The organism is Streptomyces sp. NPDC042102, assembly GCF_055582305.1.
This window is the reverse complement of the sequence record NZ_JBVJDL010000002.1, coordinates 729,982-787,652: the sequence shown is the minus strand read 5'-3', so window position 1 is coordinate 787,652 and position 57,671 is coordinate 729,982. Positions and strand designations below refer to the sequence as shown.

51 protein-coding genes and 2 tRNA genes (1 of these 53 running past the window's edge) are annotated in these 57,671 nt (G+C 70.5%); 44 read left to right on the top strand and 9 right to left on the bottom strand.

All coding sequences use genetic code 11. The features are described 5' to 3' along the window. The 4 genes from tig to clpX all read left to right on the top strand — a co-directional run. Positions 1-1,369, top strand: the 3' portion of a protein-coding gene (gene tig, locus ACZ6KO_RS11610) for a trigger factor (RefSeq protein WP_469303148.1). Its footprint begins 26 nt before the window's first position; 1,369 of the gene's 1,395 nt are visible here — the last part of the coding sequence; the start codon falls outside the window, past its left edge; it ends in the stop codon at positions 1,367-1,369. 245 nt (positions 1,370-1,614) lie between these two features. Further along, entirely contained in the window at positions 1,615-2,232 is a 618-nt protein-coding gene (locus tag ACZ6KO_RS11605; protein WP_401448488.1) for an ATP-dependent Clp protease proteolytic subunit, read from the top strand. Between the two features lie 53 nt (positions 2,233-2,285). Then, positions 2,286-2,954 (top strand): ATP-dependent Clp protease proteolytic subunit, encoded by a 669-nt coding sequence (locus ACZ6KO_RS11600; protein WP_401448490.1) that lies wholly within the window; start codon positions 2,286-2,288, stop codon positions 2,952-2,954. Positions 2,955-3,057: 103 nt separating this feature from the next. After that, the gene (gene clpX / locus ACZ6KO_RS11595) at positions 3,058-4,344 is read left to right on the top strand and encodes an ATP-dependent Clp protease ATP-binding subunit ClpX (RefSeq protein WP_469303143.1); all 1,287 of its coding nucleotides are present in this window, start codon (positions 3,058-3,060) and stop codon (positions 4,342-4,344) included. A gap of 79 nt (positions 4,345-4,423) precedes the next feature. Here the strand turns inward: clpX and ACZ6KO_RS11590 are convergent, their stop codons facing one another. Next, complete coding sequence (locus tag ACZ6KO_RS11590) at positions 4,424-5,368, bottom strand: hypothetical protein (RefSeq protein ID WP_469303141.1); 945 nt, start codon at positions 5,366-5,368, stop codon at positions 4,424-4,426. 131 nt (positions 5,369-5,499) lie between these two features. On the opposite strand from ACZ6KO_RS11590, the gene ACZ6KO_RS11585 reads away from it, so the two are divergent. Both ACZ6KO_RS11585 and ACZ6KO_RS11580 read left to right on the top strand, forming a co-directional pair. Then, on the top strand, positions 5,500-8,121 hold the full coding sequence (locus ACZ6KO_RS11585; RefSeq protein ID WP_469303139.1) for a valine--tRNA ligase: 2,622 nt from the start codon (positions 5,500-5,502) through the stop codon (positions 8,119-8,121). A 158-nt stretch (positions 8,122-8,279) separates the two neighbouring features. Then, complete coding sequence (locus ACZ6KO_RS11580; protein WP_469303137.1) at positions 8,280-9,428, top strand: sensor histidine kinase; 1,149 nt, start codon at positions 8,280-8,282, stop codon at positions 9,426-9,428. Here ACZ6KO_RS11580 and ACZ6KO_RS11575 read toward each other — a convergent pair whose 3' ends face one another. After that, complete coding sequence (locus ACZ6KO_RS11575; protein ID WP_469303134.1) at positions 9,429-10,475, bottom strand: rod shape-determining protein; 1,047 nt, start codon at positions 10,473-10,475, stop codon at positions 9,429-9,431. Positions 10,476-10,591: 116 nt separating this feature from the next. Here ACZ6KO_RS11575 and folC point away from each other — a divergent pair, with 116 nt between their 5' ends. The 15 genes from folC to ACZ6KO_RS11500 all read left to right on the top strand — a co-directional run bounded on the left by folC (position 10,592) and on the right by ACZ6KO_RS11500 (position 25,491). Next, on the top strand, positions 10,592-12,118 hold the full coding sequence (folC, locus tag ACZ6KO_RS11570; RefSeq protein ID WP_469303132.1) for a bifunctional tetrahydrofolate synthase/dihydrofolate synthase: 1,527 nt from the start codon (positions 10,592-10,594) through the stop codon (positions 12,116-12,118). A 3-nt stretch (positions 12,119-12,121) separates the two neighbouring features. Beyond that, positions 12,122-12,478, top strand: coding sequence for a DUF4233 domain-containing protein (locus ACZ6KO_RS11565; RefSeq protein WP_469303130.1), 357 nt, complete (start codon positions 12,122-12,124; stop codon positions 12,476-12,478). Positions 12,479-12,590: 112 nt separating this feature from the next. After that, the gene (gene ndk, locus ACZ6KO_RS11560) at positions 12,591-13,001 is read left to right on the top strand and encodes a nucleoside-diphosphate kinase (protein WP_401448505.1); all 411 of its coding nucleotides are present in this window, start codon (positions 12,591-12,593) and stop codon (positions 12,999-13,001) included. A gap of 296 nt (positions 13,002-13,297) precedes the next feature. Beyond that, the gene (locus tag ACZ6KO_RS11555; RefSeq protein WP_125647420.1) at positions 13,298-14,317 is read left to right on the top strand and encodes a rod shape-determining protein; all 1,020 of its coding nucleotides are present in this window, start codon (positions 13,298-13,300) and stop codon (positions 14,315-14,317) included. Between the two features lie 138 nt (positions 14,318-14,455). Next, positions 14,456-15,406, top strand: coding sequence for a rod shape-determining protein MreC (mreC, locus tag ACZ6KO_RS11550; RefSeq protein ID WP_469303127.1), 951 nt, complete (start codon positions 14,456-14,458; stop codon positions 15,404-15,406). 3 nt (positions 15,407-15,409) lie between these two features. After that, positions 15,410-16,105, top strand: a complete 696-nt coding sequence (mreD, locus tag ACZ6KO_RS11545; protein WP_469303125.1) for a rod shape-determining protein MreD — start codon at positions 15,410-15,412, stop codon at positions 16,103-16,105. A gap of 13 nt (positions 16,106-16,118) precedes the next feature. Next, positions 16,119-18,296, top strand: a complete 2,178-nt coding sequence (gene mrdA / locus ACZ6KO_RS11540) for a penicillin-binding protein 2 (protein WP_469303123.1) — start codon at positions 16,119-16,121, stop codon at positions 18,294-18,296. Positions 18,297-18,303: 7 nt separating this feature from the next. Next, positions 18,304-19,503 carry a rod shape-determining protein RodA gene (gene rodA / locus ACZ6KO_RS11535; RefSeq protein ID WP_469303120.1) on the top strand — a complete coding sequence of 400 codons (1,200 nt, stop codon included), beginning with the start codon at positions 18,304-18,306 and terminating at the stop codon, positions 19,501-19,503. A 73-nt stretch (positions 19,504-19,576) separates the two neighbouring features. Further along, entirely contained in the window at positions 19,577-21,100 is a 1,524-nt protein-coding gene (locus tag ACZ6KO_RS11530; RefSeq protein WP_469303119.1) for a CYTH and CHAD domain-containing protein, read from the top strand. Positions 21,101-21,170: 70 nt separating this feature from the next. Then, the gene (locus ACZ6KO_RS11525; RefSeq protein WP_469303116.1) at positions 21,171-23,096 is read left to right on the top strand and encodes a TIGR03960 family B12-binding radical SAM protein; all 1,926 of its coding nucleotides are present in this window, start codon (positions 21,171-21,173) and stop codon (positions 23,094-23,096) included. Between the two features lie 29 nt (positions 23,097-23,125). Further along, positions 23,126-23,287 (top strand): hypothetical protein, encoded by a 162-nt coding sequence (locus ACZ6KO_RS11520; protein ID WP_469303113.1) that lies wholly within the window; start codon positions 23,126-23,128, stop codon positions 23,285-23,287. A gap of 166 nt (positions 23,288-23,453) precedes the next feature. Beyond that, on the top strand, positions 23,454-23,663 hold the full coding sequence (locus ACZ6KO_RS11515; protein WP_469303110.1) for a hypothetical protein: 210 nt from the start codon (positions 23,454-23,456) through the stop codon (positions 23,661-23,663). Further along, positions 23,647-24,144 carry a DUF6879 family protein gene (locus tag ACZ6KO_RS11510; protein ID WP_469303108.1) on the top strand — a complete coding sequence of 166 codons (498 nt, stop codon included), beginning with the start codon at positions 23,647-23,649 and terminating at the stop codon, positions 24,142-24,144. Before ACZ6KO_RS11515 ends, ACZ6KO_RS11510 begins: the two co-directional genes overlap by 17 nt. Continuing rightward, positions 24,141-24,974 carry a helix-turn-helix domain-containing protein gene (locus tag ACZ6KO_RS11505; RefSeq protein ID WP_469303106.1) on the top strand — a complete coding sequence of 278 codons (834 nt, stop codon included), beginning with the start codon at positions 24,141-24,143 and terminating at the stop codon, positions 24,972-24,974. Before ACZ6KO_RS11510 ends, ACZ6KO_RS11505 begins: the two co-directional genes overlap by 4 nt. Positions 24,975-25,269: 295 nt before the next feature. Next, positions 25,270-25,491, top strand: coding sequence for a DUF7848 domain-containing protein (locus ACZ6KO_RS11500; protein WP_469303104.1), 222 nt, complete (start codon positions 25,270-25,272; stop codon positions 25,489-25,491). A gap of 103 nt (positions 25,492-25,594) precedes the next feature. Here ACZ6KO_RS11500 and ACZ6KO_RS11495 read toward each other — a convergent pair whose 3' ends face one another. The 4 genes from ACZ6KO_RS11495 to ACZ6KO_RS11480 form a co-directional block, all read right to left on the bottom strand. Beyond that, positions 25,595-26,209: a recombinase family protein gene (locus ACZ6KO_RS11495; RefSeq protein ID WP_469303878.1), complete on the bottom strand. Its 615-nt coding sequence runs from the start codon at positions 26,207-26,209 to the stop codon at positions 25,595-25,597. Between the two features lie 108 nt (positions 26,210-26,317). Beyond that, positions 26,318-26,893: a hypothetical protein gene (locus tag ACZ6KO_RS11490; RefSeq protein WP_469303101.1), complete on the bottom strand. Its 576-nt coding sequence runs from the start codon at positions 26,891-26,893 to the stop codon at positions 26,318-26,320. Between the two features lie 758 nt (positions 26,894-27,651). Further along, on the bottom strand, positions 27,652-27,939 hold the full coding sequence (locus ACZ6KO_RS11485; RefSeq protein WP_469303098.1) for a hypothetical protein: 288 nt from the start codon (positions 27,937-27,939) through the stop codon (positions 27,652-27,654). Positions 27,940-28,410: 471 nt separating this feature from the next. Beyond that, positions 28,411-29,985: a recombinase family protein gene (locus ACZ6KO_RS11480; RefSeq protein ID WP_469303094.1), complete on the bottom strand. Its 1,575-nt coding sequence runs from the start codon at positions 29,983-29,985 to the stop codon at positions 28,411-28,413. A gap of 219 nt (positions 29,986-30,204) precedes the next feature. Here ACZ6KO_RS11480 and ACZ6KO_RS11475 point away from each other — a divergent pair, with 219 nt between their 5' ends. The 8 genes from ACZ6KO_RS11475 to galE all read left to right on the top strand — a co-directional run bounded on the left by ACZ6KO_RS11475 (position 30,205) and on the right by galE (position 41,144). Next, positions 30,205-31,176: a hypothetical protein gene (locus ACZ6KO_RS11475; RefSeq protein WP_469303092.1), complete on the top strand. Its 972-nt coding sequence runs from the start codon at positions 30,205-30,207 to the stop codon at positions 31,174-31,176. Between the two features lie 85 nt (positions 31,177-31,261). Further along, complete coding sequence (locus ACZ6KO_RS11470; RefSeq protein ID WP_469303089.1) at positions 31,262-32,038, top strand: TIGR03936 family radical SAM-associated protein; 777 nt, start codon at positions 31,262-31,264, stop codon at positions 32,036-32,038. A 236-nt stretch (positions 32,039-32,274) separates the two neighbouring features. After that, the gene (locus ACZ6KO_RS11465; RefSeq protein WP_469303087.1) at positions 32,275-35,988 is read left to right on the top strand and encodes an Rne/Rng family ribonuclease; all 3,714 of its coding nucleotides are present in this window, start codon (positions 32,275-32,277) and stop codon (positions 35,986-35,988) included. A 293-nt stretch (positions 35,989-36,281) separates the two neighbouring features. Then, positions 36,282-36,602, top strand: coding sequence for a 50S ribosomal protein L21 (gene rplU / locus ACZ6KO_RS11460; protein ID WP_045947825.1), 321 nt, complete (start codon positions 36,282-36,284; stop codon positions 36,600-36,602). A 13-nt stretch (positions 36,603-36,615) separates the two neighbouring features. After that, on the top strand, positions 36,616-36,870 hold the full coding sequence (gene rpmA, locus ACZ6KO_RS11455) for a 50S ribosomal protein L27 (protein ID WP_007264038.1): 255 nt from the start codon (positions 36,616-36,618) through the stop codon (positions 36,868-36,870). A gap of 131 nt (positions 36,871-37,001) precedes the next feature. Beyond that, positions 37,002-38,447 carry a GTPase ObgE gene (gene obgE, locus ACZ6KO_RS11450; protein ID WP_469303085.1) on the top strand — a complete coding sequence of 482 codons (1,446 nt, stop codon included), beginning with the start codon at positions 37,002-37,004 and terminating at the stop codon, positions 38,445-38,447. A gap of 66 nt (positions 38,448-38,513) precedes the next feature. Further along, a complete protein-coding gene (locus ACZ6KO_RS11445; protein WP_469303084.1) occupies positions 38,514-40,124 on the top strand; it encodes a glycosyltransferase in 1,611 nt (536 codons plus the stop codon). Between the two features lie 24 nt (positions 40,125-40,148). Then, the gene (galE, locus tag ACZ6KO_RS11440; RefSeq protein ID WP_469303081.1) at positions 40,149-41,144 is read left to right on the top strand and encodes a UDP-glucose 4-epimerase GalE; all 996 of its coding nucleotides are present in this window, start codon (positions 40,149-40,151) and stop codon (positions 41,142-41,144) included. Between the two features lie 93 nt (positions 41,145-41,237). On the opposite strand, the gene ACZ6KO_RS11435 is transcribed toward galE, so the two are convergent. After that, the gene (locus ACZ6KO_RS11435) at positions 41,238-42,392 is read right to left on the bottom strand and encodes a glycosyltransferase (RefSeq protein ID WP_469303079.1); all 1,155 of its coding nucleotides are present in this window, start codon (positions 42,390-42,392) and stop codon (positions 41,238-41,240) included. Beyond that, positions 42,389-45,262: a bifunctional glycosyltransferase/CDP-glycerol:glycerophosphate glycerophosphotransferase gene (locus ACZ6KO_RS11430; protein ID WP_469303077.1), complete on the bottom strand. Its 2,874-nt coding sequence runs from the start codon at positions 45,260-45,262 to the stop codon at positions 42,389-42,391. The genes ACZ6KO_RS11435 and ACZ6KO_RS11430 overlap by 4 nt, the downstream gene beginning before the upstream one ends. A gap of 157 nt (positions 45,263-45,419) precedes the next feature. Here ACZ6KO_RS11430 and ACZ6KO_RS11425 point away from each other — a divergent pair, with 157 nt between their 5' ends. From ACZ6KO_RS11425 to ACZ6KO_RS11395, 7 genes are all read left to right on the top strand, one after another. Next, positions 45,420-46,421: a glycosyltransferase family 2 protein gene (locus ACZ6KO_RS11425; RefSeq protein WP_469303075.1), complete on the top strand. Its 1,002-nt coding sequence runs from the start codon at positions 45,420-45,422 to the stop codon at positions 46,419-46,421. Beyond that, positions 46,418-46,852 carry a GtrA family protein gene (locus tag ACZ6KO_RS11420; RefSeq protein ID WP_469303073.1) on the top strand — a complete coding sequence of 145 codons (435 nt, stop codon included), beginning with the start codon at positions 46,418-46,420 and terminating at the stop codon, positions 46,850-46,852. Before ACZ6KO_RS11425 ends, ACZ6KO_RS11420 begins: the two co-directional genes overlap by 4 nt. An 85-nt stretch (positions 46,853-46,937) precedes the next feature. Further along, entirely contained in the window at positions 46,938-48,065 is a 1,128-nt protein-coding gene (gene proB / locus ACZ6KO_RS11415; protein ID WP_469303071.1) for a glutamate 5-kinase, read from the top strand. 83 nt (positions 48,066-48,148) lie between these two features. Beyond that, the gene (locus ACZ6KO_RS11410) at positions 48,149-48,550 is read left to right on the top strand and encodes a hypothetical protein (RefSeq protein WP_469303876.1); all 402 of its coding nucleotides are present in this window, start codon (positions 48,149-48,151) and stop codon (positions 48,548-48,550) included. A gap of 165 nt (positions 48,551-48,715) precedes the next feature. Continuing rightward, positions 48,716-50,071, top strand: a complete 1,356-nt coding sequence (locus ACZ6KO_RS11405; protein WP_469303069.1) for a glutamate-5-semialdehyde dehydrogenase — start codon at positions 48,716-48,718, stop codon at positions 50,069-50,071. Positions 50,072-50,148: 77 nt separating this feature from the next. Continuing rightward, on the top strand, positions 50,149-50,700 hold the full coding sequence (locus tag ACZ6KO_RS11400; RefSeq protein ID WP_401448547.1) for an SCO2584 family spore wall biosynthesis protein: 552 nt from the start codon (positions 50,149-50,151) through the stop codon (positions 50,698-50,700). A 39-nt stretch (positions 50,701-50,739) separates the two neighbouring features. Beyond that, positions 50,740-51,846: an SCO2583 family membrane protein gene (locus tag ACZ6KO_RS11395; protein WP_469303067.1), complete on the top strand. Its 1,107-nt coding sequence runs from the start codon at positions 50,740-50,742 to the stop codon at positions 51,844-51,846. A 4-nt stretch (positions 51,847-51,850) separates the two neighbouring features. Here ACZ6KO_RS11395 and ACZ6KO_RS11390 read toward each other — a convergent pair whose 3' ends face one another. Then, a complete protein-coding gene (locus ACZ6KO_RS11390; protein WP_469303065.1) occupies positions 51,851-52,909 on the bottom strand; it encodes a M48 family metallopeptidase in 1,059 nt (352 codons plus the stop codon). A gap of 143 nt (positions 52,910-53,052) precedes the next feature. Here ACZ6KO_RS11390 and ACZ6KO_RS11385 point away from each other — a divergent pair, with 143 nt between their 5' ends. The 8 genes from ACZ6KO_RS11385 (at position 53,053) to ACZ6KO_RS11350 (ending at position 57,580) form a co-directional block, all read left to right on the top strand. Further along, the gene (locus ACZ6KO_RS11385; protein ID WP_469303062.1) at positions 53,053-53,220 is read left to right on the top strand and encodes a hypothetical protein; all 168 of its coding nucleotides are present in this window, start codon (positions 53,053-53,055) and stop codon (positions 53,218-53,220) included. 74 nt (positions 53,221-53,294) lie between these two features. After that, the gene (gene nadD / locus ACZ6KO_RS11380; RefSeq protein WP_469303059.1) at positions 53,295-53,912 is read left to right on the top strand and encodes a nicotinate-nucleotide adenylyltransferase; all 618 of its coding nucleotides are present in this window, start codon (positions 53,295-53,297) and stop codon (positions 53,910-53,912) included. A gap of 28 nt (positions 53,913-53,940) precedes the next feature. Further along, positions 53,941-55,566 (top strand): LCP family protein, encoded by a 1,626-nt coding sequence (locus tag ACZ6KO_RS11375; protein WP_469303057.1) that lies wholly within the window; start codon positions 53,941-53,943, stop codon positions 55,564-55,566. A gap of 109 nt (positions 55,567-55,675) precedes the next feature. After that, the gene (rsfS, locus tag ACZ6KO_RS11370; RefSeq protein ID WP_401448560.1) at positions 55,676-56,122 is read left to right on the top strand and encodes a ribosome silencing factor; all 447 of its coding nucleotides are present in this window, start codon (positions 55,676-55,678) and stop codon (positions 56,120-56,122) included. Then, on the top strand, positions 56,119-56,781 hold the full coding sequence (locus ACZ6KO_RS11365) for a histidine phosphatase family protein (RefSeq protein WP_469303874.1): 663 nt from the start codon (positions 56,119-56,121) through the stop codon (positions 56,779-56,781). The genes rsfS and ACZ6KO_RS11365 overlap by 4 nt, the downstream gene beginning before the upstream one ends. A gap of 148 nt (positions 56,782-56,929) precedes the next feature. Continuing rightward, positions 56,930-57,002, top strand: a tRNA-Ala gene (locus ACZ6KO_RS11360). Between the two features lie 139 nt (positions 57,003-57,141). Beyond that, complete coding sequence (locus ACZ6KO_RS11355; RefSeq protein ID WP_030229679.1) at positions 57,142-57,375, top strand: hypothetical protein; 234 nt, start codon at positions 57,142-57,144, stop codon at positions 57,373-57,375. A 132-nt stretch (positions 57,376-57,507) separates the two neighbouring features. Next, a tRNA-Ala gene (locus tag ACZ6KO_RS11350) sits at positions 57,508-57,580 on the top strand. The last annotated feature ends 91 nt before the right edge of the window (positions 57,581-57,671 follow it).

The following is a 57,671-nucleotide window of genomic DNA, read 5'->3' as shown; positions in this document are numbered from 1 at the left end:
CCCGACTCGGGTTCGGCTCACTGTCGAGGTGCCCTTCGAGGAGCTCAAGGACAGCCTCGACGCGGCGTACAAGAAGATCAACCAGCAGGTCACGGTCAAGGGCTTCCGCAAGGGCAAGATCCCGGCCCGGGTCATCGACCAGCGCTTCGGTCGTGGCGCGGTGCTGGAGGAGGCCGTCAACGACGCCCTCCCGAAGTTCTACACCGAGGCCGTCAACGAGGCCGAGGTCAACCCGCTGGGCCAGCCCGAGGTCGACATCACCGAGCTGAAGGACGGCGAGCTGCTGGCCTTCACCGCCGAGGTCGACATCCGCCCGGCCATCGAGATCCCGGACTACTCCGGCATCGAGGTCGAGGTCGACGCGGTCGAGGTCTCCGACGAGGACGTCGAGAAGTCCGTCGAGCAGCTGCGCAGCCGCTTCGCCACCACCAACGTGGTCGAGCGCGCGGCCGCGGACGGCGACGTCGTCACGATCGACCTCGAGGCCAAGGTCGACGGCGAGGTGCTGCCCGACGGCATCGCCTCCGACGTCTCCTACACCATCGGCTCGGGCGAGCTCCTCGACGGCATCGACGAGGCCGTCAAGGGCCTCGAGGCCGGCGGCGAGGCCACCTTCACCTCGCAGCTGAAGGGCGGCTCCGCCGAGGGCAAGGACGCCGAGGTCACCGTCAAGGTCACCAAGGTCTCCGCCAAGGAGCTCCCGGCCCTGGACGACGAGTTCGCCCAGCTCGCCAGCGAGTTCGACACGCTGGAGGAGCTGAAGGCCGACAGCCGCAAGCGCCTCGAGAACATGAAGCAGTACGACCAGGCCACCCAGGCCCAGGAGCGCGTGCTGGAGAAGTTCATCGAGCTCGCGGAGATCCCGGTTCCCGAGAAGCTCCTCGAGGACGAGGTCAACACCCGCAAGCACAACCTCGAGCACCACCAGCTCGGCCAGATGGGCCTGACCATCGAGAAGTACCTCGAGTTCCAGGGCAAGACGGTCGAGGAGTTCGACGCCGAGACCCGCGAGCAGGCCATCAAGGGCATCAAGACCCAGTTCCTCCTCGACGAGCTCGTCAACAAGGAGAAGCTGAACGTCAACCAGGAGGAGCTCACCGAGCACCTCATGCGCCGCGCGCAGTCCTCCGGCATGTCCCCCGACCAGTTCGCCCAGGCGGTCGTCGAGGGCGGCCAGGTCCCGATGCTGGTCGGCGAGGTCGCCCGCGGCAAGGCGCTCGCGCTGGTCGTCGAGGGCTCCAAGGTCGTCGACACCAACGGTGAGGTCGTCGACCTCTCCGACGACGAGGACGAGGTCGAGGCGGCCGCCGAGGTCGTCGAGGCCGCCGTGGACGCCGACGCCGACGCGCAGGCCGACGAGGCCAAGTAAGGCCGAGCAAGGCCGCGTAAGGCCGAACAGGGCCGACCGAGGCCTTCTGAGCTGCACCTGAAGGGCCCGGGCACGTGCGTGCCCGGGCCCTTCGGCATCGTTCGTACCTTGCGCTCCGAGCGAACAGTTCCGGAAGCGGGATGGCGTTGTCCTACCTGCGCGTTAGGGTCCATGAATATGAGGGCTCAGCCCTTTTAACGAAACGCTGAGACGGCATTGGGCCGTCGGAGACGAGCAGGTGGAACGTGACGAATCTGAAGCCTTACGCCGCGGGTGAGCCGTCCATCGGTGGTGGCCTCGGCGACCATGTCTACAACCGGCTGCTCAGCGAGCGCATCATCTTCCTCGGCCAGCAGGTCGACGACGAGATCGCCAACAAGATCACGGCGCAGCTTCTCCTCCTGGCCGCCGAGCCGGAGAAGGACATCTACCTGTACATCAACAGCCCCGGTGGCTCGGTGACGGCCGGCATGGCGGTCTACGACACCATGCAGTACATCAAGAACGACATCGTCACCATCGGCATGGGCATGGCCGCCTCCATGGGCCAGTTCCTGCTCACGGGCGGTACGGCGGGCAAGCGCTTCGCGCTCCCGAACACCGACATCCTGATGCACCAGGGTTCCGCCGGCATCGGCGGCACCGCGTCGGACATCAAGATCCAGGCGCAGTACCTGCTCCGTACCAAGCAGCGGATGGCCGAGATCACCGCGCACCACTCCGGCCAGACCGTGGAGACGATCATCCGCGACGGTGACCGCGACCGCTGGTTCACGGCCGAGGAGGCCAAGGAGTACGGCCTCATCGACGAGATCATCTCGGCCGCGTCCCTCGTCCCGGGCGGCGGCGGTACCGGGGCCTGACGCCCCGGCCGTACCCGACTGGACAGCCAGTCCCAGCCCAGAACGCCACCAGGATGGTGAACACCCAGATGCAGAACAACTTCTCGGCCAGCGGTCTCTACACGGGCGCGCCGATGGACAACCGCTACGTCGTCCCGCGCTTCGTCGAGCGCACCTCGCAGGGCGTGCGCGAGTACGACCCGTACGCGAAGCTCTTCGAAGAGCGCGTGATCTTCCTCGGTGTCCAGATCGACGACGCCTCCGCCAACGACGTCATGGCGCAGCTGCTGTGCCTGGAGTCGATGGACCCGGACCGCGACATCTCGATCTACATCAACAGCCCCGGTGGTTCCTTCACCGCGCTGACGGCCATCTACGACACGATGCAGTTCGTGAAGCCGGACATCCAGACGGTCTGCATGGGCCAGGCGGCCTCCGCCGCGGCCGTGCTGCTGGCCGCCGGTACCCCCGGCAAGCGCATGGCCCTGCCGAACGCCCGCGTGCTGATCCACCAGCCGTCCGGCGGCACCGGCCGTGAGCAGCTCTCGGACCTGGAGATCGCGGCCAACGAGATCCTGCGCATGCGCGACCAGCTGGAGACCATGCTGGCCAAGCACTCCACCACGCCGATCGAGAAGATCCGCGAGGACATCGAGCGCGACAAGATCCTCACCGCCGAGGACGCGCTCTCGTACGGCCTGATCGATCAGATCATTTCCACCCGTAAGAGCAACGCGGCCTGATACTTGCACGGGGCCCCGCAGCGGGGCCCCGGCAAGGTACCGTCGGATATGAGGCACCAGGAGCGCTGAACCAGGCGTCTCCCAGGCGAAGGGGAAGCACCTCGTGGCACGCATCGGTGACGGCGGCGACCTGCTCAAGTGCTCGTTCTGCGGAAAGAGCCAGAAGCAGGTGAAGAAGCTCATCGCAGGACCCGGTGTGTACATCTGCGACGAGTGCATCGACCTCTGCAACGAGATCATCGAAGAGGAACTCGCGGAGACGAGCGAGGTGCGCTGGGAGGAGCTTCCCAAGCCCCGCGAGATCTACGAGTTCCTGGAGAGCTACGTCGTCGGCCAGGAGCCGGCGAAGAAGGCGCTCTCGGTAGCGGTCTACAACCACTACAAGCGCGTCCAGGCCGGCGAGAACGGCGGCGCGCAGGGCCGGGACGACGCGATCGAGCTCGCGAAGTCCAACATCCTGCTCCTGGGCCCCACGGGCTCGGGCAAGACGCTCCTCGCGCAGACCCTGGCCCGCATGCTCAACGTCCCGTTCGCGATCGCCGACGCCACGGCGCTGACGGAGGCCGGGTACGTCGGCGAGGACGTCGAGAACATCCTGCTGAAGCTGATCCAGGCGGCCGACTACGACGTCAAGAAGGCCGAGACCGGGATCATCTACATCGACGAGATCGACAAGGTCGCGCGCAAGAGCGAGAACCCGTCGATCACGCGTGATGTGAGCGGCGAGGGCGTGCAGCAGGCCCTGCTGAAGATCCTGGAGGGCACGACCGCGTCCGTGCCGCCGCAGGGCGGCCGCAAGCACCCGCACCAGGAGTTCATCCAGATCGACACGACGAACGTGCTCTTCATCGTGGGCGGCGCCTTCGCCGGCCTGGAGAAGATCATCGAGTCGCGGGCGGGCGCCAAGGGCATCGGCTTCGGGGCGACGATCCGCTCGAAGCGGGAGATCGAGGCGAGCGACCAGTTCCAGGAGGTCATGCCGGAGGACCTGGTGAAGTTCGGGATGATCCCCGAGTTCATCGGCCGTCTCCCGGTCATCACCTCGGTCCACAACCTGGACCGCGAAGCGCTCCTCCAGATCCTCGTCGAGCCGCGCAACGCGCTGGTGAAGCAGTACCAGCGGCTGTTCGAACTCGACGGCGTCGAGCTGGACTTCGAGCGCGAGGCCCTGGAGGCCATCGCGGACCAGGCCATCCTCCGCCAGACGGGCGCGCGCGGCCTGCGCGCCATCATGGAGGAGGTCCTGATGTCGGTGATGTACGAGGTCCCGTCCCGCAAGGACGTGGCCCGCGTGGTCATCACCCCGGACGTGGTCCGCTCGAACGTCAACCCGACGCTGGTCCCGCGCATCGTCCCGAAGGACCAGGGCCCGCACGAGAAGTCGGCGTAGCCCGCCACCCGCACGACACGAAGGGGCGCCCCGGTCAGCCGACCGGGGCGCCCCTTTCGTGTGCGTACCCGCCGGGTGATCAGGCCTTGACGCGCGCGGTGTTGAAGAGCTTGGCGGCGAGGGCCGCGACCTCGTCGAGCGTGCCGCTGGTGCCGCCGAGCATCGCCTTCGCCGGGTCGACGACGTTCACGGAGACCAGCGTCGAGTAGTCGCCCCAGGCGCACGAGGGGATCGTGACCTCCTTGGGGCCCTGGGCGGTGGACGAACTGCTCTTGGTGCTGGTCATCTTGACGTTGGCGCACTTCATCACGCCGCCGCTGAAGCCGGCCGGCTTGAACTCCTGCGGGCTGCCGACCAGTTCGTACTTGAGGCCGAGCGCCTCGGCGTCCTTGTTGGTGCCGACGTTGTTGAAGTAGTTGTCGACGGCCTTCTCCGGCTCGTCGATCTGCCCGTACAGGCCGTTGACGTTGAGCTGCTTGGCCGTCTTGCCCGTGCCGCTGGTGTACTGCTGCGCGACGTTGTGCGCGTTCTTGACGCCGACCAGCTCGGCCTTCGTCTTCTGCTCGCCTTCCAGCGTCTTGTCCTGGCCGCTGGTCGCGGCCTCCGACGTGCTCTTCTTGTACGCGTCGACCGACTCCGGCATGACCAGCTTGTAGCCCTTGGTGTCGGAGGCCACGGTGCCCGCGCCGTCGCCCGCCAGGAAGTACCAGCCGCCGCCCGCGATGACCGCGATCGCGACGACCACGCCCGTGACGATCAGGCCCGTCTTCTTCTTCGGGGGCTGCGGCGCGGCGGCGTACGGGGGCTGGGCGTGCGGGGGCATGCCCGGCTGCTGGGGGTAGCCGTAGCCCTGTTGCGGGGGGACCCCCGGCTGCTGGGGGTAGCCCGGCGGCGGCGGGGGCTGCTGCGGGTAGCCGTAGCCCGGCTGGGGAGCAGGCTGGCCGTACGGCCCAGGCTGCTGCCCGTACGGGCCCGGCTGCTGCGGCTGCTGGCCACCGTACGGCCCCGGCTGGTTGTAGCTCATTTCCCGCGTCCCCCTCTGAGGATTGCTTTATGCGTTCCTCACATCCTGTCGGAAGCCGGACGCGCGTGGGGCGCCAGGGCCCCGGTATAGCGGTTTCAGTACGGGACTGTTACCCCTCTAAACTGTGCCCCGTGACCGAGAACACGCAGACACCCAGCAGCCCCGACTCCGAACTGCCGAGCCACTACACGCCGGCCGATGTAGAGGGGAAGCTGTATGAGCGCTGGGTAGAGCGCGGTTACTTCGAGGCGGACGAGAAGAGCGAGAAGCCCGCCTACACCATCGTCATCCCGCCGCCCAACGTCACCGGCAGCCTGCACCTGGGCCACGCCTTCGAGCACACGCTCATCGACGCCCTCACCCGCCGCAAGCGCATGCAGGGCTTCGAGACGCTGTGGCAGCCCGGCATGGACCACGCCGGCATCGCCACCCAGAACGTCGTCGAGCGCGAGCTCGCCAAGGAGGGCAAGTCCCGCCACGACCTGGGCCGCGAGGCGTTCGTCGAGCGCGTCTGGCAGTGGAAGGGCGAGTCCGGCGGCCAGATCTCCGGCCAGATGCGCCGCCTCGGCGACGGCGTCGACTGGTCCCGTGAGCGCTTCACCATGGACGAGGGCCTCTCCGAGGCCGTCCAGACCATCTTCAAGCGGCTCTACGACGACGAGCTGATCTACCGCGCCGAGCGCATCATCAACTGGTGCCCGCGCTGCCTGACCGCGATCTCCGACATCGAGGTCGAGTACCAGGACGACGACGGCGAGCTCGTCTCCATCCGCTACGGGGCCGGCGACGCCTCCATCGTCGTCGCCACCACCCGCGCCGAGACGATGCTCGGCGACACCGCGGTCGCCGTCCACCCCGAGGACGAGCGCTACAAGCACCTCGTCGGCACCGAGATCGAGCTGCCGCTCACCGGCCGCCGCATCCCGGTCGTCGCCGACGAGCACGTCGATCCCGAGTTCGGCACCGGCGCCGTCAAGGTGACCCCGGCGCACGACCCGAACGACTTCGAGATCGGCCAGCGCCACAACCTGCCGAACCTCGCCGTCATGGACGAGCACGCGATCATCACCGCCCACGGCCCCTTCCAGGGCCTGGACCGGCTCGAGGCCCGCTCCGCCATCGTCGCCGCGCTGCGCGCCGAGGGCCGGATCGTCGCCGAGAAGCGCCCGTACACCCACTCCGTCGGCCACTGCTCGCGCTGCAAGACCACCATCGAGCCGCGCCTGTCGATGCAGTGGTGGGTCAAGGTCGGCCCGCTCGCCAAGGCCGCCGGTGACGCGGTCCGCGACGGCAAGGTCAAGATCCACCCGCAGGAGATGGAGAAGCGCTACTTCGACTGGGTCGACAACCTCCACGACTGGTGCATCTCGCGCCAGCTGTGGTGGGGCCACCGCATCCCGGTCTGGTACGGCCCGAACGGCGAGGTCGTCTGCGTCGGACCCGACGAGCAGCCGCCGGCCGGCGAGGGCTGGCACCAGGACACCGACGTGCTCGACACGTGGTTCTCCTCCGGCCTGTGGCCCTTCTCCACCCTCGGCTGGCCGCGGCAGACCGAGAGCCTGGCGAAGTTCTACCCGAACTCCGTCCTGGTCACCGGCTACGACATCCTGTTCTTCTGGGTCGCCCGGATGATGATGTTCGGCCTGTACGCGATGGACGGCACCCCGCCGTTCCACACCATCGCCCTGCACGGCATGGTCCGTGACGAGCGCGGCAAGAAGATGTCGAAGTCCTTCGGCAACGCCGTCAACCCGCTCGACTGGATGGACAAGTACGGCTCCGACGCCGTCCGCTTCACCCTGGCGCGCGGCGCCAACCCGGGCGTCGACGTCCCGATCGGCGAGGACTGGGTCCAGGCGTCCAGCAAGTTCGCCAACAAGATCTGGAACGCCACCCGCTTCGCGCTGATGAACGGCGCCACCATCGAGGGCGAGCTGCCGGCCCCCGAGCAGATGTCCGCCACCGACCGCTGGATCCTGTCGCGGCTGAACAAGACCGTGGCCGAGGTCGACGCGTTCTACGACGACTACCAGTTCTCGAAGCTCTCGGACGCCCTCTACCACTTCGCGTGGGACGAGGTCTTCGACTGGTACGTCGAGCTGTCCAAGACGACCTTCTTCGCGGGCGGCGAGCAGGCCAAGGTCTCCGGCCGGGTCCTCGGCGAGGTCATCGACGTCATGCTGCGGCTGCTGCACCCGGTCGTCCCGTTCGTCACCGAGACCCTGTGGACCACGCTCACCGGGCGTGAGTCGCTGGTGATCGCCGAGTGGCCGCGGGACAGCGGCTTCCGCGACGAGGCCGCCGAGGCCGAGATCGGGACCGTCCAGGCCGTGGTCACCGAGGTCCGCCGCTTCCGCAAGGAGCAGGGCCTCCAGGACGCCCAGAAGGTCCCGGGCCGTCTGGACCTCGACGGTACGGCGCTGGCCGCGCACGAGGCCGCCATCCGCCAGCTGCTGCGCCTGCAGCCGGACGACGAGGGCTTCACCGCCACCGCCTCCCTGCCGATCGCGGGCGCCACGGTCGCGCTGGACCTGTCGGGCACGATCGACGTGGCCGCCGAGCGCAAGCGCCTGACGAAGGACCTGGGCGCGGCGCAGAAGGAGAAGGCGCAGGCCGAGGCCAAGCTCGGGAACGAGGCCTTCCTGGCCAAGGCCCCGGACAACGTGGTCGACAAGATCAAGGGCCGGCTCGCCAAGGCCGAGGCGGACATCGCCCGCATCGAGGCCCAGCTGACGGCCATGCCGGAGGCCTAGCCGATCCGGTCACCGATCCGGTCACCGATCCGGACCGCCGAGGGCCCCGCACCGTGCGCGACGGTGCGGGGCCCTCGTGTACCCGAAGTGCGCTTTGTCACCCATTTCGGTCGTCCGGCCGAATGGATTCGCAGCGACGAACCCGGATGATGGAGGGCATGCAGGTCAAACCCGTCGCCTCCGCGCTCCGGGCGGTCGTGGCCCGGAGCCGCCGACGCGCCGAGAGCTGGGCCGGGACTCCGCACGCACTTGACGTGCTCACCGCGCTCAGCTGCCTCGCGCTGATGGCACTGGACCTGCCGGGCCTCGCCGCCGACGACAACTCCCTGACCGGCCCGCAGGCCGCCGCCGTCCTCGCGCTCGGCTCCGCCACACTGCTGGTGCGGCGCCGTATGCCGTGGCTGGCGTTCGCCACCGCCCTGCTCTTCATCGGCTGGCTGCACGAACTCACCCTCATCCAGTTCGCCCTCTACTCGGTCGGCCGCTACCGGGGGCGCCGGGCCGGGGTGCTGGCCACCGTCGGCTACGTCGCCTTCGCCCTGGCCCTCTTCCACGTGCCGGGCTGGCCCCTGGGACAGGCCGACACGCTCAGTTCCTTCCTCAGCGTGGTCGTACCCATCGGGGTGCTCGCCTCGGCCGTCGGCATCGCCGCCTACCGCCAGGACCTGGTGCGCGAGCTCGACGCGCAGCGCGCGGAATCGGCCGTCCTGCAGGCGGTGCAGCAGGAGCGGACCTCGGTGGCCCGCGACGTCCACGACTTCGTGGGGCGCGAGCTGACCATGCTGACGGTGCGCTCCGAGGTGCTGTCGATGCGGTCGCGCGAGACGGCGTACGCGAAGGACTTCGAAGAGCTCGCCGACACCGCGCGCCGGGCCCACCTGGTCCTGAACGAGATCATCGTGCAGCGCGGCGAACGCACGGCCACGCCCGGCGTCGAGGGGCTGCCGGCGCTGGCCGAGGAGAGCGGCCGGGCGGGCTCACCCGTACGGCTGGCAGTGGACCCCGGTGTGCACGCGCTCTCGCCGCTGCGGCAGGCAGCCGTCTACCGGGTGGTCCAGGAGTGCCTGACCAACGCCGCCAAGCACGCCGGCGGCGAGACCATCGACGTGTGCATCGCCGCCGAGGGGACGCACCTGCGGATCGCGGTCACCAACCCGCTGCCGGCCCGCGGGCCCGCCCGCGCCCCGGTCTCGGCGGGCTCGGGCACGGCGAGCATGTCCGAGCGCGTCCACAGCCTGGGCGGCACCCTGACCGCCCGCCGCACGGACCGCACCTACGAGGTCGTCGCGACGCTGCCGCGGTCCTGATCAGCGGGCCGGGGCCAGGAGGGTGTGGAGGGTGTCGAGGTTCTCGACGCAAGCCCCCGAGCCCAGGGCCACGCAGTCCAGCGGGGCGTCGGCGACGAAGACCGGGATGCCGGTCGCGGAGGCCATCCGCAGGTCGAGACCGGGCAGCAGGGCGCCGCCGCCGGTCAGGACGATGCCGTGCTCCATCACGTCGCCCGAGAGCTCCGGCGGGCACTCCTCCAGCGTGGTGCGGACGGCCGCGATGATCGCCTCCACCGGTTCGTCCAGGGCCGCCCGGACGTCCGGTGCGCCCAGCGCGAGCGTCTTCGGCATGCCTCCGACCTTCTCCCGCCCCCGCACCGTGAACGTACGGGTCTCCAGTTCCGGCCGGTCCGGCACCGGCCAGGCCGAGCCGATGGCGACCTTGACGTCCTCGGCGGTGCGCTCGCCGATGAGCAGCCCGTGCTCCTTGCGTACGTGATCCGCGATCGCGCCGTCCAGCCGGTCGCCGCCGACCCGCAGGGAACGGGCGGTGACGATGCCGCCCAGCGAGATCACCGCGACCTCGGTGGTGCCGCCCCCGATGTCGACCACCATCGAGCCGCGCGGATCGGAGACCGGCAGCCCGGCGCCGATCGCCGCCGCCATCGGCTCCTCGATCAGGTGGACGGCCCGGGCACCGGCCCGGGTGGAGGCGTGGACGATCGCCCGCCGCTCGACCTGGGTGACCCCGGACGGCACGCAGACGACCATCCGGGTGCGCGGCCGCCGCCCGGGGACGGCCTTGCGCACGAAGTGCCGGATCATCTCCTCCGCGGCCTCGTAGTCGCTGATCACGCCGTCGCGCAGCGGGCGGATGGCGGTGATGGACCCGGGGGTGCGGCCGATGGTCTCCTTGGCGTCGGTGCCCACCGCCAGCGCCGTGGTGGTGCCGGCCCTGACCGCGACCACGGACGGCTCATTGAGGACGATCCCGTGCCCCCGCGCATAGATCAGGGTGTTGGCCGTCCCCAGGTCTATCCCGATGTCACGGCTGGAGGCTGACGTGTTGGTGCTGGCCTGCGGCATTTGTTCCCCTATCTCCTGTCCGCAAGGCTTGCATAACGATCCGGCCGCCCTTTGCGCCGGAAGTCCCGAAACGGCCGGGCCGAAAGTCCGGGCCGCCCCGTCCGTAGACTGGCCCTGTGAGTGAGCAGCAGCCCGGCGACGGCCGGTCCGACAAGTCCGACGCCTTCGACGAGTTCGACGAGATCGTGGCCGAGGAGACCGATCGCGATCCCGACCTGGCGGTGATCGAGGCCGGCAGCCGCACCCTGCGTACCCAGGCCGGCCCGCCGCAGGGCGACGCCGTGCCCGGCCGGCCCGAGGACCCGGCGGTGGACGCCGCGCTGCGCGAGGTGGAGCAGGAGCTGTCCACCCGCTGGGGCGAGACCAAGCTGGAGCCGTCCGTCCGGCGCATCAAGGCGCTGATGGACGTGCTCGGCGAGCCGCAGCGCGCGTACCCCTCGATCCACATCACCGGCACCAACGGCAAGACCAGCACCGCCCGCATGATCGAGGCCCTGCTGAACGCCTTCGAGCTGCGCACCGGCCGCTACACCAGCCCGCACGTGCAGACGATCACCGAGCGGATCAGCCTGGACGGCGCCCCGATCGAGGCGGAACGCTTCATCGAGACGTACCGGGACGTCAAGCCGTACGTGGAGATGGTCGACGCGGCCGAGGAGTACCGGCTGTCCTTCTTCGAGGTCCTCACCGGCATGGCGTACGCGGCCTTCGCGGACGCGCCCGTGGACGTGGCCGTCGTCGAGGTGGGCATGGGCGGCAGCTGGGACGCGACCAACGTCATCGACGGCTCGGTCGCGGTGATCACCCCGATCAGCCTGGACCACACCGACCGGCTCGGCACCACGCCGGGCGAGATCGCCGCCGAGAAGGGCGGCATCATCAAGCAGGACGCGACCGTCATCCTGGCGCAGCAGCCGGTGGACGCGGCGCAGGTGCTGCTGAGGCGGGCCGTCGAGGTGGACGCGACGGTGGCCCGGGCGGGCATGGAGTTCGGCGTCGTCGCACGTGAGGTGGCCGTCGGCGGCCAGCAGGTGACGCTGCGCGGCCTGGGCGGCGAGTACGAGGAGATCTTCCTGCCGCTGTACGGCGCCCACATGGCGCAGAACGCGGCGGTGGCGCTGGCGGCGGTCGAGGCGTTCTTCGGCATCGGCGCGGAGCACGCGCGGCCGCTGGACATCGACACGGTCCGCAAGGCCTTCGCGACCGTCACCTCGCCGGGCCGGATGGAGGTCGTACGCCGCAGCCCGACCGTGGTCCTGGACGCGGCCCACAATCCGGCGGGCGCGGCCGTGACCGCCGAGGCCGTCACCGAGTCCTTCGGCTTCAGCCGGCTCATCGGTGTGGTGGGAACCAGCGAGGGCAAGGACGTCCGCGGTGTCCTGGAGGCGTTCGAGCCGATCCTCGCCGAGGTGGTGATCACCGCGAACTCGACCTACCGGGCGATGGGCGCGGACGAGCTCGCCGCCATCGCCGTGGAGGTCTTCGGGCCCGACCGGGTGCAGGTGGAGCCGCGGCTGGACGACGCCCTGGAGGCGGCGATCACGCTGGCGGAGGAAGAGGCCGAGTACGGTGGGGCCGGGGTCCTGGTGACCGGTTCCGTGATCACGGTGGGCGAGGCGCGCCTGCTGCTCAAGAGGGGCTGACCCATGCGTACGCTGTGCGCCTCGACGCTGATCGGGGAGTTCTTCGTCGTCGGATTCGCGGGCCTGGTGGCCATGAAGAATCCCGACCTCACCCAGGCGCAGGTCTGGACGGTCTGCGGGATCGCGATGCTGCTGTCGGTGCTGCTGTGCGGGATGCTCAGCCGTCCCGGCGCGGTGCAGATCGGCTGGGCCCTGCAGATCGGACTGATCGCGAGCGGCCTCGTCGTCCCGATGATGTTCTTCCTGGGCGCGGTCTTCGCGGGCCTGTGGTGGTGCTCGATCCACTACGGCCGCAAGATCGACGAGGCCAAGGCCCGCTGGGCGGCGCAGGCGGAGGCCCAGGCGCCGGCGGAGGCGTAGGTTCCGGCCGGCTGCGGGGACGCGGGCGCAGGGCGCGGGCGGCGGCGTACGCCTCCGGGCGCCCCTGTAGCCTCGTACGACCGCACCCGTATGCCGCAAGGAGCCGAAACCCATGACCCAGCGCACGCTCGTCATCCTCAAGCCCGACGCCGTCCGTCGCGGCCTGATCGGCGAGATCATCGGCCGTATCGAGCGCAAGGCCGGCTGGACCATCCCCGCGATGGAGCTGCGCACCCTCGACCAGGAGACGCTGGAAGCGCACTACGGCGAGCACAAGGGCAAGCCTTTCTACGAGCCGCTCATGGGCTTCATGGCGTCCGGCCCCGTCGTCGTCCTCGTCGTCGAGGGCGAGCGGGCGATCGAGGGGGTCCGCCAGCTGGCCGGTCCCACCGACCCGATCGCCGCGGCGCCCGGTTCCATCCGTGGTGATTTCGGCACGATCGTCCGCGAGAACCTGATCCACGCCTCGGACGGCGAGGAGTCCGCGGAGCGCGAGCTGAAGCTGTTCTTCCCCGCGCTGTGAAGACGCCATCCTGACGTAACATCAGCCGAATAGCGCTCTCGACCTGGGGCGACCGAATGAAGTTCGGTCGCCCTTCGGTATTTCCCGGCGCCACCGGGAACGCATGGGCAACACGCAACGTCACCACTAAGGGGACGGGTTTCCGTTCCGCCGGGGAAGGTCGAGTCCCGTCGCGCGATGTCCGTACGTGCGGCACTACGATGAGGCTTCCACCCACACACCCACCTCGCCGACCTGACAGCAGCCGCTATCAACTGGAAGGCCAGACGCTCCTCATGGGGAACAAGGGGAACTCAATGTCGTTCATCGGCCGTGACATGGCTGTCGACCTCGGGACCGCCAACACGCTGGTGTACGTGAGGGGCCGGGGCATCGTCCTGAACGAGCCGTCCGTCGTCGCGATCAACACCAACACCGGCGGCATCCTCGCGGTCGGCTCCGAGGCGAAGAAGATGATCGGCCGGACACCCGGCAACATCGTCGCCGTACGCCCCCTCAAGGACGGCGTGATCGCCGACTTCGAGATCACCGAGCGCATGCTGCGCTACTTCATCCTCAAGATCCACAAGCGCCGCTACCTGGCCCGCCCCCGCGTCGTGGTCTGCGTCCCCTCCGGTATCACCGGAGTCGAGCGCCGCGCCGTCATCGAGGCGTCCACCCAGGCCGGCGCCCGTCAGGTGCACATCATCGAAGAGCCCATGGCCGCGGCCATCGGCTCCGGCCTGCCCGTGCACGAGGCGACCGGCAACATGGTCGTCGACATCGGCGGCGGCACGACCGAGGTGGCCGTCATCTCCCTCGGCGGAATCGTCACGGCGCAGTCCATCAGGGTCGCCGGCGACGAACTGGACAACGCGATCATCCAGCACATCAAGAAGGAGTACTCGCTCCTCCTCGGCGAGCGCACCGCCGAGCAGATCAAGATCACCATCGGGTCGGCATACGACCTCGACAAGGACGAGCACACCGAGATCCGCGGCCGCGACCTCGTCTCGGGCCTGCCCAAGACCGTGGTCATCTCGGCCGCCGAGGTCCGCAAGGCGATCGAGGAGCCCGTCAACGCCATCGTCGACGCCGTCAAGACCACCCTCGACAAGTGCCCGCCGGAGCTCTCCGGCGACATCATGGACCGCGGCATCGTCCTCACCGGCGGCGGCGCCCTGCTGCGCGGTCTCGACGAGCGGCTGCGCCGCGAGACGGGCATGCCCATCCACATCGCCGAGGACCCGCTCGACTCCGTCGCGCTCGGTTCCGGCAAGTGCGTGGAGGAGTTCGAAGCGCTCCAGCAGGTCCTGGACGCCCAGCCCCGGCGGTAGCCGGCCACCGGCCGATCCCCCGAAAAAGGGACATGCGGAACACAAGGATCCGCCGTACGGGTGCTACCGGGCCCGTGCGGCGGATCGTTGATATACAGGCATAGAAAATTCCGAACGAGGAAGGCACGGCCGCCGCACGTGAGGGACACACGAGAGAGCCGGCTGCTCCTGGTACTGCTGATCGCCATCGCGTTCGCACTGATCACGGTGGACATCCGGGCAGGCGAGGAGTCACCGGTCGACGGTGCCCGGCAGGCCGCCGCCGCGGTCTTCGGCCCCGTCGAGAAGGGCGTCGCGACCGCGGTCGACCCGGTCGCCAACGCGATAGGGGCGGTACGCGACTCCGGTGAACGCCACAACCGGATCGCGACGCTGGAGCGCGAGAACGCGGCGCTGAAGGCCAGGCTCGGCAGCGACGACCGGACCCGCAGCCGCATCAAGGAACTCGACGAGATGCTCAAGCGCGCCGGCGCCGGCCAGTACGGCATCAAGGGCGCCGAGGTCATCGCCATAGGAGCGGCCCAGGGCTTCTCCTGGACCGTCACCATCGACGCCGGCAGCAAGGACGGCATCGAACGCGACATGACCGTCCTCAACGGCGACGGACTCGTCGGCCGCGTCACCACCGTCGGCCCCGACACCGCCACCGTACTGCTCGCCAACGACCCCGACTTCACCGTCGGAACCCGCCTGGAGAACACCGGCGAACTCGGCTTCGCCACCGGTCAGGGCGACCGTGCCCTGTCCGTCCAGATGCTCAACGGACGGGCCAAGGTCGCCCCCGGCGACCGGCTGGTCACCTTCGGCTCGAACGGCAACAAGCCGTTCGTGCCCGGCGTACCGCTCGGCGAAGTGGTCCGCGTCGACCCCGCCGGCAACGGCCTCACCCGTACCGTGCACGTCCGCCCGTTCGTCGGCTTCTCCCGCCTCGACATCGTCGGCGTGGTCGTGATGCCGCCCCGCGAGGACCCGCGCGACACCGTCCTGCCCCCCAAGCCCGAGCCCCCGAAGCCCACGCCGACGGTCACCGTCACGGTCACGCCCACCCCGACCGCCTCCGGCCGGCCCGTGGACGAGGAGGAACGCTGAGCCATGCGCTTCAACCGGATCCTGCTCTCCGCCACCCTCGTCCTGGTCGCCCTCGTCGTCCAGGTCACCATCCTCGGCCGGCTCCAGCTGCCCGGAGCCGTCCCCGACCTCATGCTGCTCACCGTGGTCGCCCTGGCCCTGGTCTACGGGCCCACCTCCGGCGCCCTGATCGGCTTCGGCGCCGGGCTGTTCGCCGACCTCGCCCCGCCCGCCGACCACGCCGCCGGCCGCTACGCCCTGGTCCTGTGCATCATCGGCTACGCCGCCGGACTGGCCCGCCCCGACAACGGACGCTTCCGCTCCGCCTGGGGCCCGATGCTCACCGTCGTCGCCGCCGCCGTCGGCTCGATCCTGCTCTACGTCGCCGTGGGCGCCCTGGTCGGCGACACCGCCGAACGCCACGTCGGCCTCGGCGGACTGCTGTTCAGCGCCGTCCTCTACGACCTGCTGCTCGCCCCCTTCACCGTGCCGTTCATCATGGCCCTCGCCCGGCGCGCCGAGAACGATCCGATGGCCGTGGACGCCGGCGGCGGCCCCGCGCAGGGCGCCGACGTCTCCTCCGGCTGGCTGGCCGGCGGCACCGGCCTGCGCATCGGCAGCCAGCGCGGCGGCCTGCGGCTGAAGACCGCCCGCGGCCGCGCCAACCGGGCCGGCCGGATAAAGGGCATCAAGGGCGTGAAGAGCGTCAAGAAGCTGTGACGGGGGAGCAGGCGTGACCAACATTCCGGAGACCGGCCGCACCCCCCGGGTGCAGATCCGGCTCGTCATCATCCAGGTACTCGTCCTCTCGCTGCTGTTCACGCTCGGCGGCCGCCTGTGGTACCTCCAGATCCGCAACGGACACGAGTACGCCGACGAGGCCAAGAGCAACCACGTCCAGCGCGTGGTCCAGCCCGCCGCGCGCGGGCTCGTCCTCGACGCCCGCGGCGTACCGCTGGCCGACAACGAGACCCGCCTGGTGGTCTCCGCCTCCCGCACCGAGCTGATGCGGATAAAGGACCGCGGCAAGGGCGTCCTGACCCGGCTCGCCGGCGTCCTCGGCATGCAGCCGCAGGACGTCATGGACCGGGTCCGGCTCTGCGACTCCAAGACCCCCAAGCCCTGCTGGAACGGCTCCCCCTACCAGCCGATCCCCATCACCCTCGAAGCCACCACCCAGCAGGCCCTCACGATCCGCGAACGCCCCGAGGACTTCCCCGGCATCACCGCCGAACCCACCGCCGTACGCCGCTACCCGGCGGCGGGCGGGGCCCGTGCCGCGCAGGTGCTCGGCTACCTCTCGCCGGTCACCGACGAGGAGATCCAGAAGGCCAAGGACAGCGACTCGCCGCACCTGCGCTCCGACCAGGTCGGCCGCTCCGGGATCGAACGCACCTACGACAAGGAGCTGCGCGGCAAGGCGCAGGTCACCTCCTACGAGGTCGACAACCTCGGCCGCGTCATGGACCAGACCAAGTCCGACCCGGGCGTGGCCGGCTCCAGCCTCGTCACCAGCATCGACGCCCGCGTCCAGGCCGTCGCCGAGTACGAGCTCGCCGAGGCGATGAAGGTCGTCCGCAACGAGACCGACAACATCACCGGCCGCAAGTACGAGGCCGACTCCGGCGCCGTCGTCGTGATGGAGACCAAGACCGGCCGCGTCGTCGCCATGGCCTCCCAGCCCGACTACGACCCCAACGCCTGGGTCGGCGGCATCTCCGCCGCCGACTACACCCGCCTCACCAGCAAGGACTCCAACTACCCGCTGCTCAACCGGGCCATCCAGGGCCAGGCCCCCGCGGGCTCCATCTTCAAGGTGGTCTCCGCGAGCGCCGCCGTCCGCGCCGGCCACGACTTCAACGACAAGTACAACTGCAGCGCCTCCTACAACATGGGCGGCCGGAGCTTCGCCAACTTCGAGTCCAAGGGCCACGGCCCCATCACCCTCGGCGAGGCCCTCAAGTTCTCCTGCAACACCGTCTTCTACGCCCTCGGACACCAGGAGTGGCAGCGCGACGGCGGCCTGGAGCCCAAGAAGGACGCCCACGACTGGTTCTACAAGACCGCCCGCGACTTCGGCCTCGGCTCCGAGACCGGCATCGACCTGCCCAACGAGGTCACCGGCCGCATCCCGGACCGCCAGTGGAAGAAGAGCTTCTGGGAGGCCAACAAGGACGCCTGGTGCAAGCAGGGCAAGAAGGGCGGCACCTACGTCGAGCAGATCGCCTACGAGAGCTGCCTCGAAGGCAACCAGCTCAAGGCGTACGACAGCATCAACTTCGCCATCGGGCAGGGCGACGTCCTCGTCACCCCCATCCAGATGGCCACCGCCTACTCCGCCATCAGCAACGGCGGCACCCTCTACGACCCCCACGTCGGCAAGGCCGTGGTCAGCCCCACCGGCAAGGTCGAGATGATCGAGCCCAAGGCCCACGGCAAGCTGCCCGTCGACGCCGGGACCATCGCCGACCTCGACAAGGGCCTGCGCTCCGTCGTCGAGCCCGGCGGCACCGCCGCCTGGCGCTTCGGCGGCTGGCCCCAGGACAAGATCCCCATGCGGGCCAAGACCGGCACCGCCCAGGTCTACGGCAAGCAGACCACCTCGTGGCTGGCGACGTACACCGACGACTTCACCATCGTCATGACCATCTCCCAGGCCGGCACCGGCTCCGGCGCCTCGGGCCCCGCCGTGCGCAACATCTACAACGCGATGTACGGCCTCACCATGGACGGCAAGCAGGACCTGGCCAAGGCCTTGCTGCCCAAGCCGCAGGCGGACCTGCCCCACGTCCAGCCCGACGGCACCATCGAGTCACCCGAGATCAGGCCCTACGTGCCGCCGTCCCCCGAGGAACTGGCACCGCCGGCACTCGCCGGTCCGCCCGCCCCGCCCCGCCACTTGCAGGACTGAGCCGCACATGCCGACCGCCAACAAGTTCTCCGTCTCCCGGTACGCGCCGCAGAAGGGCCCGTTCGCCCGGCTGACGGCCCGTGACTCCGTACTGCGCCGGCTCGACTGGCTGATACTGCTCTCGGCCCTCGGACTGTCGCTGATCGGCTCCCTGCTGGTGTGGTCCGCCACCCGCAACCGGGACACCCTCAACCAGGGCGACCCGGAGTACTTCCTGTGGCGCCACCTCCTCAACACCGGCATCGGTTTCGTCCTGATGATCGGCACCGTCCTGCTCGGCCACCGCAACCTGCGCGGCGCGGTGCCGGTCCTCTACGGGCTCTCGCTGATCCTCGTCGCGGCCGTCCTGACCCCGCTCGGCGCCACCATCAACGGCGCCCACGCCTGGATCGTCATCGGCGGCGGCTTCTCGCTCCAGCCCTCCGAGTTCGTCAAGGTCACCATCATCCTGGTGATGGCGATGCTGCTGGCCGCCCGGGTGGACGCGGGAGACCTCGTCCATCCCGAGCACCGGACCGTCGTCAAGGCGCTGTGCCTGGCCGCCGCCCCCATGGGCATCGTGATGCTGATGCCCGACCTCGGCTCGGTCATGGTGATGGTCGTGATCGTGCTGGGCGTGCTCCTGGCCTCCGGCGCCTCCAACCGCTGGGTGCTCGGGCTGATCGGCTCCGGGACCGTCGGCGCCATCCTGATCTGGCAGCTCGGCGTCCTGGACCAGTACCAGATCAACCGCTTCGCCGCCTTCGCCAACCCCGAACTCGACCCCTCGGGCGCCGGCTACAACACCAACCAGGCGCGCATCGCCATCGGCGGCGGCGGCCTCATGGGCTCGGGCCTGTTCAAGGGCCCGCAGACCACCGGCCAGTTCGTGCCCGAGCAGCAGACCGACTTCGTCTTCACCGTGGCCGGCGAGGAGCTCGGCTTCGTCGGCGGCATCATCATCCTGGGCCTGCTCGGCGTGGTGCTGTGGCGGGCCTGCGTGATCGCCCGGGAGACCACCGAGCTGTACGGCACGATCATCGCCGCCGGGATCATCACCTGGTTCGCCTTCCAGGCCTTCGAGAACATCGGCATGAACCTCGGCATCATGCCGGTGGCCGGCCTGCCGCTGCCGTTCGTCTCCTACGGAGGATCGTCGATGTTCGCCGTCTGGGTGGCGGTGGGGCTGCTCCAGTCGATCAGGGTGCAACGGCCGTTGTCGGCCTGATCGGCGGCCGATCCGTAGCGGTTCCCTCCGTTCACCCTCCCGCCCTGATCCGTTCAGGGATAGGTTCGGGTACATGGCGGACACGAAGCGCGAGATCGAGCGGAAATTCGAGTTCAGAGGCGCCAAGGCCGGTAAGCGGGGCGTACCGGACCTCACGGGGACGGCCGGCATCGCGGCCGTCCTCGACCGGGGCACCGCCGACCTCGACGCCGTCTACTACGACACCCCCGACCAGCGGCTCGCCGCCGACGGGCTCACCCTGCGGCGCCGCACCGGCGGCCAGGACGCCGGCTGGCACCTGAAACTGCCCGTCGCACCCGGCGTACGCGACGAGGTCCACGCGGCCCTCAGCGACACCGTGCCCCGCGCCCTGGAGGCCCTGGTCCGCTCCCGGACGCGCGAGCAGGACCTGCGGCCCCAGGTGCGGCTGCTGTCCTCGCGCCGACTGAGCCACCTCGTGGACGCCGACGGCGCGCTGCTCGCGGAACTGAGCACCGACGAGGTCACCGCCCAGCGCGAGGACACCTCCGTCTCGTGGACCGAGGTCGAGGTCGAACTCGCCGACGGCGTCGACGAGGACCTGCTCGACGCCGTCGAGAAGAAGTTCAAGAAGGCCGGACTGAAGGTCTCCGACGCCCCCTCCAAACTCGCCCGCGCCCTCGCCGAGACCGGCGCCGCGCCGGCCCCCCGCCCCGCCCCCGACGTCCCCGCCGGCTCCGCGGCCGACCACGTCCTGGCGTACCTGCGCGAACAGCGCGACGCCCTCGTCGCCCAGGACCCCGCCGTCCGGCGGAACCTGCCCGACTCCGTGCACCAGATGCGCGTCGCCACCCGGCGCCTGCGCAGCGCCTTCAAGACCTACCGCAAGGTCCTGGACCGCGAGGTCACCGACCCCGTCGGCGAGGAGCTGCGCTGGGTCGCCGCCGAGCTCGGCGTCGACCGCGACCAGGAGGTCCTGCTCGAACGCCTCCAGAGCCACCTCGGCGAGCTCCCGCGCACGCACGTCATCGGCCCCGCCCGCAGCCGCCTGCGCACCTGGAACACCACCCGCCGCTCCGGCTCGCGCCGCCGCGCCCTCGCCGTCCTGGACAGCGAGCGCTACGTCGCCCTGCTCGACCGCCTCGACGCCCTGCTCGCCGACCCGCCCCTGCTCCCGGCCGCCACCGACCCCGCCACCACCGCGCTGCCCAAGGCCGTCCTGCGCGACTACGGCCGGCTCGCCGGCCGGATCGACCACGCCCGCGCCCTGGACCCCGGCCACGACCGCGACCTCGCCCTGCACGACGCCCGCAAGGCCGCCAAACGCGCCCGCTACGCGGCCGAGGCCGCCGTACCGGCCCTCGGCAAGCCCGCCAGGAAACTGGCCAAGGCCATGAAATCCGTCCAGACCCTGCTCGGCGACCACCAGGACAGCGTCGTCGCCCGCGAGGCCCTGCTCGGCCTCGCCCGCCAGGCACACGGCGCCGGGGAGCCCTCCTTCACCTGGGGCCTGCTGCTGGGCCGCGAGGAAGCCCTAGCCGACCAGCGCGAACGCGAGCTCCCCCAGCTGTGGGCGGAGGCCTCCGACCCCGGGCTCAGGAGCGCCCTCAGCCCGTGAGAGCGATGAGGGGCGGCCTCCGAGCGGGTTACGCTAGAGAGTCCGCCCCTGCCCGCTTCACGAAAGTCGCGTGATGTCCGAGTCGGTCTTCCCACAGCTCGAAGCTCTGCTCCCGCATGTGCAGAAGCCCATCCAGTACGTCGGCGGTGAGCTCAACTCCACCGTCAAGCCCTGGGAGAGCGCGGAGGTCCGCTGGGCGCTCATGTACCCGGACGCGTACGAGGTCGGGCTGCCCAACCAGGGCGTCATGATCCTGTACGAGGTACTGAACGAGCGCGAAGGCGTCCTCGCCGAGCGCACCTACAGCGTGTGGCCCGACCTGGAGGCCCTGATGCGCGAGCACCAGGTCCCCCAGTTCACGGTGGACTCGCACCGCCCGGTCGGCGCCTTCGACGTGTTCGGCCTGTCCTTCTCCACGGAGCTGGGCTACACGAACATGCTCACCGCCCTGGACCTGGCGGGCATCCCGCTGGAGTCCAAGGACCGCACCGTCGACCACCCGATCGTCCTGGCCGGCGGCCACGCCGCGTTCAACCCGGAGCCGATCGCGGACTTCATCGACGCGGCGATCATCGGCGACGGCGAGCAGGCCGTCCTCGACATGACCGAGATCATCCGCGGCTGGAAGGCCGAGGGCCGGCCCGGCGGCCGCGACGAGGTCCTGCTGCGCCTGGCCAAGACCGGCGCGGTCTACATCCCGCGCTTCTACGACGTCGAGTACCTGGCGGACGGCCGCATCGGCCGCGTCGTGCCCAACCGCTCCGGCGTCCCGTGGCGGGTCAGCAAGCACACCGTCATGGACCTCGACGAGTGGCCCTACCCCAAGCAGCCCCTCGTGCCGCTCGCCGAGACCGTCCACGAGCGGATGTCGGTGGAGATCTTCCGCGGCTGCACCCGCGGCTGCCGTTTCTGCCAGGCCGGCATGATCACGCGCCCCGTGCGGGAGCGAAGCATCACCGGCATCGGCGACATGGTCGAGAAGGGCCTGAAGGCCACCGGCTTCGAAGAGGTGGGCCTGCTCTCCCTGTCCTCCGCGGACCACACGGAGATCGCGGACATCGCCAAGGGCCTGGCGGACCGCTACGAGGAGGACAAGGTGGGCCTGTCCCTCCCCTCCACCCGCGTGGACGCCTTCAACGTCGACCTGGCCAACGAGCTGACCCGCAACGGCCGCCGCTCCGGTCTGACCTTCGCCCCCGAGGGCGGCTCCGAGCGCATGCGCAAGGTCATCAACAAGATGGTCTCGGAGGAGGACCTGATCCGTACGGTCGCCACGGCCTACGGGAACGGCTGGCGCCAGGTGAAGCTGTACTTCATGTGCGGCCTGCCCACCGAGACCGACGAGGACGTGCTCCAGATCGGCGACATGGCGGTCAACGTCATCGCCAAGGGGCGCGAGGTCTCCGGCCAGAACGACATCCGCTGCACCGTCTCCATCGGCGGTTTCGTCCCCAAGCCGCACACCCCCTTCCAGTGGGCCCCGCAGCTGTCGGCCGAGGAGACGGACGCGCGCCTGGAGAAGCTGCGCGACAAGATCCGCGGTGACAAGAAGTACGGCCGCTCCATCGGCTTCCGCTACCACGACGGCAAGCCCGGCATCGTCGAGGGCCTCCTCTCGCGCGGCGACCGCCGCATCGGCGACGTCATCCGCGCCGTCTACGAGGACGGCGGCCGCTTCGACGGCTGGCGCGAGCACTTCAGCTACGACCGCTGGATGCGCGCCGCCGAGAAGACGCTCCCCGAGTACGGCGTGGACGTGGCCTGGTACACCACCCGCGAGCGCACGTACGAAGAGGTCCTGCCCTGGGACCACCTGGACTCCGGCCTCGACAAGGACTGGCTCTGGGAGGACTGGCAGGACGCCCTCGACGAGACCGAGGTCGAGGACTGCCGCTGGACCCCGTGCTTCGACTGCGGCGTCTGCCCGCAGATGGACACGGCCATACAAATCGGCCCCACGGGCAAGAAGCTGCTCCCGCTCACGGTCAAGAAGTAGCCGTGACCAGCGGCGATGCCATCCAGCGGATGGCTGAGGCGCTTGCCGAAGTACCCGAGGCGGACCGCGTCGAAGCCCTCCGTGGCCTCGGAGCGAAGGAGCGCGAGCAGGCTTCCCGCCCTGAGCGGCGCACGCCGCTCCCCACCCCTCGGCGGGACTCGGGCATCGTCTCGGCGGTCGAGTGGGTGTAGACGACGAGAGGCGTTCGGACGATCCGGTCCGGGCGCCTCTCGGCGTTCCTGGGGTCCTGTTTATGCGACAACGCGCATAGTCGCGTTTCCGCATAGACGGCACATCCACCCCGCTCGTACGGTCGTGGCGACCGGCCCGCAGAGGGCTCGCAAGAGGGGGTTCAGCATGGCGCGCGAAGAACTCACACGGCTCACCGGTAACACCAACGGCGGCAACTGCGGGCAGGGGGACTGCCCGAATGTCTACCGCACCGCCTCCGGCTCGTTCGTCGTCCAGGGCGACGTGTCCGCCGCCTTCACCCCGCCCGCCGGAGAAGGGCTCGTGGAGATCCCCGAGGAAGTCCTGAGGGAGGCCGTCCGTGCTCTTGGATGGTGAAGCCTGGGCGGACAAGTTCGAGACGTTCCAGACCGAAGCCTGGCGGCTGGAGACCCTGCCGCAGTACCTCGTGCCACAGGAAGCGGAAGAGTTCGCCGCCTTCAAGGCGGGGGCCCGCTTCCCCGGACCGTACGAGGACGCGTGGACGGTCATGGTCCGCACCCGCAGCGTGGGCCGCGTCCACATCGTCACCCGGCCCCTCACGGACTATCTGCGGTTCGAGTTCGAGCGGTACTACCAGCACCAGGCCCCGGCGGGCGAGGACATCCGCATCCTCGACATCACCGACCGGCCGAACCCGCTCCCCGACGTCCAGGACTTCTGGATGTTCGACCGCTCGACGGTCGTGCTCATGAAGTACGAGGCCGACGGTACGCAGATCGAGCGGGAGCTGTTCGAGGGTGCCCCCGCCCCGTTCCTCGAATACCAGCGCATCGCCATTGCGGAATCGGTCCCGTTCCTGGAGTACGTGAGCGAGTGACGTTCGAGCCCGAGCAGCTCGGCCAGTCCTCTCAGGAACTCGCCGCGACACTGCGCAAGCTGCGGAAGCAGGCCGGTCTCTCCGGGGACCGGCTTGCCGCGCGCTGCAACATGTCGCAGTCCAAGGTGAGCCGGATCGAGAGCGGGAAGGTGCGGCCGTCCCTGGTGGACCTAGAACGCATCCTCAGGGCTTTGGACGCTCCGCCGGCCTTGGTCGCGGAGGTGTCCGCGCTGGCCCGCATCGCCGCTACGGAGTGGCAGGACGCCCGGTCGTTGCGACGGAAGGGCCTGGACAAGAAACAGCTTGAGCTGGCTGGGCTCGAAGCGTCTTCGACGGAGTTCCGGTTCTTCCTGCTCTCGATGCTCACGGCCTTGCTCTCCACCCCGGAGTACGTCAGGGCCAGCCTCGCTCACATCCCCGGAGACCACAGCAAGGCCGTGGCGAGGAAGCTGGAGCGACAGGAGATCCTGTACGACCGCCGGAAGAAGTTCACCTTCATCGTCACCGAGCAGGCGGCACGCTCCCCGTTCGTCTCCCCGGATGCCATGGCCGTACAGCTCGACCGGCTGGCCTCGCTGACCCACCTGCCGAACGTGCGTCTTGGTGTGCTCCCGATCGAAACGCGCCTGCCGGGGTGTCCGCTGAACACGTTCACCGTGTACGACGAGCGGTTGGCCACGGTGGAGACGACGGCCGGGGTGATGGTGTTCCGCGACCCGCGAGACGTCCGGATGTACCTTGATGAATTCGCCGGTTACGACGAACACGCCCTCTTCGGCGAAGACGCGCGGGAACGGCTGGCCGAGTGGTCGACGGCGTTCCGTTCCTGATCTTTAGTCCAGTACGCGACTGAACCTCGAATCGCCCCCGGTCAGCGGGCAAGGATGCCGTGCCATCGGAGAACGCACGGGAGGCGTACGAGATGAGCAGCGAGCAGACCACCATGACCGGACCGGTACACCTGTCCCTTCCGTCTCCACCTCCGGACCCCGTGTCGGGTTGTCGTGAGTGCCTCGGCTTCGCGGTGAGCAGAGCGAACGCCACCTCGGTGGGCGACTACTCGAAGGCTTCGGACGTGAACGTGTCCCTCCGGGCTCATCTCCGGAACGAACATCGGGGGCGCTGATGGCGCACGCGGTCCTGCGGTTCGTGATGCACCGGATTACGCAGCATCCGGACACGGACGTGACCTATGAGGCGGAGTGCCTGCACTGCAAGTGGAAGGCGGATCCGTCGCCGGACAGAGCGGCGGTCGACGTCGAGTGCATGAGCCACACCGGCCTGAGCAACCATCGCGGCTTCCGGCGGATCTGCACGTCGTTCGCCATGGTGGTGCGGGCCGAGTAGGACAGACCCCCGGCGCTGAGAGGCGGCGAGCAACACAGACCAGAGGTGCGCTGGAAGGGGCGCAGTGTGAGCGACACGCGCCCCTGTGTTGGCCCCTGTCGGCTCACCCGTGGTCGACAGGGGCCAGCATCGCTGAAGGCAGACAGCGTTGTTCGCCCACGTACGACAACGGACCCCGGCGTAGAGCCGAAGGCCTGTCCGAGCTGCTGTGCGCCAGCCTCAGGCGTTCTCTCCCAGTCGCCGGTAGAGCGTTGGCTCGCGAGACGCCGAGGGCCTTAGCGATGGCGCTGACGCTCTCTCCCTTTGCCCTCCTGGCGCGGGCCACGGTGAGTACATCCTCGTCCACCACAGACGGCCGGCCGCCGGTACGGCCCTGCGCCTTGGCCGCTTCCAGTCCCGCCCGCGTGCGGTCCTTGATGAGCGACCGCTCGAACTCCGCCATGGCCGCGATGATCTGGAAGAACAGGCGGCCGTCGGCCGACGTGGTGTCGACGGAGGAGAGCGCACCGTCGAGCACGCGGAAACCTATGCCGTGCTCGCGCAGGCCGTCGACGATGGACACAAGGTCGATGAGCGACCGACCGAGCCGGTCAAGCTTCCACACGCACAGGACGTCGCCCGGTCGGGCGTAGTCCAGTGCGGCCGTCAGTTCCGGCCGGTTGGTGTTCTTGCCGCTGGCCTTGTCCTCGAAGATGCGGGCGCGCCCTGCGCCTGTCAGCGCGTCGCGCTGAAGCTGCGCTTCCTGGTCGTCGGTGGAGACGCGGGCGTATCCGATGACCTGGCAGGTGGCGTATCTCCTCCACCCCTCATCATGAGTCGCACCACGTCAGGCCGTGGACTGACCGTTGATGCCGTACTCCTCGGAGGGCATCGAATCCCATTCGGTATTCGCGCCGTCGCGCGTCACCATGAACAACGGACGCGATCGGAGGACCGGCCCGACTGGTTGCCCGCGCATGACGACCCCGGGATCATCCGGTCCTGCAAAGCCCTCGGGCGTGTAGCGAAAGTGCACGTCCATTGCCTCGGCATACGCGATGGCGTCGCTCTCCAGCTCCGACAGGTCTCTCCCGACCAGCGGAATTCCGTCGTGTACGACCTGGGGACCGTACACGGCGTCGGCAGCGATGCAGAACAGCCCCACAGCTTGGCTCACATAGGTTGTGACTGCAGGTGGAGAAGGAGCCACCCCGCGACGGTGGACCTCGACCTTCCAAGTCGGCGAGAAGATCGCGTGGTCCCGTGCACAATCGCTGACCTTCGTCCGGCCGAGTATCTCAGCCGCCTCGACCACTTCGTCGACGGTCATACCGAACCGGAGCGGTCCGATGCCGACAGCCGGCGCATACGACCACTCGTCCCGTTCTGCGACTCCGAAATCGGCTTCGGTGTTGAACGCCATAGTCGCCCCTTTGGAGACACCTGAGACTTGCCGCCGCTCATCATGTCAATCGCCGACCAGCAGACTGCCGGGTGCCGCCGGGCGCGGCCAGACTGGTGAACTCAGCGGTCGCCTCCGGCGACGGCTTCCGGCGCCCACGCGACGGCTGGCTGACGGGCGATTCCACAGGTGCGTCGCTCCGTCGCTGGCCAGCCCGACGAGGGTGAGGAATCTCAGCGAGCAGGTCTGTCCCATCCCCGAGCGAGGGGTGGGGATTTTTCAACGAGCCCCATCAGCAACGGCAAGGGGGTGGGGTATGACCCCCTGAAGGGCCCTTGCTCGACCGCCATGTCTTAGCAGCCAAGATTCCGCCACGGTTTCAGGGTCCGTCCGCCCTGCCCGCAGACTGCCACGGCGGGGAGCGTATGACCTGGTCACAGCCTTGCCCTGCCCTTACTGGCAGCGGCGGAAGGCTGCAAGGAATGAGGTCTTACGGCTAGGGCAGTGGGGCGCGGCAGCGCCCCCTTGGTCTTGCCGGCTTCCTCCTGTCGGCCCCTTCCGGGGCCGCACTGCCGCAGACCGCTTGCGACTGTGGCGGCCGGTAGGCCGCCCTCTGCCGCTCCCGCTTGCCGTTGAGCCTGGCTGCCTCCTTCGGTCGGCCCCGACAGGAGCCGCACTGTACTAGGCAAAATAGATAAGAGAGGACACGAACGTTTCCACAGGTCAGGTGCTATGTCGCTACACGCCAGACGTGCTCTGAGTACACGCCCGGCATGTAGTCAGCGGTCCTGATGGAGGCGGCAGGAGACTGGCGCACCCTTGCCCTTCTGGAACAGGTGGGGAGGAAGGACGAGACAGGCGGCCCCGGAACGGGGCGACACAAGGTCCAGCTCCTTTGCGGGGGCCACCGCGTTGCGGGTGCTCTGGTCGGACAGCGACTTTCCCTCCTTGCCCAGCAGTGCGGCCAGCCGGCCGGGCCCGAATCCTGCGTGTCCTTGCCGGTCGGCCCATCCGATGGCGGCGAAGTGGACGCGGTAGGCGAGCGGGTGCCCGGGGTGCTGCGCCATGCGCCGGTACTCGTGCTGGGAGACGCCGCCCCACGGGCGGTTATGGCCGAAGCTAATAGTCACCGGCTACCCACTTCCTGCGGGGAGAGGCCGCAGTCGTGCGCTTCGTTGTCGACAAGGGGCGACGCACAGACCTCGCAGGTCCAGACGACTTCGATCGTGATGCTCAAGGGCTGGCGACTCCTGGCGCTGGCGGAGGGCAGCACGGAGCCGCGCCTCAGCGTTGGGTGGAAGTCGCGCAGCACCGTCCTGCGCTTCGGGATGTCCTCGACGTCCCTGCGAGCCCCTCGGGATCGCGGCCCCTCACGGAGTGGCCAGCTCTACCGCCGCTGAACGGCGGGAGCTACGGTGTCCGCTCCCAGAAGGAGCGGGAGAGTCTTCTTATCCGGAGCCCGGGCGGGCCGTCAAGCTGGGACATCTCCGGGCCTGGCTGGCCGAGCCGCCCGGAGACGTCTGTCCCCCACTCCCTCCTCAGAGCCTTGCGGCGAAGTCGTCGCCCTTGATGACCAGGCGCTCGCGGACGTCGCGCGGGATCTTCAGTCGCAGGTGTACGGACGGGGCGCGTACCCCCTTCACCTTCGTACGGGTCACCTCGCACGTGACGCCCACCCGGCGCAGGTCCTCGGCCATGGCCTCCATGCCGCCCGCCTCCCATGTCTCCCAGAAGGTCTTGCCGTTGTGCACGAGGACCCAACGGTCTTGCGTGGTCTCGGGATCGATGGCGTTCAGCTCTTCCGTGAGCTTGTCGAGCGTCTTCTCTGCTCGCTCGCGAGTGAACCGCGTCTTCGAGAAACGGCCGTCTGGTTCGAGCTCCGCCATGTAATAGGAGATGGCGTCTTCGAGCCGTTTCACTTCGGCGCGTGCCTCGGCTCCCTTCGCGTACTCCCGGACCTGGACGGGGAAGTCACCGAGGATGCGCAGCACGTCGCCCACGAGGACGTCGTACACGTCCTGCGGGTTGGGTGCGCCGAGGCCGCCGCCCTTGCACTTGCCGCAGCGTAGGTAGGTGTAGCTCCGGCCGTTGCTCATGTTCTTCTGCACGGTCATGTTGGTCGAGCAGTCGACACAGATCAGGACTCCCAGGAACTGTGTCGCTCCGCCCGTCTGTCGGGTGGGCTGGTTCTTGCCCCGGCGGTCGAGTGCCGCTTGCAGGGTCTCGAACTCCTCCTCGGTGAAGATCCGAGGGCCGACCCGTATCGGCTTGCCGTCGTTGCCGAGGACGAGCCTGCTCCGTCGCTTCCCGCCCTGCTTGTCCTCCTCGACTCGATAGCCCATGAGTGCGGGGTTTCGAAGACGTCGGAGAAGAGTCGACGTGGTGAGTCCTGCCGACATGAGTCCGGAGCGGACGAGGCAGAGGGCCATGCGTCGGGCGGACACACCCCGGAGCGCCATGCGCCGGGCCCAGTGCAGTGCCTTGTGCGCGTTCGGCTCGATGGCGAGTGCCGGCTTGCCGTCCACCTTCGTCGTGACGTACCCGTACGTCGGCTTCCCGACGAGCCATGAGTCCTGAGTGCGCGCGTAGTCCCACAGCGACGTGACGCGGGTCGACGTGTTGGCTGCCTCGATCTCGGCGATACCGCCGATGAGCGTGACCATGATCCGGCCCACGGTCGTGCTGAGGTCGATCGCGTCGTTCTTCGATACGAGGTTTTTCCCGTACCGCTCGCACCACTCGATCATCGTGGACAGGTCCGTCATACGACGGATGAAGCGGTCGAGCTTCCAGAAGAGCAGCGCATCGAACTCCGGAGCCCGGTTGTTGAGCCACTCTCCGAGCTCCTTCCGCTTCCACGGCGGAACCTTCGTCGCCGACACGTTGAGGTCGGAGGCGACGCCGACGACGCGATACCCCTTCTCTCTGGCCAGGAGACGGAGGTCGAGCTCCTGTCGGACCGGGGAGGTGGTGTCTTCCGTAAGTACGGACAGGCGGACGGAGAGGAGTGCGCGCGGAGCGTCCTCGGGGAGCAGGGACTCCGCCCGTTCCAGGTCCTCCAGGAGGGCCAGGTCCGAGGCGGTCCACTCGCTCTCGATGTCGTACGTCTTCATGGGCGCGGAGCGTACACGGTGGATGTGGAGCTGTCTTTCTATGGCCGCAGATGGACACGCACATCCAGATCGGTCCGACGGGCAAGAAGCTGCTGCCGCTGTCGGTCGTGAAGTAGCCGCCGGCCGCGCCCCCGCCGCATCCACGGGCCCCCCACCTGCAACGGTGGGGGGCCCGTGCGCGTCTCTACCCGCATGGAAGAAGGCTTGTTGGTCCGGGTCGTGCGAGTGCCCGTGAAGATCGTGGCGGTCCTCGTCGTCCTGCCCGTGCGGCTGCTGTGGGACCTGCTGGTCACCGCCGCGCGGGCGGTGCACCGGCACGTGCTGGGGCCGTTGTACGCGTACGTCCTCGCGCCGGTGGGGCGGGCGGTGCACCGGTACGTGCTGCGGCCGCTGTACACGTACGTCATCGTTCCGGTGGCGCGGGCGCTGGCGTGGGTCGCGGTCACCCTGCTGAAGCTGGTGCTCGTGTGGCCCTGGGTGGGGCTGTGGCGGTTCGTGCTCCTGCCGGCCGGCCGCGCCGTCGGGTGGCTGGGCGGGGCGGCGTACGCCTACCTGCTCGCGCCGGTCGGCCGCTTCCTCCACCGGTACCTGCTGCACCCGCTCGCCGTCGCCGCCGGCCGGTGCGGCGGGCTGGTCCTCCGGTACCTCCTCGCACCGGTCGGCCGGGCCGTGGTGTGGCTGGCCGGGGCGGCGTACACGTATGTGCTCGTGCCCGTCGGAACCGCCCTGGTGTGGGTGGTCCGGATGCTCGTCATGAGCCTGTTCGTGTGGCCCTGGGTGGGTCTGTGGCGTTACGTGGTGACACCCGTCGCCCGCGCCGTGCACCGCTACCTGCTGCGGCCGCTGTACCGGTACGTGCTCACGCCCGTCGGGCAGCTCCTGGTCTGGGCCTGGCACGTCGCCGGGCGGATCCTGCGGGCGCTGTGGCGGGCCCTGCGACTGGTCGGCTGGGTGCTGATCGGGTGGCCCGCGACCCGGCTGTACCGGCACGTGCTCACCCCGGTCGGACACGCCGTGCGCGCGGTGTGGCGGACGGTGCGCACCACGGTCCGCGAGGTGCGCGCGGAGGTGCGCCGGGCGCTCTTCGGAGCGCCCGTCCGGGAACCGGCGAGGTCACGGGCGCGTACTCTGGGTCGTACGACAGCCGTCGGCGCGGCCCCGGAGCCGCCCCAGCTGCGAAAGACGTCATAGGGCGGAGCCTGAGCGCTCGCGCCCCGCACAAGGAGAAGAACCACTGGGCAAGCGACAGCCCGAAGGCCCGCCGCCGGCACCGGCGGTGCAGCGCATCCGACTGCGCTACACCAAGCGCGGCCGCCTCCGGTTCACCAGCCACCGAGACTTCCAGCGTGCCTTCGAGCGGGCCCTGCGCCGCGCCGAGGTGCCGATGGCCTACTCCGCGGGCTTCACCCCGCACCCGAAGGTCAGCTACGCGAACGCCGCCCCGACCGGTACCGGCAGCGAGGCCGAGTACCTGGAGATCGCCCTCACGGCTTCCCGCGACCCGGAGAAGCTGCGGCAGCTGCTCGACGAGTCGCTGCCGGACGGCCTCGACATCGTCGACGCCGTCGAGGTCCGCACCTCCGGTCTCGCCGACCGGCTGACCGCCTCGATCTGGGAGCTGCGCCTGGAAGGCGTGGAGCTCGCCGAGGCCGGGCGCGCGGCGGAGACCTTCCTGGCCGCGGAGACCGTGGAGGTGCAGCGCAAGACCAAGAACGGCATCCGTACGTTCGACACCCGCGAGGCCGTGGTCAGCCTCGAAGCACTTCCGGCCCCGGTTGATAGGCCGGCGGACAAAGCCTGTGCGATACTGCGCCTGGTTGTTCGGCACGTGACACCTGCCGTGCGACCCGACGACGTCCTGTCCGGTCTCCGAGCTGTGGCCGACCTGGCGCCGCCGGTCCCCGCTGCGGTGACCAGGCTGGCGCAGGGGCTCTTCGACGAGGAGTCCGGCACGGTGACCGACCCGCTCGCGCCCGACCGCGACGCTGACACGGCCGCTCCACAAACGGCCGCCGTGACGGCCGACGCGAAGGCGCCGGGCGGTCCCGCGTAGGGACGACAGTCGTCGACGCGCCGCCCTGGCACTCGGGAGCCACCTGGGTCGGGCAGCGCACTGACCTGAAGACTTCCGTCAGGCCGTACGACAGCTCGTACGGAACCGGCGGCCTTGGACTACAGCTCCCGTGAGGTGCACGCGCCCCGGAGGCCGGCTCCGCGCTCATGACGCGGAGCCGTGCCGGACCGGATGTCAGCCGCGGCGCCCGGGAGCGTGACGGGAGAACCACCCGCATGCCCACGAACGACAACGTAGACACCACCCCCAGCGACAACCTGCCGCCGCGGCGGCGCCGCCGCGCGGCGTCCCGTCCGGCGGGCCCGCCCGGCGCGACTGCTCCGGTGACCGAGGCCGTCGAGGCTCCGGTCGCCGAGGCTCCGGCCGTGGTCGAGGAGGCGGCTCCGGCTGCCGCTCCGGCCCGTACGCGCCGTCGTGCCACCCGTGCCGCGGCCGCTCCGGTCGCCGAGGCCGCTCCGGCCGCCGAGGTCGTCGAGGCCGCTCCGGTCGCCGAGGTCGTCGAGGCCGCTCCGGCCGCCGCGCCCGCCCGTACCCGCCGCCGTGCCACCCGTGCCACGGCCGCTCCGGTCGCCGAGGCCGCCCCGGCCGCCGAGGTCGTCGAGGCGCCGGTTGCCGAGGCTCCGGCCGTCGTCGAGGAGGCCGCTCCGGCTGCCGCTCCGGCCCGTACGCGCCGCCGTGCCACCCGCGCCGTCGCCGCGCCCGCCGCCGAGGTCGAGGCCGGGACCGCCGAGGCCGAGGTCGTCGAAGAGCCGAAGGAAGAGCCGAAGGAGGCCTCCCGGGCCGCCGCGAAGGCCGTGACGGTCGCCGACGCCGTGGACGCGCCGAAGGGCCGCGCCCGCCGCCGGGCCACCCGTTCCACCGCGTCCGCCGCCCCGCAGACGCCGGCCCCGGTCGCCGAGGAGACCCCGGCGCCCGCCCGTGCCCGCCGCGCCGCGCGTCCCGCCGTCGCCGTGTTCCAGGCCCCGGTCTTCACCGAGCCCATGTTCCAGACCCCGGAGACCGCCGCCGCGCGCCTGCGCGCCGCCCAGGTCGAGGAGGCCGAGGAGGAGGAGACCGAGGTCGAGGAGACCGTGGTCGAGGCCCCGCAGCCGGCCGCCCGCCGCCGTCGCCGCCGTGGCGGTGCCGTCCCCGTCGAGGCGGTCGAGCCGGTCGCCGACGAGCCCGAGGTCGAGACCGCCGAGGTCGAGGCCGAGGTCGAGGCCGAGGCCGCCGAGCTGGAGGACGAGGACACCGACGAGGCGGGCGAGCGTCCCTCGCGCCGCCGTCGCCGTGGTGGCCGCCGTCGCCGCCGGGGCGAGGCCGCCGAGCTGGAGGAGGGCGCCGAGGACGAGGCGGAGGAGGCCGAGCAGGCCGCCGCCGAAGCCGAGGAGGACGAGGAGGAGTCCGACGAGGGCGCCGCCCTCGGTTCCAGCTCCAGCCGCCGTCGCCGTCGCCGCCGCCGGCGTTCCGGTGACACCGCCGACACCGAGGCCGCCGCCGGTGACGAGGACGGCGTCCGTACGGTCGTCAAGGTGCGCGAGCCGCGCCCGGCCCGGGAGAAGGCCGAGCCGTCCGACGAGGTGCAGTCCATCAAGGGCTCCACCCGCCTGGAGGCCAAGAAGCAGCGCCGCCGCGAAGGCCGCGAGCAGGGCCGCCGCCGCGTCCCGATCATCACCGAGGCCGAGTTCCTGGCCCGCCGCGAGGCCGTCGAGCGCGTCATGGTCGTCCGCCAGAACGGCGAGCGCACCCAGATCGGCGTCCTCGAGGACAACGTGCTCGTCGAGCACTACGTCAACAAGGAGCAGGCCACCTCGTACGTCGGCAACGTCTACCTGGGCAAGGTCCAGAACGTGCTGCCGTCGATGGAGGCCGCCTTCATCGACATCGGCAAGGGCCGCAACGCCGTCCTGTACGCCGGTGAGGTCAACTTCGAGGCGCTCGGCATGGCCAACGGGCCGCGCCGCATCGAGTCCGCCCTGAAGTCCGGCCAGTCGGTCCTGGTGCAGGTCACCAAGGACCCGATCGGTCACAAGGGTGCTCGCCTGACCAGCCAGGTCTCGCTGCCCGGCCGCTACCTGGTCTACGTGCCCGAGGGCTCGATGACCGGCATCAGCCGCAAGCTGCCCGACACCGAGCGCGCGCGTCTGAAGACCATCCTCAAGAAGATCGTCCCCGAGGACGCGGGCGTCATCGTGCGCACCGCCGCCGAGGGTGCGAGCGAGGACGAGCTGCGCCGCGACGTCGAGCGTCTGCAGGCCCAGTGGGAGGACATCCAGAAGAAGTCCAAGCAGATCTCGACCTCGTCGCCGAGCCTGCTCTACGGCGAGCCGGACATGACCGTCCGGGTCGTCCGCGACATCTTCAACGAGGACTTCTCCAAGGTCATCGTCAGCGGTGACGAGGCGTGGGAGACCATCCACGGCTACGTCTCGCACGTCGCGCCGGACCTCGCGGACCGGCTGTCGCGCTGGACCTCCGAGGTCGACGTCTTCGCGACGTACCGGATCGACGAGCAGCTCGCCAAGGCGCTCGACCGCAAGGTGTGGCTGCCCTCCGGCGGCTCCCTCGTGATCGACAAGACCGAGGCGATGGTCGTCATCGACGTCAACACCGGCAAGTTCACCGGTCAGGGCGGCAACCTCGAGGAGACCGTCACCCGGAACAACCTGGAGGCGGCCGAGGAGATCGTGCGCCAGCTGCGGCTGCGCGACCTCGGCGGCATCGTCGTCATCGACTTCATCGACATGGTCCTGGAGTCCAACCGCGACCTCGTGCTGCGGCGCATGCTGGAGTGCCTGGGCCGCGACCGTACGAAGCACCAGGTGGCCGAGGTCACCTCGCTGGGCCTGGTCCAGATGACCCGCAAGCGGGTGGGCCAGGGTCTGCTGGAGTCCTTCTCCGAGAACTGCGTCCACTGCAACGGCCGCGGTGTGATCGTGCACATGGAGCAGCCGGCGGCCGCCGGTGGCGGGGGCAACGGCAAGCGCGCCAAGAAGCGCGGCGGCCGTGGCCACGAGCACGACCACGAGACCGAGGCCGTCGAGACGGTGGCCGTGGAGACGGCCGCCGAGGTCGAGGCGGAGATCGCCGAGCCGGTCGCGCTGCCGGAGCCGTCGTTCGTCCCGGACGAGGAGCTGTACAGCAGCGCCGCCGAGGCCGAGGCCGCGGCGGGGCTGAGCCCGCGCCGCAGCCGCCGCCGCGCCACGCGCAAGGCGACCGCTCCGGCGGGTGCCCCGCGTGCCGCCGCCCAGGTGCCGGCGCAGGCTCCGGCGGCGGCCCCGGCCGCCGAGGTGGTCGAGGTCGAGGCCGTCGAGGCCGAGCCGGTCACCGAGCCCGCGGACACCGTGCTGGCCCCGGCTCCCGAGGCCGTGGAGACGGTCGAGGAGGCCGCGCCCACGGGCCGTACCCGTCGCCGGGCCACCCGTAAGGCCACGGCTCCGGCGGGCTCGCCCAAGCAGGCCGACGAGGCCCCGGTGGAGATCGTGACCGAGGCCCCGGCCCCGGTCGCGACCGAGCCCGAGCCCGAGGTCGAGGTCACGGCCGAGGCACCGGCCGCCGAGCCCGAGCCGGTCGCGGACGCCGCCCCGGCGCGCCCGCGCCGCCGGGCGACCCGCAAGGCCACCGCGCCCGCCGGTTCCCCGGCCGGCGCCGAGGCCGCCGTCGTGGTCGTCGAGTCCCCGGAGCCGGCCACGGCGTCCGAGGCCCCGGCGGAGCCTGTCGCCGAGGCGGAGGCCGCCGAGGAGGCAGCTCCGGCCAAGAAGGCGGTCCGTAAGACGGCCGCCAAGAAGGCCCCGGCGAAGAAGGCCGCCGCCAAGAAGACGACGACCGCGAAGAAGGCCGTCGCCAAGAAGACGACGGCGAAGAAGACCACGGCCAAGAAGGCGACGAAGAAGACCGCGGCGGCGGAGCAGAGCGCTCCGTCCGTCTCGGCCCCTGCCGACGCCTCCTGACCCAGGTCGCCCCGTACGGCCCTGTCCGGCACCGCCTCGGTGCCGGACAGGGCCGTCGTGTGTGACGGGACAGCCAGATGGGACGGCCGGACAGGACTGCCCTGGCCGGCGGAGGGGGCCGGTTTGACCCTGTCAAGGGCACCCCGTAACCTAGACCGTCGGCGTGTCTACGTGCACGCCAGCTCCTGAGCACCTCACCTCCCGGGCTTCACGGCGCGGGGGAGGCCGCCTGCGTTCCGGCGGGGTCGGCTGGCTTCAGGGGTTCCCGATTTTCGAGCGAGAGAGAGATCCGCGTGTACGCCATCGTGCGCAGCGGTGGTCGCCAGCACAAGGTTGCTGTCGGCGACATCGTTGAGGTTGACAAGATTTCCACTGCCAAGGTTGGCGACACGGTCGAGCTCTCGACCCTGCTCGTTGTCGACGGCGACGCTGTGACCAGCGACCCGTGGGTCCTGGCGGGCATCAAGGTCCAGGCCGAGGTCGTGGACCACCACAAGGGCGCCAAGATCGACATCCTGCGCTACAAGAACAAGACCGGCTACCGCCGTCGCCAGGGTCACCGCCAGCAGTACACGGCGATCAAGGTCACCGGCATTCCGACGGCTGCGAAGTAAGAGGGACTGAGCAATGGCACACAAGAAGGGCGCATCGTCCACCCGGAACGGTCGCGACTCCAATGCCCAGCGGCTCGGCGTGAAGCGCTTCGGCGGTCAGGTCGTTTCCGCTGGTGAGATCCTCGTCCGCCAGCGCGGCACCCACTTCCACCCGGGCGCCGGCGTCGGCCGTGGTGGCGACGACACCCTGTTCGCCCTGCTTCCCGGTGCGGTGCAGTTCGGCACCCACCGTGGCCGCAAGGTCGTGAACATCGTTCCGGCCGCCTGAACAAGGCGTTCGTAACTTTCTGAGGGCGGATCTCTGTCTTCCCGGCGCATGCCGGGAAGCGGGTCCGCCCTCGGCGCGTTACACAGGCTGTAGCGCACAGAACTTTTCCGTACATCTCTGGAGGAACAACCATGACCACCTTCGTGGACCGCGTCGAGCTGCACGTCGCCGCGGGTAACGGAGGCCACGGCTGCGCCTCCGTGCACCGGGAGAAGTTCAAGCCGCTCGGCGGCCCCGACGGCGGCAACGGCGGCCGTGGCGGCGATGTGATCCTGGTCGTCGACCAGTCGATCACCACCCTGCTGGAGTACCACCACAGCCCGCACCGCAAGGCCACCAACGGCAAGCCCGGCGAGGGCGGCAACCGCTCCGGCAAGGACGGCCAGGACCTGGTCCTCACCGTCCCCGACGGCACCGTCGTCCTCGACAAGCAGGGCAACGTGCTCGCCGACCTCGTCGGCGAGGGCACGACGTACGTCGCCGCGCAGGGCGGCCGCGGAGGCCTGGGCAACGCCGCGCTGGCCTCGGCCCGCCGCAAGGCCCCCGGCTTCGCCCTCCTGGGTGAGCCCGGCGACATGGGCGACATCGTCCTGGAGCTCAAGACCGTCGCCGACGTGGCGCTGGTCGGCTACCCGAGCGCCGGCAAGTCCTCGCTGATCTCGGTGCTCTCCGCCGCCAAGCCGAAGATCGCCGACTACCCCTTCACCACCCTGGTCCCCAACCTCGGCGTGGTCACGGCCGGTTCGACCGTCTACACCATCGCCGACGTCCCCGGCCTGATCCCCGGTGCCAGCCAGGGGCGTGGCCTGGGCCTGGAGTTCCTGCGCCACGTCGAGCGCTGCTCGGTCCTCGTGCACGTCCTGGACACCGCCACCCTGGAGTCCGACCGCGACCCCGTCTCCGACCTCGACGTCATCGAGGAGGAGCTGCGGCAGTACGGCGGCGGCCTGGAGAAGCGCCCGCGCCTGGTCGTCCTGAACAAGGTCGACATCCCCGACGGCAAGGACCTCGCCGAGATGATCCGGCCGGAGCTCGAGGAGCGCGGCTACAAGGTCTTCGAGGTCTCCGCGGTCGCCCGTACGGGCCTGAAGGAGCTGTCCTTCGCGCTCGCCGAGATCGTCGCGAAGGCCCGCGCCCGCAAGCCGAAGGAGGAGGCGACCCGCATCGTCATCCGCCCCAAGGCCGTGGACGACACCGGTTTCACCGTCACCTACGACGAGGCCGAGGACCTGTACCGCGTGCGCGGCGAGAAGCCGGAGCGCTGGGTGCGCCAGACGGACTTCAACAACGACGAGGCCGTGGGCTACCTCGCCGACCGCCTCAACCGCCTCGGTGTCGAGGACGCGCTGATGAAGGCCGGTGCCCGCGCGGGCGACGGCGTGGCCATCGGTCCCGACGAGAACGCGGTCGTCTTCGACTGGGAGCCGACCATGATGGCCGGTGCCGAGATGCTGGGCCGCCGTGGTGAGGACCACCGCCTGGACGCCCCGCGCCCGGCCACCCAGCGCCGCAAGGAGAAGGAAGCCCAGCGCGGCGACGCCGCCCAGCGCGAGTACGACGAGTTCCGCCCGTTCTGACCGTGCCCGCCGCGACCGGCGCGACCCCGGGACGGGCGTCCATCCGGCTCCCGTAGGATCCGTTTGGTGAACAACCCACGTGTCAGCGTCGTCGTGATCGCGTACAACGACGCCGGGCTCGTGGGCGAGGCCGTCTCGTCGGCCCTCGCCCAGGGCCCGGTCGTCAGCGAGGTCGTCGCGGTGAACGACCAGTCCACCGACGGCACCGCCGAGGTGCTCGACGCCCTGGCCGCCGCCCACCCGCGCCTGAAGGTGATCCACCGCTCGGAGAACAGCGGTGGCTGCGGCACGCCCCGCAACGACGGCATCGCGGCGGCGACCGCTCCGTACGTCCTCTTCCTCGACAGTGACGACGTCCTGCCCGCCGGCGCGGCCGAGGCCCTGCTGGCCGCCGCCGTGCGGGCGAAGGCCCCGGTCACCGTCGGCGCGTGCGTACGCCGCGAGCTGCCGCAGGGCAACGACGTGCCGTGGATGCCGGGCCTGCACACCGGGGGCGACGTGATCGAGCGCCCGGCCGACCGGCCGGACCTCGTCCGCGACACCCTGTGCGTCAACAAGCTGTACGAGCGCGCCTTCCTCGACGAGCACGGCATCCGCTTCCCCGACGGCCGGTTCGTCTACGAGGACTTCGTGTTCACCGCGCGGGTGCTGGCGGCCGCCCCGCGCATCGCCGCCGTCGACGACCTCGTCTACGTCTGGCACGTACGCCGCAGCGCCGCCCAGGTCTCGATCTCGCTGGACCGCAAGGACGTCGGCAACTGGCGCGCCCGTATCGAGGCCCACCGCCGCGCCGCCGAGATCCTCGGCGCCTCCTCGGCCGACCTCGGCCACGCCTGCCAGGTCAAGTTCCTCGACTACGACCTGCCCATGTACCTGCGCGAACTCGGCGACGACCCCGACTACCGGGCCGCCTGGTGGACCCTCACCCGCGACTACCTCGCCACCTTCGACGACGCGGCCGTCGAGGCCGCCGAGGCCGGGGCCCGCTGGATCGTGCGGGTGCTGCGCGCCAGCGCCACGCCGCCCGCCGACGTCGCCCGCCTGACCCGTTTCGCCGCGCAGCCGCCGCGCCTGCTGCCCCCGTACGCCGACGCCGACGGCGTGCCGGTGTGGAGTGAGCAGCTGCCCGTCGAACTCGACGGGCTGGCGGAGCTCCCGGTCGCCGAGCTGCCCGTCACCGTCGACGCCGAACCGGCCGGCGGCCCCCGGATCCGGGTCCGCGTGCACGATCTGTACGGGCGCCTGGCCGCCGCCGGCCCCCGCACCGTCACGCTGACGTTCCTGCCCCGCACCGGCGGCGAGCCCGTCGCCACCGAGCCCGTGCCCCTGCGCCCCGGGAGCGAGGACACGGGCACCTGGGTCGCCGAGCTGCCCTTCCGCCTCCCGGGCCTCGCCGCCACCGGCCGCCGCCGCGGCCTGCGCGGCATGCAGGCCTGGGACGTCCGGGTGGGCGTGGAGTTCTCCGACGGGAGCTCCCTGTTCACCTCCCTGCGCCCCCTGGGTTCCCTGCTGCGGCGCCGGGCGCTGCCCAGCAGCCGGTACGGTGTGCTGCTGGCACAGCCGTACCGGACGGCCGCCGGATCGCTCGCGCTGCGGCTCGCGCCCGGCGCGCAGGGCGCCGCCAACCTCGTACGCAACCGTCTCGGCCGTGCCCGTATGGGCCGCCGGTCCCGCTAGCCACAAGCACCAAGGGAGATGCACATGACCTTTCTGATCACCGGTGGCGCCGGTTACATCGGCGCGCATGTCGTCCGCGCGATGCTGCTCGCAGGGGAGAAGGTCGTCGTCCTGGACGACCTGTCCACGGGCAACGAGGACCGCGTCCCGGAGGGCGTCCCGCTGGTGGTCGGCTCGGTCCTGGACCGGCTGATCCTGGACGAGACCATCAGGCACCACAAGATCACCGGTGTGGTGCACCTGGCGGGCAAGAAGCAGGTCGGCGAGTCCGTCGAGAAGCCGCTGTTCTACTACCACGAGAACGTGGAGGGCCTTCAGGTCCTGCTGGGCGCGGTGGCCCGGGCCGGCATCCGCAACGTCCTGTTCTCCTCCTCGGCGTCCGTGTACGGCATGCCGGACGTGGACCTGGTCACCGAGGACACCCCGGCCGCGCCGCTCAGCCCGTACGGCGAGACCAAGCTGGCCGGCGAGTGGCTGATCCGCGCGGCGGGCAAGGCGCACGGCATCGCCACCGCCTGCCTGCGCTACTTCAACGTGGCGGGCGCCGCGACCCCCGAGCTCGCCGACACCGGTGTCTTCAACCTGGTCCCGATGGTCTTCGAGCGCTACGACAAGGGCGAGGGCGCGCGGATCTTCGGCGACGACTACCCGACCCCGGACGGCACGTGCATCCGCGACTACATCCACGTCGAGGACCTGGCCGAGGCCCACGTGGTCGCCGCGCGCAAGCTCGCCCAGTGGGCGGCGGCCGGCGAGTACCGGGACCTCACCGTCAACATCGGCCGCGGCGAGGGCGTCTCCGTGCGTGAGATGACCGATCTGATGAACGAGATCAGCGGGCACACCCACGAGCCGGTGGTCACCCCGCGCCGCCCCGGCGACCCGGCGAAGGTGGTCGCCTCCGCCGACCGGATCCACGCCGAGCTGGGCTGGAAGGCCCGCCACGACGTCCGCGAGATGATCACCTCGGCGTGGGCGGGCTGGCAGGCGAACCGCGCGGCCGTGCCGCACGAGCGCTGACCGGCGCGCCCGCCGTACCGCAGCACTTACGCATGAACGAAGCCGCCCGCTCCGGAGGAATCCGGGGCGGGCGGCTTCGGTCATGTCACGGGGTCACCGTTCGAGGAACGCGAACAGGTCCTCCCACCGGTCGGTGATCTCGGCGGCGGAGTAGCGCCGGACGTTGCGGAAGGCCGTGTCCCCCAGCCGGTCGCGCAGTTCGCGGTCCGCCATCAGGGCGCTGAGGTGCCCGGCGAGTTCCATGGTGTTGCCCAGCCGCGCCAGCAGCCCGTCCGTGCCGTGGTCGACGATCTCCCGCACGCCCGGCGCGCAGTCGAACGCGACCGGGGCCACGCCCGCCGCCATCGCCTCCAGCAGCGTGATCGGGAACCCTTCGGCCCGCGAGGCCTGCGCGAACACCGACGCCCCGCGCAGCGCGCCCAGGACGTCGTCGGTGCTGCCCATCCACTCGACCGAGTCGTCCAGCCCCAGCGACGTGCAGTGCGCCCGCAGCGCCGCCTCCTCCACACCCGCGCCGAAGATCCGCAGGGTCCAGTCGGGGTGCTGCGGGGCGGCGTCCGCCCAGGCGTCCAGCAGCAGGTCCACGCCCTTCTCGAAGGCGAGCCGGCCCACGGAGGCCACCACCTTCGCCTCCCGCGGTGCGGGGGAGTCCGGCAGGAACGGCAGCGGGTTCGGCATGCTGCCGACGTTCTCCATGCCCGCCCGGATCCACAGGTCCGCGTCCTCGGGGGTGAGCACGAGGAGCCGGTCCACCTCCGGGTACCAGCGGCGGACCCGGTTGCCGCGGGTCGACTTCTGGCTGGCGTCGTACGACTCGTGGCTCATGCCGATGACACTGAGCCCCTTGGTGTCCGCCAGCGCCACCCACTCCATCGCCCACACCTGGGTGACGATCACGACGGAGCCCGGCCGGGCCACGCGGAAGAGGGCGCTGAGCTTCTCCGCCTGCTGGCGCATCCTCGCCCGCCGGGCCGCCTGCCGGCGCCGCTCGGGCGCGTTGAGCCGGCCCTTGATCCCGCTGAGCCTGCGGGCGCTGGGCGGGTGGGCGTCGTACAGCGTCGTCAGCGGGTACGGCAGGTCCGCCGGCAGCTTCTGGCGCAGCTCCTCGGCCACCGGGGCGATGCCGACGAGGTGCACCCGGTGCCCGCGGTCGGTGAACAGCCGGGCCATCTGGTGCGACCAGGTGGTCACACCGCCGAGCTCGTCGACGCTGTTGGAGACGATGAAGATGTCACGGCCCTGGCTCACTTGCCGCTCCCGGTGAAGAACTTCTCGACGATCTGGCGGGCGGCGTCCCCGCGGTCGTACTCGCCGAACTCGGCGAGGAAACGCTGGCGCGCCTCGGCGTACTTGGCGTCCGCCTCGTCGAACGCGGCGATCGCCTGGAGCAGTTCGTCCGCCGTGGCGACCACCGGACCCGGGGCCTTCTCCTTCAGGTCGAAGTAGGTGCCGCGGATGTCGTTCGCGTACGTCTCGTAGTCGTACGCGAAGAACAGCATCGGCCGGTCCAGGACCGCGTAGTCGAACATCACCGACGAGTAGTCCGTGATCAGCCCGTCGGCCAGCGCCAGCAGCGGGGTGATGTCGTGGTGCCGGGAGACGTCGATCACCCGGCCCGCGACGGACGGCGGCAGCGAGACGCTGTTGAGGTAGTGGGTGCGCACCAGCAGCGTGAAGCGGTCGCCCAGCCGCTCGGCGAACTCCTCCACGTCGAAGGGGAAGGTGAATCCCTCGACGGCGCCGTCGGCGTTCGCCCGGAACGTCGGCGCGTACAGCAGCACCTTCGACTCCGGGTCGATGCCCAGCTCCGCCGCCAGCGGCCCGCGCACCCGCTCGCCGCTGTCGGCCTCCTCGCGGTACGCCGCCACCAGGGCGTCGTTGCGGGGGTAGCCGGTGGGCAGCAGCACCTCGTCGCGCAGCCGGAAGCCCTTGGCCAGGGTGCGCCGGTCGTGCTCGGTACGGATCAGGAAGTGGTCGAAGCGGTCGACTGCCGCCTGGAACTTCGCCTGCCCGGCCCGGCCCTGCGCCTTGGTGCGCGGCTCGTGGAAGCCCATCCGCTTCAGCGCGGTGCCGTGCCAGGTCTGGATGTACGTCGTCCCGGGGCGCTTGGTCAGCGCCAGCGGGAAGCCCTGGTTGTCGATCCAGAACTCGGCCTGGGCCAGCGCCCGCAGGTACGGCCAGCTCCACCGCTTGACCAGGGTGGCGTCCTTGGGGAAGCCGGTCGGCTTCGCGCCGGCGTACGACCAGATCGCCTCGAACGCGACGCCCTGGCGGACCATCTCCTCGTAGATCGCCCGGGGGCTGTCGCTGTACTGCTTGCCCAGGTGGCTCTCGAAGACGACCGTGCCCTTCTTGACCGGCAGCTTCGAGAAGACCTCGTGGTAGACCTTCACCTTCTGCTCGCCCGACCCGAGGTTGCGGCGGGCCCGCAGGGCCTTGCGCAGTCCGCGCTTGACGACGTTCGCGGCCTTGCCCTGTATGGCGTTGTTGATCAGGGTCGAGGTGCGGACGGCGGCGGGGCCCTCGGCGATCAGGACGTAGGAGAGGTTGCCCTTCTTGGTCATCTCCGGCTCGAAGCGGTCCGAGACCAGCCGGGTCAGCCGGGGCCGCACCCGCAGGGCGGCCGCCCGGTCCAGGTCGACGCCGCCGACCGAGACCCGGCTGGTGATCCGCTCGTCGCCGGCCGTCAGCTTCAGGCGGACGTCCCAGACGGCGTCGATGACGCCGAGCGGGCGCACGGTGCCGCCGACGTCGGCGGTGGCGGACCACTCGATCGTGTCACCGGCGTGCCGCACGCTCGCCACCGGGAACGTGAACGAGCGCACCCCGATCTGACGGCGGGCCCGGAACTCCAGCTCCGCGCTCAGCTCGGTGTCCGCGCCGATCCGGCCCAGCGGGTTGACCAGGGAGCCCGCCATCGTGACCGTGCCCTGCCCGTCGTCCTCGTACGAGGTCAGCCGGTTGCCCAGCTGGAGGGTGGGCAGCGCGGTGGTGTGGAAGCCCTGGTCGGTGACGTCCAGTATCCGGCGGCCCTCGGCGTCGTCCAGGTGGGCGCCGCCGCACCAGTAGACGCGGCCGTCGCGCATCGCGAGCGGGGAGGACAGCCGGCCCTTGTTGACCATGGCGTCGGCGGCCGGGAGCAGGTTGTCCCAGTCCTCCTTGCCCAGCAGGTAGGCGCAGATCGCCTGCAGGTGGGTGACGTGCCCGTACGCGTCCGGGTCGATGCCGGCCAGGTAGCCGTTGGCCAGCCGGGCGAACTCCTGGCGGTACTCGTCGTCGAGCAGCCGCAGGTCGCGCAGGTGCAGGACCAGGTCGTGCTTGAGGAACTTGGCGTCCTTGGCCGACTTGATGGCCGTGTGGCCCTTGGCGGCCAGTATCTCGTCGACGCGCCGGTGGATCTCCATCCGGTGGACGAAGTTGGCGATCTCGTGACGGCGGTTGCTGATCGACTTGGCGGAGGCCTTCTCGACCACGTTCCAGTGGTAGACCCGGTTGGGGATCAGCGTGATGCGCCGGGCGGCGACGTACGCCTGCGCCGAGAACAGCAGGTCCTCGTAGTGGATCCCGACCGGGAACCGCAGGCCCTGCTCCAGCAGGAACGCGCGCCGGTAGCACTTGTTCGTGGAGAGGGTGTCGTAGACCAGCAGGTCGGGGAACTCGGTGATCGACTCCAGGGTGCGGGTCCGGGAGTAGATCCACGGGTACCACTCGGAGGTCTTGCCGAAACGGTTGTCTACGTAGACCCGTACGCACATGCCCGAGACCAGGTCGGAGCCGGTGCTCTCGGCGGCCGCGAGCATGTTGCGGCAGGCGTTCTGCTCCAGCTCGTCGTCGCTGTCGAGGAACATGACGTACGTGCCGGTGGCCTGCTGGACGCCGTGGTTGCGCGGCGCGCCGCAGCCGCCGCTGTTCTCGGGCAGCCGGAAGGCGCGCACGCGTCCCGGGTGGGCCGCTTCGAGCTCCTGGGCCACCGCGTAGGACCGGTCCGTGCTGCAGTCGTCGACGATCACGACTTCGACCCCGCTCAGGGTCTGCTGCAGCACCGACCGGACGGCGGCCGGCAGACGCTCTGCGTCGTTGTAGACGATGACGACCACGGAGACGTCAGGCACGTGCACCTCGATCCCTTCGTTCCATTCCGCTTAACCCGTCAAAGCTACCCTGTGCCGCGCTCCACCCGGGCAGGCCGACATCCGCCGTGCATACTTCTAAGGAAGAGGTGGTGTCGGGTCCGGTCGCTGACAATCACCCGTTCGGACCCCGCAGGATGTATCCATGACGAAGCTGTCCGTAGTCGTTCCCTGCTACAACGAAGAAGCGGTGGTCGAACGCTTCGACGCGGAGATCCGCAAGGTTCTGGACTCCCTCCCGGTCGCGTACGAGGTCTGCTACGTCGACGACGGCAGCCGCGACGGCACCCTGGAGAAACTTCGCAAGATCGCAGCCGAGCACGGGGGGCACACCCGGTACGTCTCCTTCAGCCGCAACTTCGGCAAGGAGGCCGGCATGCTCGCGGGCCTGCGCGAGGCCACCGGTGACGCCGTCGTGATCATGGACGCGGACCTCCAGCACCCGCCGGAGCTGATCGCCACCATGCTCGACTACTACCGGCAGGGCCACGACCAGATCATCGCCCGCCGCACCCGTGAGGGCGACAAGAAGCTCCGTACGGCGCTCAGCCGCCTCTACTACCGCGGGATCAACCGCTGGGTGGACGTGGAGCTGACCGACGGGGTCGGAGACTTCCGCCTGCTGTCCCGGCCGGCCGTGGACGCGCTGCTGTCGCTGCCCGAGTACAACCGCTTCTCCAAGGGGCTGTTCTCCTGGATCGGTTTCGACACCGTCCACTTCGACTACCGCAACGCCCAGCGCGAGGCAGGCGAGACCAAGTGGAAGTTCGGCTCCCTGCTGAACTACGGCATGGACGGCCTGATCTCCTTCAACAACCGGCCGCTGCGCATCGCCATCTGGTTCGGCGTGTCGCTGGTGGCCCTGGCCACCCTGTACACCCTGTGGATCACCGTCAACGCGATCACCCACGGGATCGACTCACCCGGTTACGTCACCATCGTCGCGATCATGGTGGGCCTCGGCGGAGTCCAGATGATCATGCTGGGCCTGATCGGCGAGTACATCGGACGTATCTACTACGAGACCAAGCGCCGCCCGCACTTCCTGGTCAAGGAGTCGCACGGCACCCCGCCCGCCACTGCGGAGTCCCCTTCCTCGTCCTCTTCCTCTCCCGATGCGCTGACGGTGGAGCGCGGCACCCGATGAACGCGACCACGAAGACCCAGCTCGGCCAGATCATCCGCTTCGGCTTGGTGGGCGCCGTCAACACCGGCACCTACTTCGCGCTGTACCTGCTGCTGCACCTGTGGCTGCCGTACTTCGCCGCATACACGATCGCCTTCCTCCTGGCGATGGTCGGGTCGTTCTTCATGAACACCTACTTCACCTACCGCACCCGGCCCACCTGGAAGAAGTTCCTCCTCTTCCCGCTGACGAACGTCACAAACTTCGTCGTGCAGGGCGCCGGGCTGTACGCCCTCGTCACCTGGGCGGGCATGGACAGCCGGTACGCGTCGCTGGTCGCCGCCGTGGTGGCCATCCCGTTCACCTTCCTGATCTCCCGCAGGATCCTGGTTCCGGGCGGCCGGGCCAAGGCCGCCGAGCCCGAGCCCGCCGGGAGCTCGTCCACGCTCTGAAACCGGCGGGCGGGCCGCGCCGCCCACCCCGTAGATTGAACACCGCACAACCGGACGACCGGGTGGACAGGGCAAGGGGATGGACGTGTCAGGGGCAAGGCAGGGCGTCGTGGACGCCCGCAGGATCGTGGTCAAGGTCGGCTCCTCCTCCCTCACCACCGCCGCCGGCGGGCTCGACGCGGACCGCGTGGACGCGCTGGTCGACGTCCTGGCCAAGGCGCGCAGCGGCGGCGAGAAGGAGATCGTGCTGGTCTCCAGTGGCGCCATCGCCGCCGGTCTCGCCCCGCTCGGCCTGCGCCGCAGGCCCAAGGACCTGGCCCGGCAGCAGGCGGCCGCCAGCGTCGGCCAGGGCCTGCTCGTCGCCCGCTACACCGCCTCCTTCGCGCGCTACGGCGTCCGCGTCGGCCAGGTGCTGCTCACCACCGACGACACCAGCCGCCGGGCCCACTACCGCAACGCGTTCCGCACCCTGGACCAGCTCCTGACCATGGGCGCCCTCCCGGTCGTCAACGAGAACGACACCGTCGCCACGGACGAGATCCGCTTCGGCGACAACGACCGGCTGGCCGCCCTGGTCGCCCACCTGGTCCGCGCCGACCTGCTGGTCCTGCTCTCCGACGTGGACGGCCTCTACGACGGCGACCCCGCCCTGCCGGGCACGAGCCGCATCGATGAGGTCCACGGCCCCTCCGACATCGAGCACGTCTCCATCGGCAGCGCGGGCAAGGCGGGCGTCGGCACGGGCGGCATGGTCACCAAGGTGGAGGCCGCGCGGATCGCCGCGGCGGCCGGCATCCCGGTCGTCCTCACCTCCGCCAGCCAGGCCGCGGACGCCCTGGCGGGCCGCGGCACCGGCACCCTCTTCCACGCCACGGGCCGCCGCTCCGCGGACCGCCTGCTCTGGCTCCAGCACGCCTCCACCCCGCAGGGCCACCTCGTCCTGGACGACGGCGCGGTCGCCGCGGTCACCGAGCGCGGCAGCTCGCTGCTGCCGGCCGGCATCGCGGCGGTCGAGGGCGACTTCGTCGCCGGGGACCCGGTGGAACTGCGCGCCCAGGACGGCCGCGCGGTCGCCCGCGGCCTGGTCAATTTCGACGCCAAGGAGCTCCCGCAGCTGCTGGGCCGCTCCACGCGGGAGCTGGCCCGGGAACTGGGGGCCGCGTACGAACGTGAGGTCGTCCACCGCGACGATCTGGTCCTTCTGGAGGGCTGAGGTTCGGCAAAACCGACGCAAGACGGCCCCGGGACTGGTCAACTGTCAGGGGATGGGAGCACGCGGACGGGCAGAGGAGGCGGCTGGTGGGACGAGCGCTGACCAGCGTCGGCGGCGGGGGCGGCGGCGAGGACGACCGGCCCGAGTCCCGCCTGTGGCACGTCACCCTCAGCGTCTCCGGCAAGCCGGTGCCGCTGGGCGAGGTCCGGCGGTCCCTGGAGCAACTGGCCCATGACCACCCGTTCCTGCTGACGAGCCGGTACGCGGCGGACCACGCGGAGATCCGCTACTGGGAAGAGGCCCGCGACCTCCACGACGCGGCGGCCGTCGCCCTGCGCCTGTGGGGCGAGCACCGCTCCTCGGCGCAGCTCCCGCCCTGGGAGATCGTCGGCCTGGAGGTCATCGACCGCGCGACCTACCACCAACGCGTAGCCGAGGGCTACGGCCCCCCACCAGCCACCCGAGTAGGCGTCCACCCCTACTGACCCCCCCCCCCACCCCAGCCCCGCCGGCGTTTGAGGCGCGGGGCCCGGCGCGGAGCCCCGGTTCGGGAAGGGGCGGGGTGGGGAAAGGCTCCGCGCAGCGGCCCCACCGCACCCGCGCCCCCACCCCACCGCACCCGCGCACCCACCGGTCCCCAGATCCGTGCCGTGGACCACACCGCGGACCCGTCTCGTGGGGTGAAACCCCACCCCGCGGCCCCGGGCCACAGGACTACCCTGGGCCGCATGACCTCGTCGAACACCGCCTCCACACCCGTCACCGCAACGGCCACCGCCGCCCGCGTCGCCGCCGCGGTCCTCGCCCCCCTGCCGCGGTCCGCCAAGGACACCGCGCTGCTCGCGATCGCCGACGCCCTGGAGGCCCGTACCGACGAGATCGTCGAGGCCAACGCCACCGACGTCGCCAAGGCCCGCGCCGCCGGCACCAGCGAGACCGTCGTCGACCGCCTCACCCTCACCCCCGACCGCGTCCGCGCCATCGCCTCCGACGTCCGCGACGTCGCCGCCCTCCCCGACCCCGTCGGCGAGGTCGTCCGCGGCTCCACGCTCCCCAACGGCATCGACCTCCGCCAGATCCGCGTCCCCCTCGGCGTCGTCGGCATCATCTACGAGGCCCGCCCCAACGTCACCGTCGACGCCGCCGCCCTCTGCCTGAAGTCCGGCAACGCCGTCCTGCTGCGCGGCAGCTCCTCCGCCTACGCCTCCAACACCGCCCTGGTGGCCATCCTCCGCGACGCCGTCGAGAGCACCGGCCTGCCCGCCGACGCGATCCAGCTCGTCCCCGGCGAGAGCCGCGACTCCGTACGCGAACTCATGCGCGCCCGCGGCCTGGTCGACGTCCTCATCCCGCGCGGCGGCGCGTCCCTCATCAAGACCGTCGTCGAGGAGTCCACGGTCCCCGTCATCGAGACCGGCACCGGCAACTGCCACGTCTACGTCGACGCCCAGGCCGACCTCGACATGGCCGTCGAGATCCTCATCAACTCCAAGGCCCAGCGCCCCTCGGTCTGCAACTCCGCCGAGACCCTCCTGGTCCACCGCGACATCGCCGACGCCTTCCTGCCGCGCGCCCTCGACGCCCTCGCCGACGCCGGCGTGACCGTCCACGGCGACGACCGCGTCCTCAAGGCCGCCGAGGGCGGCAAGGTCACCGCCCTCCCCGCCACCGACGAGGACTGGGCCGCCGAGTACCTCTCGTACGACATCGCCGCCGGCGTCGTGGACTCCCTCGACGACGCCGTCAGCCACATCCGCCGCTGGACCTCCGGCCACACCGAGGCCATCGTCACCACCTCGCAGGCCGCCGCCCGCCGCTTCACCCAGCTGGTCGACTCGACCACGGTTGCCGTGAATGCGTCCACCCGGTTCACCGACGGTGGCCAGTTCGGATTCGGTGCCGAGATCGGTATCTCCACCCAGAAGCTGCACGCCAGGGGCCCGATGGGACTGCCGGAGCTGACCTCCACCAAGTACATCGTCACCGGAGACGGTCACATCAGGTAACCACCGCCTCCACTCCGTGTGGCCGGATTTCGGCACATGGCCTGCCCAAAGCCGCCCCCCAGGTCTACGCTGGTCCCGTGCCGGACGACGTGGGGGGCAAGCCGTTCCCGGACGACGGGGAGCCCGACGACGACCGCGGAGGCGCGGACCAGGACTTCGCCTCCGTGGTGTTCGACGAGGACTTCGTCCGGAACGCCGCGATTCATGAACCGAGCGCCGCCGAGCGCCAGCGGGCCGCCGAGGCCGCCCGCGCGGTCGCCGGCGGCCACGAGGGCTACGACGGGTACGAGGGCTTCGAGCTCTACGACGGCCCCGGTCACGGCTACGGGCCCGACGCCGACTTCCAGCCCTACGATCCCGACGGCGCCGCCCACGGGTACGGCTACGGTCCGTACGGGGCCTACGGCGGCGCCCTGCGGCCCTACCGCGGCCGCTCCCGCTGGCTGCGGCCCGTGGCCTGGGTGCTCGCCGTCGTGATGGGCGTCGGCATGGTCGCCCTGGCCTTCTCCGCGGTCTACCGGGCCGTCTCCGACGACCCCGAACCCCAGGCCCCGGCGCCGGCCAGCACCCCGCTGACCGAAGTCACCGGAACTGGCGCGTTTATGTATCCCGCCGGGCGACAACCCTGAAAGTACGACCCTCTCACGCGCGAACAGCGGGGAGACCCCATGGCCGTACCAGGAGAGCCACCTGACGGCACCCCCGAGGACGAATACCGGTCGGTGGTGTTCGACGAGGACTTCGTCCGGGCTGCCCGCCTCCAGGAGTTCTCGGCGCAGGAACGCATGGGCGAGCACGCCCGCGCCGTGCGCAGCCGCTCCCTGTGGTCCGGCCACGGCGGCGGTGACGGCACCCCCGGCCGCCGCTCCCGGCAGGGCCTGCTGCTGGTGCTCCTGATCGCCGTGGCCTTCGCCTCGGCCGTTTACATGGGCCTGCGCAACCCGTACGTCCCGCTGCCCGACACCCGCACCGAGCCCTTCAACAGCACGGTCGTCCCGCTCGCACCCTCCCGTACGGTCGCGGGCGGGCGGGCCTCCGACCTGTACGCCAGGAGCCCGGCCGCCGACTACCGGGTCGGCGCGGCCGGCATCACCATGCCCGCCGTGCGCCGCACCCCGCACTTCACCGACGCCCAGGTGGTCGCCGCCCTGACCGTCGCCAAGGACTACCTGGTGCAGTCCTCGCTGGAGCCCGACGTCCTGGCCGGCACCGCCTCCCGGCCGGTACGGGTCCTGCTCGACCCCGACCAGCTGGCGCAGTTCGACCGCAGCATGACCTCACCGTCCGGCGACGGGCGGCACGCGGCCACCGGCTGGCTGGTCCGCTTCGACCCGGCCACCGCCGTGGTCGCCGACTCCCGCGTCCGGGTGAACGGCACCCTCACCTTCGAGGAGGTCGCCCCGGACGTCCTGGAGGTCTTCACCGACCACACCTTCGTGTACGCCGTCCGCCCCGCCACCCCCGGAGCGCCGGCCGCGCACGACGGCGCCTCGCTCTTCACCGTCCGGCGCGAGCTGCGGCTGCGCTTCGACCGCGAGGACCTGCTGGCCCGCCGCGCGGAGCTGCTGACGGCGTACGTGGTGGCGGGGCCGCAGGACTGTTCCGCTGAGACCGCCGACGGCTTCCGCCCGGCCCTCGCCGGGGCCGCCGCCAGCACCGTGGGCCCCGCGGCCACCGACCCCTACGCGGCGGGCCATCCGCGACGCGCGGCCGGCCTGTGCGGCGTCCTCGCCCCGGAGGCCCAGCCCAGCCCCTCCGGAGCGGGCACCGGCTGACCCCCTAGCCCTTGTCGCCGCCGCCCGCGTTGCCGTTGCCGCCGCCGGTGAACTTGTCGCGCAGCTTGCCGCCGACGTCCGCCGCGCCGCCCGCTATGTCGCCGACCAGCTTGAACAGCGGGTCCTTGCTGTTGCGCACGGCGTCGGCGTAGTGCGAGGCCGACTCCCGGAAGGAGTCCGTCACCGACGTGTCCTTGTCCTCCTCGCGGCGCGGGTAGTGGCCGTCCATGATCCGCTGGTAGTCCCGGCTCTGCGACCACTTCTTCAGCTCGGCGGCCCGCACCGTGGTGAAGGGGTGCGTGCGCGGCAGCACGTTGAGGATCTTCAGCACGGAGTCGCGCAGGTCACCGCTGGACTCGTACTCCTCGGCCTGCGCGAGGAAGGCGTCCACATTCATCTCGTGCAGGTGGTTGCCACCCGCGATCTTCATCAGGCCGCGCATCGAGGCCTGCGCGTCCTGCCCGACGAGCAGACCGGCACGGTCCGCCGACAGCTCCGACTTGCGGAACCACTCCCGCAGCGCCGTCACGATCGTCATGATCGCCACATTGCCCAGCGGGATCCACGCGACCTTCAGCGCCAGGTTCGTCAGGAACAGCAGGATCGTGCGGTACACGGCGTGCCCCGACAGCGCGTGGCCCACCTCGTGGCCCACGACCGCCCGCATCTCCTCCTCGTCGAGCAGCTCGACGAGCCCCGTGGTCACCACGATGATCGGCTCGTCCAGGCCGATGCACATCGCGTTGGGCTTCGGGTCCTGCTGGACGTACATCTGGGGGACCTTCTCCAGGTCCAGGATGTAACAGGCGTCGCGCAGCATCGCGTACAGGTGCGGGAACTGGGTCTCGCCCACCCGCACCGACTCCGAAAGGAACATCAGCCGCAGGCTGCGCTCCGGCAGCAGTGCGCTGAGCGCCTTGAACACGGTGTCGAACCCGGAGAGCTTGCGCAGCGCCACCAGCGCCGAGCGGTCCGCCGGATGTTCGTACGCCCGCGAGGAAATGCCCGGGAACCTCCTGCGGTCCCGGGCCGGTACCGCCTTGTCGAACGTGCCGTCTGTCATCGGGCCCTCCCCCTTGATCGGCCTGCAGTGCCGTGCGTCTATCCTCCCTAACGCCTGAGTCGGCGCGAGCGTGCCCCAGGCGCCCACATACGATGTGAGCGAAGTCTCCGCCCGCACCCCCGACCCCGATTGGTACCTGCCTGATGAGCATCACCTCCACCGCACAGAGCCTGGTTCTCCTCGCCTCGGAGGGGGCCGAGCAGCACGGCGGCAACCACGACAGCCTCAACCCCTACGTCACCGGCGGCGGCGCCTTCCTCATCCTGATGCTGCTGCTCTGGGTGACCACCCGCCTCAACCGCGACCGCTGAATCCACCGCAGCCGTCGGACAAGCACTCGAACCCGGGTCCGGTTCCGGCCATCGGGCCGGTAGGGTCTGCGCTCATGGGAGAGCAGGAAACGCCTACCGGCCCGGTCAAGCGCCGGATCGGTGTGATGGGCGGGACATTCGACCCGATCCACCACGGACACCTGGTGGCCGCCAGTGAGGTGGCCGCACTGTTCCACCTCGATGAGGTGATCTTCGTACCGACCGGTCAGCCGTGGCAGAAGTCGCACGGCGCGGTCTCGCCGGCCGAGGACCGTTACCTCATGACGGTCATCGCCACGGCCTCGAATCCGCAGTTCTCGGTCAGTCGTATCGACATCGACCGCGGCGGGCCGACGTACACGATCGACACCCTCAGGGACCTGCGCGCGCTCAACGACGACGCGGACCTGTTCTTCATCACCGGTGCCGATGCCCTCGCGCAGATCCTGACCTGGCGCAACGCGGAGGAACTCTTCTCCCTCGCCCACTTCATCGGAGTGACCCGCCCCGGCCACCTCCTCACCGACGACGGTCTGCCCGAGGGCGGCGTCTCGCTCGTGGAGGTTCCGGCCCTGGCGATCTCGTCCACGGACTGCCGGGCCCGGGTGGCCCAGGGCGATCCTGTGTGGTACCTGGTGCCGGACGGTGTGGTGCGCTACATCGACAAGCGAGAGCTGTACCGGGGAGCCTGAGGCTTTTCCCGTCAGAGAGGGGCACGCGGTGAACGAGGAGCAGCAGCTCGTCGGATACGACGCCTACGGGCGGCCGGTGTACGCCGCCGTGCCCCCTCAGCAGCAGTACGACCAGTACCAGCAGTACCCCGGGTACGACCAGCAGCAGTACGGCTACGACACGTACCCGCAGGCGCAGGCGTACCCCGACCAGCAGCACCAGCAGCAGTACTACGGGTACGGGGCCCAGCCGCAGTACCCGCCCCAGCAGGTGCCGCAGCCCCCGCCGCCCCCGCAGCCCCAGCAGTGGGTCCAGCAGCAGCCCCCCGCCCAGGTGCCCGAGCCGCGCCGCCCGGAGCCCGGCCGGAGCGGCCCGGCCGCCCCCGCCCCCGCCTCCGCCGCCCCGGCCCCCGACTACCGCACCGAGCAGTTCGCCTTCCTCGACCAGCCCGACGAGGACTCCGACGACGTCATCGACTGGCTGAAGTTCACCGAGAGCCGTACCGAGCGCCGGGAGGAGGCGCGCCGCCGCGGCCGCAACCGCGTGGTGGCGCTGACCGTCGTCCTCGCCCTGTTCGTCGTCGGCGGCGCCGGCTACCTCTGGTACACGGGCAAGCTCCCGGGCCTGTCCGGACCGGCGGCGAAGAAGCCCGCCACCGCCGCCGCCGGACCGCAGCAGCGCGACATGATCGTCGTGCACCTGCACCACACCAAGAAGGGCGGCACCTCCACCGCCCTCCTGGTCGACAACGTCACCACCAAGCGGGGCGCCACCGTCCTGCTGCCCAACAGCCTCTCCGTCCCCAGGGACGACGGCACCGCCGTGGGCCTGGGCGCCTCCGTCGAGCAGGACGGCCTCGGCGGCACGCGCGAGGCCCTCGACGCGATGCTCGGCACGGACATCGGCGGCACCTGGCGGCTCGACACCCCGTACCTGGAGAACCTGGTCGACCAGGTCGGCGGCATCGAGGTGGACACCGACAGCGCCGTCGCCGCCGACGACAAGGCCGGGACGCCGGCCGTCGCCCAGGGCCCCAAGCAGAGCCTGAAGGGCGCGATGGCCGTCGCGTACGCCACCCACCGCGCCCCGAACGAGCCCGAGGCCAAGCAGCTGGAGCGGTTCGGCAAGGTGCTCCTGGCCGTGCTGCGCAAGGTCCCCAGCGACGCGAAGTCCGCGATCGTCGCCGTGGAGACCCTGGCCCAGATCCTGGACCCCTCGCTGAACGAGCAGACGCTCGGCACCGCGCTGGCCAAGCTCGCCGAGCACGCCAAGGTGGGGGAGTACCGCACCGAGGTCGTGCCGGTGAAGGCCGACGGCACCCTGACCGACGACGCGAACAAGAAGGTCGTCAAGGAACTCCTCGGCGGCTCCCTCACCGCCCCGCAGGCCGGCACCGCCCCGCGCGTCGGCCTCAAGGACGCCACCGGCGACGAGAAGACCCGGACCGCGGCCAGGGCGGCGCTGATGAACGGCGGCTACACCTACGTCGACGGCGGCCGGGCGGGCCAGACCCAGAGCGCCTCGCTGATCACGTACCAGGACGACGCGCAGCGCGAGAAGGCGGTCGAGGTCGCCAAGACGCTCGGGCTGCCCGAGACGGTGGTCAAGAAGGCCGAGAACGCGGTCAACGCCGACGTCGTGGTGACCCTGGGCAAGGACTACAAGCCGTCCTGATCCGTTCCCCGTCCTCCCCCTGACCTGCTGCGCACGTATTGACGTGGGCGGGGTCGGCGGCCCATGAGACCCTTGTAAGGATCTGCCCGCCGACCCGAAAGCATGGCCAGTGACCGCCACGGACCGCTCCATCGAGCTCATCACCGCCGCCGCCCAGGCAGCGGCCGACCGGCTCGCGCACGACATCATCGCGTACGACGTCAGCGACGTGCTGTCGATCACCGACGCCTTCCTGCTCGCGTCGGCGCCCAACGACCGCCAGGTCAAGTCCATCGTCGACGAGATCGAGGAGCGCCTGCTCAAGGAGCTCGGCGCCAAGCCGGTGCGCCGCGAGGGCGACCGCGACGCCCGCTGGATCCTGCTCGACTACGTCGACATCGTCGTGCACGTGCAGCACAGCGAGGAGCGGGTCTTCTACGCGCTGGAGCGCCTGTGGAAGGACTGCCCCGAGATCGAGCTGCCCGAGGACGCCAAGCTGACGCGCGGCAAGGCGGAGGAGCACGCCAAGCTGCGTGAGGCGGCCGGCGACGACGACCTGGACGGTGATCTGTTCTGAGCACGACCAGCACCAGCGGTTCCCGGACCGGCCGCAAGATCGTCCTGTGGCGGCACGGCCAGACGTCCTGGAACCTCGAGCGCCGTTTCCAGGGCTCCACGGACATCGGGCTGACCGGCACCGGCGTGGCGCAGGCCCGCCGCGCCGCCCGCCTGCTCGCCTCGCTGCGGCCGGACGCCATCGTGTCCTCCGACCTCAGCCGGGCCGCGGCGACCGCCGCGGAGCTGGCCTCCGTCACGGGCCTGCCCGTCGAGCACGACGAGGCGCTGCGCGAGACGTACGCGGGCGAGTGGCAGGGCCTCACGCACGACGAGATCCTGGCGAAGTACGGCGAGCAGTACGCGGCGTGGAAGCGCGGCGAGCCCGTGCGCCGGGGCGGCGGTGAGCTGGAGACGGAGGTCGCCGACCGGGCGGCTCCCGTCGTGCTGCGGCACGCGGAGCGTCTCGGCGAGAACGGCACCCTGGTCGTGGTCAGCCACGGAGGCACCATCCGTACCACCATCGGCCGGCTGCTGGGCCTGGAGGCGGGCTCCTGGGAGAGCCTGGGCGGGCTCTCCAACTGCTGCTGGTCCGTGCTCGGCGAGGGCGCGCGCGGCTGGCGTCTGCTGGAGCACAACGCCGGCACGCTGCCGGAGCCGGTGCTCGGCGACGACGACTGAACGCCCTGGTGGGGGCGCTGTGGGCGCGTCGTGGGTGCGCCGTGGGCGCCCCTCGGACCCGGATTTCACTTTCCGGCTGGTCACAGGCTAAAGTTCTTCTTGTTCGCAGCGAAGACCGCAGGAAACGGCGGGAAGCGCGGCGGAGAGCGGGGCTATAGCTCAGTTGGTAGAGCGCCTGCATGGCATGCAGGAGGTCAGGAGTTCAATTCTCCTTAGCTCCACAAGTACGTAGGATCCCGTCCCCAACAGGGGGCGGGATCCTTGCTTTTTGTCCCCGCTGCCCGTTCTCCTGCTGACGTGGCAGAATCGGACGGCCGGAGGGGGAGACGACGGCCCGAAGCGGGAGGGAGTCGCTGACGGATGGGTGCACACCGGCGGCGGTGCGACTGGTGCGACAACGGCACGCCGATCGTGCGGGACATGGACCCGGTCAACCCCGACTACCAGTACTGGTGCGAGGAATGCGCGCGGGCGCTGATCATAAAAGGCGACCCCATCGAGACGTACCGGGAGCTGGAGGGGGAGCCGATCTACGGCCGCCTGCTCGACGAGCACTGCACGCTCAAACGCTTCTACCAGTTCGCCCGCGCCTGACGGACGAACCGGACAGATCGACGCGTGCGGAAACCGATTTTTGGACCTGGGCCATGACCGTGTAATGTTCTCGATGTCGCCAGGGGGAACCGGCAAGGGAGACCGAGCAGGGGCCCGGCGGCAGAGAAGCAAGGGGCTATAGCTCAGTTGGTAGAGCGCCTGCATGGCATGCAGGAGGTCAGGAGTTCAATTCTCCTTAGCTCCACAGGAGAGAAGCGGGGGGCCCCGCCCGGGGGGGGGGCGGGGCGGGGGGGGGGGGGGGCCCGCGCGGCAGCAGGCCCCCCCCGGGGCCAGCC

Bases quoted from the DNA above. Each gene is read 5' to 3' on its own strand.
- ACZ6KO_RS11600 (WP_401448490.1), top strand. From the start codon at position 2,286: ATGGTGAACACCCAGATGCAGAACAACTTCTCGGCCAGCGGTCTCTAC.
- ACZ6KO_RS11590 (WP_469303141.1), bottom strand. From the start codon at position 5,368: ATGAGCTACAACCAGCCGGGGCCGTACGGTGGCCAGCAGCCGCAGCAG.
- ACZ6KO_RS11580 (WP_469303137.1), top strand. From the start codon at position 8,280: ATGCAGGTCAAACCCGTCGCCTCCGCGCTCCGGGCGGTCGTGGCCCGG.
- ACZ6KO_RS11575 (WP_469303134.1), bottom strand. From the start codon at position 10,475: ATGCCGCAGGCCAGCACCAACACGTCAGCCTCCAGCCGTGACATCGGG.
- ACZ6KO_RS11565 (WP_469303130.1), top strand. From the start codon at position 12,122: ATGCGTACGCTGTGCGCCTCGACGCTGATCGGGGAGTTCTTCGTCGTC.
- ndk (WP_401448505.1), top strand. From the start codon at position 12,591: ATGACCCAGCGCACGCTCGTCATCCTCAAGCCCGACGCCGTCCGTCGC.
- ACZ6KO_RS11555 (WP_125647420.1), top strand. From the start codon at position 13,298: ATGTCGTTCATCGGCCGTGACATGGCTGTCGACCTCGGGACCGCCAAC.
- mreD (WP_469303125.1), top strand. From the start codon at position 15,410: ATGCGCTTCAACCGGATCCTGCTCTCCGCCACCCTCGTCCTGGTCGCC.
- rodA (WP_469303120.1), top strand. From the start codon at position 18,304: ATGCCGACCGCCAACAAGTTCTCCGTCTCCCGGTACGCGCCGCAGAAG.
- ACZ6KO_RS11530 (WP_469303119.1), top strand. From the start codon at position 19,577: ATGGCGGACACGAAGCGCGAGATCGAGCGGAAATTCGAGTTCAGAGGC.
- ACZ6KO_RS11520 (WP_469303113.1), top strand. From the start codon at position 23,126: ATGGCTGAGGCGCTTGCCGAAGTACCCGAGGCGGACCGCGTCGAAGCC.
- ACZ6KO_RS11515 (WP_469303110.1), top strand. From the start codon at position 23,454: ATGGCGCGCGAAGAACTCACACGGCTCACCGGTAACACCAACGGCGGC.
- ACZ6KO_RS11500 (WP_469303104.1), top strand. From the start codon at position 25,270: ATGGCGCACGCGGTCCTGCGGTTCGTGATGCACCGGATTACGCAGCAT.
- ACZ6KO_RS11490 (WP_469303101.1), bottom strand. From the start codon at position 26,893: ATGGCGTTCAACACCGAAGCCGATTTCGGAGTCGCAGAACGGGACGAG.
- ACZ6KO_RS11485 (WP_469303098.1), bottom strand. From the start codon at position 27,939: ATGGCGCAGCACCCCGGGCACCCGCTCGCCTACCGCGTCCACTTCGCC.
- ACZ6KO_RS11480 (WP_469303094.1), bottom strand. From the start codon at position 29,985: ATGAAGACGTACGACATCGAGAGCGAGTGGACCGCCTCGGACCTGGCC.
- ACZ6KO_RS11465 (WP_469303087.1), top strand. From the start codon at position 32,275: ATGCCCACGAACGACAACGTAGACACCACCCCCAGCGACAACCTGCCG.
- rpmA (WP_007264038.1), top strand. From the start codon at position 36,616: ATGGCACACAAGAAGGGCGCATCGTCCACCCGGAACGGTCGCGACTCC.
- obgE (WP_469303085.1), top strand. From the start codon at position 37,002: ATGACCACCTTCGTGGACCGCGTCGAGCTGCACGTCGCCGCGGGTAAC.
- galE (WP_469303081.1), top strand. From the start codon at position 40,149: ATGACCTTTCTGATCACCGGTGGCGCCGGTTACATCGGCGCGCATGTC.
- ACZ6KO_RS11425 (WP_469303075.1), top strand. From the start codon at position 45,420: ATGACGAAGCTGTCCGTAGTCGTTCCCTGCTACAACGAAGAAGCGGTG.
- ACZ6KO_RS11420 (WP_469303073.1), top strand. From the start codon at position 46,418: ATGAACGCGACCACGAAGACCCAGCTCGGCCAGATCATCCGCTTCGGC.
- ACZ6KO_RS11395 (WP_469303067.1), top strand. From the start codon at position 50,740: ATGGCCGTACCAGGAGAGCCACCTGACGGCACCCCCGAGGACGAATAC.
- ACZ6KO_RS11390 (WP_469303065.1), bottom strand. From the start codon at position 52,909: ATGACAGACGGCACGTTCGACAAGGCGGTACCGGCCCGGGACCGCAGG.
- ACZ6KO_RS11385 (WP_469303062.1), top strand. From the start codon at position 53,053: ATGAGCATCACCTCCACCGCACAGAGCCTGGTTCTCCTCGCCTCGGAG.
- nadD (WP_469303059.1), top strand. From the start codon at position 53,295: ATGGGAGAGCAGGAAACGCCTACCGGCCCGGTCAAGCGCCGGATCGGT.
- ACZ6KO_RS11355 (WP_030229679.1), top strand. From the start codon at position 57,142: ATGGGTGCACACCGGCGGCGGTGCGACTGGTGCGACAACGGCACGCCG.